The organism is Nitrosococcus wardiae (genome assembly GCF_004421105.1).
Classification (GTDB): Bacteria; Pseudomonadota; Gammaproteobacteria; order Nitrosococcales; family Nitrosococcaceae; genus Nitrosococcus; species Nitrosococcus wardiae.
The window spans coordinates 1832330-1890000 of sequence record NZ_CP038033.1 but is presented as its reverse complement, the minus strand read 5'-3'; the positions used below and the strand labels follow the sequence as shown (position 1 = coordinate 1890000).

Annotated in this window: 52 protein-coding genes and 4 tRNA genes (2 of these 56 running past the window's edge); 9 read left to right on the top strand and 47 right to left on the bottom strand. The window is 51.6% G+C overall.

Annotated elements, in window-relative coordinates; genetic code table 11:
- The 16 genes from fusA to E3U44_RS09075 form a co-directional block, all read right to left on the bottom strand.
- Nucleotides 1-2080: the 5' portion of an elongation factor G gene (gene fusA / locus E3U44_RS09150; protein WP_134357853.1), read on the bottom strand. The gene continues 14 nt to the left of window position 1, outside the view; the window shows 2080 of its 2094 coding nt (coding positions 1-2080); the start codon lies at nucleotides 2078-2080; its stop codon lies beyond the left edge, outside the window.
- Between the two features lie 47 nt (nucleotides 2081-2127).
- On the bottom strand, nucleotides 2128-2598 hold the full coding sequence (gene rpsG / locus E3U44_RS09145) for a 30S ribosomal protein S7 (RefSeq protein WP_134357852.1): 471 nt from the start codon (nucleotides 2596-2598) through the stop codon (nucleotides 2128-2130).
- 54 nt (nucleotides 2599-2652) lie between these two features.
- Nucleotides 2653-3027: a 30S ribosomal protein S12 gene (gene rpsL, locus E3U44_RS09140; protein WP_013033329.1), complete on the bottom strand. Its 375-nt coding sequence runs from the start codon at nucleotides 3025-3027 to the stop codon at nucleotides 2653-2655.
- A 177-nt stretch (nucleotides 3028-3204) separates the two neighbouring features.
- Nucleotides 3205-7416 carry a DNA-directed RNA polymerase subunit beta' gene (gene rpoC / locus E3U44_RS09135; RefSeq protein ID WP_134357851.1) on the bottom strand — a complete coding sequence of 1404 codons (4212 nt, stop codon included), beginning with the start codon at nucleotides 7414-7416 and terminating at the stop codon, nucleotides 3205-3207.
- Between the two features lie 77 nt (nucleotides 7417-7493).
- Entirely contained in the window at nucleotides 7494-11573 is a 4080-nt protein-coding gene (gene rpoB, locus E3U44_RS09130; RefSeq protein WP_134357850.1) for a DNA-directed RNA polymerase subunit beta, read from the bottom strand.
- A gap of 206 nt (nucleotides 11574-11779) precedes the next feature.
- Entirely contained in the window at nucleotides 11780-12163 is a 384-nt protein-coding gene (gene rplL, locus E3U44_RS09125; protein ID WP_134357849.1) for a 50S ribosomal protein L7/L12, read from the bottom strand.
- 71 nt (nucleotides 12164-12234) lie between these two features.
- Nucleotides 12235-12762 (bottom strand): 50S ribosomal protein L10, encoded by a 528-nt coding sequence (gene rplJ, locus E3U44_RS09120; RefSeq protein WP_134357848.1) that lies wholly within the window; start codon nucleotides 12760-12762, stop codon nucleotides 12235-12237.
- Between the two features lie 297 nt (nucleotides 12763-13059).
- Entirely contained in the window at nucleotides 13060-13755 is a 696-nt protein-coding gene (rplA, locus tag E3U44_RS09115; RefSeq protein ID WP_134357847.1) for a 50S ribosomal protein L1, read from the bottom strand.
- Between the two features lie 5 nt (nucleotides 13756-13760).
- On the bottom strand, nucleotides 13761-14192 hold the full coding sequence (gene rplK / locus E3U44_RS09110; protein WP_134357846.1) for a 50S ribosomal protein L11: 432 nt from the start codon (nucleotides 14190-14192) through the stop codon (nucleotides 13761-13763).
- Between the two features lie 83 nt (nucleotides 14193-14275).
- On the bottom strand, nucleotides 14276-14809 hold the full coding sequence (gene nusG, locus E3U44_RS09105; RefSeq protein WP_134357845.1) for a transcription termination/antitermination protein NusG: 534 nt from the start codon (nucleotides 14807-14809) through the stop codon (nucleotides 14276-14278).
- A 9-nt stretch (nucleotides 14810-14818) separates the two neighbouring features.
- Nucleotides 14819-15157: a preprotein translocase subunit SecE gene (gene secE / locus E3U44_RS09100; RefSeq protein WP_134357844.1), complete on the bottom strand. Its 339-nt coding sequence runs from the start codon at nucleotides 15155-15157 to the stop codon at nucleotides 14819-14821.
- Nucleotides 15158-15231: 74 nt separating this feature from the next.
- Nucleotides 15232-15307, bottom strand: a tRNA-Trp gene (locus tag E3U44_RS09095).
- A 110-nt stretch (nucleotides 15308-15417) separates the two neighbouring features.
- On the bottom strand, nucleotides 15418-16608 hold the full coding sequence (gene tuf, locus E3U44_RS09090) for an elongation factor Tu (RefSeq protein ID WP_134357843.1): 1191 nt from the start codon (nucleotides 16606-16608) through the stop codon (nucleotides 15418-15420).
- Between the two features lie 82 nt (nucleotides 16609-16690).
- Nucleotides 16691-16766: transfer RNA gene (locus E3U44_RS09085), tRNA-Thr, on the bottom strand.
- Between the two features lie 55 nt (nucleotides 16767-16821).
- A tRNA-Gly gene (locus E3U44_RS09080) sits at nucleotides 16822-16895 on the bottom strand.
- Nucleotides 16896-16954: 59 nt separating this feature from the next.
- A tRNA-Tyr gene (locus E3U44_RS09075) sits at nucleotides 16955-17039 on the bottom strand.
- Nucleotides 17040-17214: 175 nt separating this feature from the next.
- On the opposite strand from E3U44_RS09075, the gene galE reads away from it, so the two are divergent.
- The 7 genes from galE to ubiB all read left to right on the top strand — a co-directional run bounded on the left by galE (nucleotide 17215) and on the right by ubiB (nucleotide 23783).
- A complete protein-coding gene (galE, locus tag E3U44_RS09070; protein ID WP_134357842.1) occupies nucleotides 17215-18204 on the top strand; it encodes a UDP-glucose 4-epimerase GalE in 990 nt (329 codons plus the stop codon).
- Between the two features lie 140 nt (nucleotides 18205-18344).
- Entirely contained in the window at nucleotides 18345-18884 is a 540-nt protein-coding gene (gene hslV, locus E3U44_RS09065; protein WP_134357841.1) for an ATP-dependent protease subunit HslV, read from the top strand.
- Between the two features lie 20 nt (nucleotides 18885-18904).
- Entirely contained in the window at nucleotides 18905-20230 is a 1326-nt protein-coding gene (gene hslU / locus E3U44_RS09060) for an ATP-dependent protease ATPase subunit HslU (protein WP_134357840.1), read from the top strand.
- A gap of 32 nt (nucleotides 20231-20262) precedes the next feature.
- Nucleotides 20263-20655 (top strand): gamma-butyrobetaine hydroxylase family protein, encoded by a 393-nt coding sequence (locus tag E3U44_RS09055; protein ID WP_206054937.1) that lies wholly within the window; start codon nucleotides 20263-20265, stop codon nucleotides 20653-20655.
- 7 nt (nucleotides 20656-20662) lie between these two features.
- Nucleotides 20663-21409 (top strand): bifunctional demethylmenaquinone methyltransferase/2-methoxy-6-polyprenyl-1,4-benzoquinol methylase UbiE, encoded by a 747-nt coding sequence (ubiE, locus tag E3U44_RS09050; RefSeq protein WP_134357838.1) that lies wholly within the window; start codon nucleotides 20663-20665, stop codon nucleotides 21407-21409.
- A 95-nt stretch (nucleotides 21410-21504) separates the two neighbouring features.
- Nucleotides 21505-22113, top strand: a complete 609-nt coding sequence (locus tag E3U44_RS09045) for a ubiquinone biosynthesis accessory factor UbiJ (RefSeq protein ID WP_134357837.1) — start codon at nucleotides 21505-21507, stop codon at nucleotides 22111-22113.
- Nucleotides 22110-23783, top strand: a complete 1674-nt coding sequence (ubiB, locus tag E3U44_RS09040; RefSeq protein WP_134357836.1) for a ubiquinone biosynthesis regulatory protein kinase UbiB — start codon at nucleotides 22110-22112, stop codon at nucleotides 23781-23783. Before E3U44_RS09045 ends, ubiB begins: the two co-directional genes overlap by 4 nt.
- A 55-nt stretch (nucleotides 23784-23838) precedes the next feature.
- On the opposite strand, the gene E3U44_RS09035 is transcribed toward ubiB, so the two are convergent.
- From E3U44_RS09035 to E3U44_RS09025, 3 genes are read right to left on the bottom strand one after another with little or no spacing between them, the layout of a single operon-like run.
- A complete protein-coding gene (locus tag E3U44_RS09035) occupies nucleotides 23839-24453 on the bottom strand; it encodes a flavin prenyltransferase UbiX (RefSeq protein WP_134357835.1) in 615 nt (204 codons plus the stop codon).
- Nucleotides 24450-25823 (bottom strand): UDP-N-acetylmuramate:L-alanyl-gamma-D-glutamyl-meso-diaminopimelate ligase, encoded by a 1374-nt coding sequence (mpl, locus tag E3U44_RS09030; RefSeq protein WP_134359739.1) that lies wholly within the window; start codon nucleotides 25821-25823, stop codon nucleotides 24450-24452. Before mpl ends, E3U44_RS09035 begins: the two co-directional genes overlap by 4 nt.
- Nucleotides 25824-25837: 14 nt before the next feature.
- Nucleotides 25838-26341, bottom strand: coding sequence for a hypothetical protein (locus E3U44_RS09025; RefSeq protein WP_134357834.1), 504 nt, complete (start codon nucleotides 26339-26341; stop codon nucleotides 25838-25840).
- Between the two features lie 207 nt (nucleotides 26342-26548).
- On the opposite strand from E3U44_RS09025, the gene E3U44_RS09020 reads away from it, so the two are divergent.
- Nucleotides 26549-27805: an SAM-dependent methyltransferase gene (locus E3U44_RS09020; protein WP_134357833.1), complete on the top strand. Its 1257-nt coding sequence runs from the start codon at nucleotides 26549-26551 to the stop codon at nucleotides 27803-27805.
- A gap of 34 nt (nucleotides 27806-27839) precedes the next feature.
- On the opposite strand, the gene secF is transcribed toward E3U44_RS09020, so the two are convergent.
- The 9 genes from secF to E3U44_RS08980 form a co-directional block, all read right to left on the bottom strand.
- Nucleotides 27840-28787, bottom strand: a complete 948-nt coding sequence (secF, locus tag E3U44_RS09015; RefSeq protein ID WP_134357832.1) for a protein translocase subunit SecF — start codon at nucleotides 28785-28787, stop codon at nucleotides 27840-27842.
- A gap of 9 nt (nucleotides 28788-28796) precedes the next feature.
- A complete protein-coding gene (gene secD / locus E3U44_RS09010) occupies nucleotides 28797-30653 on the bottom strand; it encodes a protein translocase subunit SecD (RefSeq protein WP_134357831.1) in 1857 nt (618 codons plus the stop codon).
- A 20-nt stretch (nucleotides 30654-30673) separates the two neighbouring features.
- Complete coding sequence (yajC, locus tag E3U44_RS09005) at nucleotides 30674-31018, bottom strand: preprotein translocase subunit YajC (protein ID WP_206054936.1); 345 nt, start codon at nucleotides 31016-31018, stop codon at nucleotides 30674-30676.
- Between the two features lie 34 nt (nucleotides 31019-31052).
- The gene (gene tgt, locus E3U44_RS09000) at nucleotides 31053-32168 is read right to left on the bottom strand and encodes a tRNA guanosine(34) transglycosylase Tgt (RefSeq protein ID WP_134357830.1); all 1116 of its coding nucleotides are present in this window, start codon (nucleotides 32166-32168) and stop codon (nucleotides 31053-31055) included.
- A gap of 264 nt (nucleotides 32169-32432) precedes the next feature.
- A complete protein-coding gene (locus E3U44_RS08995) occupies nucleotides 32433-32822 on the bottom strand; it encodes a circadian clock KaiB family protein (protein WP_166805050.1) in 390 nt (129 codons plus the stop codon).
- Complete coding sequence (locus tag E3U44_RS19295; RefSeq protein ID WP_166805049.1) at nucleotides 32770-32979, bottom strand: hypothetical protein; 210 nt, start codon at nucleotides 32977-32979, stop codon at nucleotides 32770-32772. Before E3U44_RS19295 ends, E3U44_RS08995 begins: the two co-directional genes overlap by 53 nt.
- Nucleotides 32976-33158: a hypothetical protein gene (locus E3U44_RS08990; protein ID WP_134357828.1), complete on the bottom strand. Its 183-nt coding sequence runs from the start codon at nucleotides 33156-33158 to the stop codon at nucleotides 32976-32978. Before E3U44_RS08990 ends, E3U44_RS19295 begins: the two co-directional genes overlap by 4 nt.
- A gap of 38 nt (nucleotides 33159-33196) precedes the next feature.
- Entirely contained in the window at nucleotides 33197-34600 is a 1404-nt protein-coding gene (locus E3U44_RS08985) for an ATPase domain-containing protein (RefSeq protein WP_134357827.1), read from the bottom strand.
- Nucleotides 34590-35546: a sensor domain-containing diguanylate cyclase gene (locus tag E3U44_RS08980; RefSeq protein ID WP_134357826.1), complete on the bottom strand. Its 957-nt coding sequence runs from the start codon at nucleotides 35544-35546 to the stop codon at nucleotides 34590-34592. Before E3U44_RS08980 ends, E3U44_RS08985 begins: the two co-directional genes overlap by 11 nt.
- Nucleotides 35547-35845: 299 nt before the next feature.
- Between E3U44_RS08980 and pyrF the strand changes: the two genes are divergently transcribed.
- Nucleotides 35846-36544: an orotidine-5'-phosphate decarboxylase gene (pyrF, locus tag E3U44_RS08975; protein WP_134357825.1), complete on the top strand. Its 699-nt coding sequence runs from the start codon at nucleotides 35846-35848 to the stop codon at nucleotides 36542-36544.
- A gap of 4 nt (nucleotides 36545-36548) precedes the next feature.
- Here pyrF and E3U44_RS08970 read toward each other — a convergent pair whose 3' ends face one another.
- The 19 genes from E3U44_RS08970 to E3U44_RS08880 all read right to left on the bottom strand — a co-directional run.
- A complete protein-coding gene (locus E3U44_RS08970; protein ID WP_134357824.1) occupies nucleotides 36549-37862 on the bottom strand; it encodes a flagellar hook-length control protein FliK in 1314 nt (437 codons plus the stop codon).
- Nucleotides 37863-38046: 184 nt separating this feature from the next.
- Complete coding sequence (fliJ, locus tag E3U44_RS08965) at nucleotides 38047-38493, bottom strand: flagellar export protein FliJ (protein WP_134357823.1); 447 nt, start codon at nucleotides 38491-38493, stop codon at nucleotides 38047-38049.
- The gene (gene fliI / locus E3U44_RS08960) at nucleotides 38490-39932 is read right to left on the bottom strand and encodes a flagellar protein export ATPase FliI (RefSeq protein WP_420812617.1); all 1443 of its coding nucleotides are present in this window, start codon (nucleotides 39930-39932) and stop codon (nucleotides 38490-38492) included. The genes fliJ and fliI overlap by 4 nt, the downstream gene beginning before the upstream one ends.
- Nucleotides 39925-40659: a flagellar assembly protein FliH gene (locus E3U44_RS08955; RefSeq protein WP_134357821.1), complete on the bottom strand. Its 735-nt coding sequence runs from the start codon at nucleotides 40657-40659 to the stop codon at nucleotides 39925-39927. The genes fliI and E3U44_RS08955 overlap by 8 nt, the downstream gene beginning before the upstream one ends.
- Nucleotides 40646-41650 (bottom strand): flagellar motor switch protein FliG, encoded by a 1005-nt coding sequence (gene fliG, locus E3U44_RS08950; RefSeq protein ID WP_134357820.1) that lies wholly within the window; start codon nucleotides 41648-41650, stop codon nucleotides 40646-40648. Before fliG ends, E3U44_RS08955 begins: the two co-directional genes overlap by 14 nt.
- Nucleotides 41643-43343: a flagellar basal-body MS-ring/collar protein FliF gene (fliF, locus tag E3U44_RS08945; protein ID WP_134357819.1), complete on the bottom strand. Its 1701-nt coding sequence runs from the start codon at nucleotides 43341-43343 to the stop codon at nucleotides 41643-41645. The genes fliG and fliF overlap by 8 nt, the downstream gene beginning before the upstream one ends.
- Nucleotides 43344-43475: 132 nt before the next feature.
- On the bottom strand, nucleotides 43476-43796 hold the full coding sequence (gene fliE / locus E3U44_RS08940; RefSeq protein WP_134357818.1) for a flagellar hook-basal body complex protein FliE: 321 nt from the start codon (nucleotides 43794-43796) through the stop codon (nucleotides 43476-43478).
- Between the two features lie 54 nt (nucleotides 43797-43850).
- Nucleotides 43851-44882 (bottom strand): sigma-54 interaction domain-containing protein, encoded by a 1032-nt coding sequence (locus tag E3U44_RS08935; RefSeq protein WP_134357817.1) that lies wholly within the window; start codon nucleotides 44880-44882, stop codon nucleotides 43851-43853.
- Nucleotides 44883-45089: 207 nt separating this feature from the next.
- The gene (locus E3U44_RS08930) at nucleotides 45090-46514 is read right to left on the bottom strand and encodes a sigma-54 dependent transcriptional regulator (RefSeq protein ID WP_276321976.1); all 1425 of its coding nucleotides are present in this window, start codon (nucleotides 46512-46514) and stop codon (nucleotides 45090-45092) included.
- Nucleotides 46515-46712: 198 nt separating this feature from the next.
- On the bottom strand, nucleotides 46713-47327 hold the full coding sequence (locus E3U44_RS08925; RefSeq protein ID WP_134357815.1) for a PilZ domain-containing protein: 615 nt from the start codon (nucleotides 47325-47327) through the stop codon (nucleotides 46713-46715).
- A gap of 233 nt (nucleotides 47328-47560) precedes the next feature.
- A complete protein-coding gene (locus E3U44_RS08920) occupies nucleotides 47561-47866 on the bottom strand; it encodes a flagellar protein FliT (RefSeq protein WP_134357814.1) in 306 nt (101 codons plus the stop codon).
- A gap of 51 nt (nucleotides 47867-47917) precedes the next feature.
- The gene (gene fliS / locus E3U44_RS08915; protein WP_134357813.1) at nucleotides 47918-48361 is read right to left on the bottom strand and encodes a flagellar export chaperone FliS; all 444 of its coding nucleotides are present in this window, start codon (nucleotides 48359-48361) and stop codon (nucleotides 47918-47920) included.
- Between the two features lie 79 nt (nucleotides 48362-48440).
- A complete protein-coding gene (fliD, locus tag E3U44_RS08910; protein WP_134357812.1) occupies nucleotides 48441-50480 on the bottom strand; it encodes a flagellar filament capping protein FliD in 2040 nt (679 codons plus the stop codon).
- A 33-nt stretch (nucleotides 50481-50513) separates the two neighbouring features.
- Nucleotides 50514-50912, bottom strand: coding sequence for a flagellar protein FlaG (locus E3U44_RS08905; RefSeq protein ID WP_134357811.1), 399 nt, complete (start codon nucleotides 50910-50912; stop codon nucleotides 50514-50516).
- Between the two features lie 82 nt (nucleotides 50913-50994).
- Complete coding sequence (locus tag E3U44_RS20345) at nucleotides 50995-52452, bottom strand: flagellin (protein WP_134357810.1); 1458 nt, start codon at nucleotides 52450-52452, stop codon at nucleotides 50995-50997.
- 161 nt (nucleotides 52453-52613) lie between these two features.
- Nucleotides 52614-53816: a flagellar hook-associated protein FlgL gene (flgL, locus tag E3U44_RS08895; protein WP_134357809.1), complete on the bottom strand. Its 1203-nt coding sequence runs from the start codon at nucleotides 53814-53816 to the stop codon at nucleotides 52614-52616.
- 3 nt (nucleotides 53817-53819) lie between these two features.
- A complete protein-coding gene (gene flgK / locus E3U44_RS08890) occupies nucleotides 53820-55763 on the bottom strand; it encodes a flagellar hook-associated protein FlgK (protein WP_134357808.1) in 1944 nt (647 codons plus the stop codon).
- Between the two features lie 34 nt (nucleotides 55764-55797).
- Entirely contained in the window at nucleotides 55798-56694 is an 897-nt protein-coding gene (gene flgJ, locus E3U44_RS08885) for a flagellar assembly peptidoglycan hydrolase FlgJ (RefSeq protein WP_134357807.1), read from the bottom strand.
- A gap of 78 nt (nucleotides 56695-56772) precedes the next feature.
- On the bottom strand, nucleotides 56773-57671 hold the 3' portion of the coding sequence (locus E3U44_RS08880) for a flagellar basal body P-ring protein FlgI (protein ID WP_134357806.1). 205 nt of this gene lie beyond the right edge of the window; only the last 899 of its 1104 coding nucleotides appear in the window; the start codon falls outside the window, past its right edge; it ends in the stop codon at nucleotides 56773-56775.

Here is a 57671-nt window from a genome sequence, read left to right as displayed (position 1 = left end):
TAATAATTGCCCCAGCGATGTTAGAGGGCGCCTCATTATACTTTGAAAACTCCATCGTATAGTTAGCCCGTCCCTGAGTAGCCGAACGGAGATCAGTAGCGTAACCGAACATTTCTGCCAATGGCACCTCCGCACGAATGATCTTGCCACTAGGGGCGTCATCCATTCCCTGCACCATGCCACGGCGCCGATTAAGATCACCCATCACGTCACCCATGTATTCCTCCGGGGTGACTACTTCCACCTTCATAATAGGCTCAAGCAGCACAGGATCTGCTTTTTGCATGCCTTCCTTGAAAGCCATAGAGCCCGCAATTTTGAAGGCCATTTCACTAGAATCTACATCATGGTATGAGCCGTCATACAATGTGATCTTGACATCCACTACCGGATATCCGGCAATTACTCCATTTTCGGTCTGCTCTTTTATCCCCTTGTCAACGGCAGGAATAAACTCCTTGGGGATAACACCGCCCACAATTTTGTTAATAAACTCATATCCCTTACCCCGCTCTTGGGGTTCGATCCGAAGCCATACATGGCCATACTGACCACGGCCACCGCTCTGGCGTACAAACTTACCTTCCTGTTCCACACTTTGCCGTATGGTTTCCCGATAAGCCACTTGGGGAGCGCCTACATTAGCCTCCACCTTAAACTCTCGCTTCATGCGATCAACAATAATATCAAGGTGTAACTCCCCCATCCCCGAGATGATAGTCTGGCCCGATTCTTCGTCCGTACGCACCCTAAAAGAGGGATCTTCCTTAGCCAGTTTTCCAAGGGCAAGGGACATCTTTTCTTGATCCGCCTTGGTTTTAGGCTCAATGGCAACGGAGATTACGGGCTCGGGAAACTCCATCCGCTCCAATAAAACAATGTGGTCCATATCACATAAGGTGTCACCCGTAGTCACATTCTTCAGACCGACCGCAGCAGCGATGTCGCCCGCTCCCACATCTTTAATTTCTTCCCGACTATTAGCATGCATCTGGAGCAAACGGCCAATGCGCTCACGGTTTCCAGAAGCCGCGTTATAAACCGTATCTCCTGAACTTAAGATCCCAGAATAAACTCGGAAAAAAGTAAGATTTCCCACATAGGGATCGGAGGCAATCTTAAAAGCTAGAGCAGCAAACGGCTCTTCATCAGAAGCATGGCGTTCAACTTCGGTTTCATCTTGTTTGATACCTTTGATAGGAGGAACTTCAACGGGAGAAGGCATATAAGAAATCACCGCATCCAATACCGCCTGCACCCCCTTATTTTTAAAGGCTGAGCCACACAAAGCCGGAACGATCTCCCCGCTCAAGGTTCGGGTACGAAGGCCCTTAGTAATATCTTCCGCCGACAGATCATCTTCTTCAAGATACTTTTCCATTAATGATTCGGAGGCCTCGGCAGCAGCCTCCACCATCTTTTCCCGATATTCATCGCAAGTGGCTTGTAGATCTCCCGGTATATCCTTTTCTTCAAAAGTCATACCCATGTTGGCTTCATCCCAATAGATGGCCTTCATCCTAATGAGATCAACCACCCCCTTAAAGTTTTCCTCAGCCCCAATAGGCACCTGAATAGGAATGGGGTTAGCCGCTAACCTAGTACGAACTTGCCCGACTACTCGGAAGAAATCAGCCCCCTGGCGGTCCATCTTATTAACAAATGCCAGGCGGGGGACTTCATATTTATTTGCCTGCCGCCATACAGTTTCTGATTGGGGTTCAACCCCCCCTACGGCACAGAATACAGCAACAGCACCATCCAACACCCGCAGAGAACGTTCTACCTCAATGGTAAAGTCCACATGCCCTGGCGTATCAATGATATTGATCCGGTGCTCAGGAAATTGCCTCTCCATGCCTTTCCAGAAACAGGTGGTCGCTGCAGAGGTAATCGTAATTCCCCTTTCCTGTTCCTGCTCCATCCAGTCCATAGCGGCAGCACCATCATGCACCTCACCAATCTTATGGGAGACACCCGTATAGTACAGGATACGTTCAGTGGTAGTAGTTTTACCGGCATCGATATGGGCCATAATGCCGATATTACGATAGCGTTCGATAGGGGTCTTCCGGGCCACGACAGCAAATCCTTAATTTGAAGAAATAATCCGAACCATTTAGATACTCACCAGCGATAGTGGGCAAAAGCCTTATTTGCCTCTGCCATGCGATGAGTGTCCTCCCTTTTCTTGACCGCAGTTCCTTTACCCTCATAAGCATCCATGAGTTCTCCAGCGAGACGCAACCCCATGGATTTCTCGCCCCGTTTGCGGGCAGCTTCCACCAGCCAACGCATCGCAAGGGTAGAACGTCGCTCAGGACGGACCTCTACAGGCACCTGGTAGGTTGCCCCACCTACCCGACGGGATTTAACCTCAACTAATGGACGAACATTTTCTAACGCCTTTTCCAAAATATCCATGGGTTCTTGGTTCGCTTTTTCTGCCGCGCGATCCAAGGCTCCATAGACTATTTTCTCTGCCAGCGATTTCTTGCCATTGAGCATAAGAATAGTAATAAACTTAGCTAGCTGTGCGCTTCCATATTTGGGATCTGGTAAAACTTCTCGCCCAGTAATAACCCGTTTTCTTGGCATCTCTTCCGTCCAGTTCGTTTATTTCATCCAACCTCATTTTATGAGGGGATATCACTAGCCCTTTGGGCGCTTGGCCCCATATTTAGAGCGACCCTGCCGACGATCCCCTACCCCTGCTGTATCTAAGGAACCCCGTACGATGTGGTAACGCACACCGGGCAAGTCCTTGACACGACCACCCCGAATCAAAACCACAGAGTGTTCCTGTAAATTATGGCCTTCACCCCCGATATAGGAGGTAACTTCCATGCTGTTGGTTAAGCGTACGCGGGCCACCTTACGCAAGGCTGAGTTAGGTTTCTTGGGCGTAGTCGTGTAGACCCGAGTACAGACTCCCCGCTTTTGGGGACAGGCCTGCAATGCAGGTACATTACTTTTCTTTCTCTGCCGTACCCGCGGCTTGCGAACCAACTGGTTAATGGTAGCCATGAATTCTGAATACTCCGGACAAAATAAAGTTAAGCGTCCAAACGCCGATTATGATCGGAGAGTGAACGCTTCAGGATTTGGGTTTCTAGTTTCTAAACTTACGGCGTCCTCCTTGACCTTTTCAAGGAGGACGCCTACGTAGGAAACTGGGAATTTTAGGCTCGATGAGGGTTTTTGTCAAGCAGTCGCAGCACCTGACTCGGAAATTTCGCCCTCACCATAACGAGAGGAGCCCGCCTCCCCTGTTAAAGCTTCTGATTGCTCTAATATATGCCGCTTGCGGCGCCGCTCAGAATGATAGGCTAATCCCGTCCCTGCGGGAATTAAACGGCCGACAATCACATTTTCCTTTAATCCGCGCAACTCGTCGCTCTTACCCGTCACTGCTGCTTCTGTAAGCACACGCGTAGTTTCCTGGAAGGAAGCGGCCGAAATGAAAGATTCGGTCGCTAGTGAGGCCTTGGTGATACCCAAGAGCACCGGTTCAAAACGGGCAGATAATTTGCCCTCTTTCTCCACCTTCTCATTTTCCTCCAACAATCGCGCTTTATCAACCTGCTCACCCTTAAGAAAGCTGGTATCTCCAGGTTCTATTACTTCTATCTTGCGAAGCATTTGGCAAACAATAACTTCGATGTGCTTGTCATTAATTTTCACTCCTTGTAGGCGATACACATCCTGGACCTCGTTAACGATATATTGAGTTAACTCCTCCACCCCCCTTAGACGTAGAATGTCATGAGGCGCCGGGGGTCCATCGACGATTACTTCGCCTTTTTCAACGTGTTCACCCTCGAACACATTGACTTGGCGCCACTTGGGGATCAACTCTTCATGCCGTTCGCCATCACTGCCCGTAATAATAAGCCGCTGTTTACCCTTGGTTTCCCTACCAAAACTTACGGTCCCCGAAATTTCGGCAAGGACAGCAGGATCTTTTGGTTTGCGTGCCTCGAATAGATCGGCTACTCTCGGCAAACCGCCCGTGATATCACGTGTCTTACTAGATTCTTGGGGCAATCGCGCTAACACATCACCCACACCAACCATGGTTGCATCCTCTACCGAAACGATGGCCCCCGCTGGCAAATAATAATGGGCAGGGATATCCGTTCCTGCAAGGCATAAGTCATTGCCTGTTTCATCAACTAACTTGACCAGCGGACGCAATTCCCTAGCAGCGGCACCTCGTTGCTTAGGATCGAGCACAGTGAGGCTTGTCAGACCCGTGACCTCATCAACCTGGCGTTCCACGGTGGTGCCTTCCACAAAATCCTGAAGCCTGACTTTGCCCGCCACTTCTGTAATCACAGGGTGAGTATGAGGATCCCAGGTGGCAACCACTTGCCCCGGTTCCACCACATCGCCATCTCCCACCGAAAGCTCAGCACCATAGGGAATCTTATAGCGTTCCCGATCACGCCCCTGCTCATCCACTACGTGAACTTCCCCGGAGCGAGAGACAGCAACATATTTACCACTTTCGTGCTGAACTATCTTAACATTATGCAACCGAATGCTGCCTTTGTACTTAATCTCAATACTATTGGTGGTTACCGTTCGGGATGCTGCTCCTCCAATATGGAAAGTGCGCATAGTCAGCTGGGTACCTGGTTCACCGATGGATTGAGCCGCGATGACGCCAATGGCTTCACCCACATTGATGCGGTGGCCCCGCCCCAGATCTCGACCATAACAACCAGCACAGACCCCATAACGAGTCTCACAGGTAATAGGTGAACGGACTTTCACCGCATCAATACCGAGGGTTTCAAGATGATCGACCCATGACTCATCTAGCAGCGTGCCGGCAGGTATCGCCACTTCATTGCTCCCGGGCACATAAACCTCAAGCGCCAATACCCGGCCTAGAACGCGCTCTCGTAACGGCTCTACAACATCACCACCCTCTACCAGCGGAGTCATGCTAATTCCGCGGGTGGTGCCACAATCATCCTCTGTAATCACCAAGTCCTGGGCTACGTCTACTAAGCGTCGAGTCAAGTACCCAGAATTAGCCGTTTTTAGCGCTGTGTCAGCCAACCCCTTACGAGCTCCATGGGTAGAAATAAAGTACTGCAATACATCTAGTCCTTCACGGAAATTAGCCGTAATGGGCGTTTCAATGATCGAGCCGTCTGGCTTAGCCATCAAGCCCCGCATACCTGCAAGCTGGCGGATCTGGGCAGCCGATCCCCGGGCCCCCGAATCGGCCATCATATAGATGGAGTTAAAGGTTTGTTGTTTAACGACTTTACCCTCTGCATCCTGCACCTCTTCACTCCCTAACCGTTCCATCATTGCCTTGGCCACTTGGTCATTGGTATGGGACCAAATATCCACGACTTTGTTATACCGCTCGCCATTGGTAACTAAGCCTGAGGCGTATTGTTCCTCAATTTCCTTCACCTCTTCTTCCGCCCTAACGAGAATGGCTTGCTTTTCCTCTGGTACGACCATGTCATCAACACCAATGGAGATACCACTCAGAGTCGCTTGCCGGAATCCGAGGTACATCAGGCGATCAGCAAATACTACTGTGGTTTTAAGACCCAGGCGCCGATAACAGGTATTGACTAATTTAGAAATCTCCTTTTTAGTCATATTCCTATCGACTAATTCGAAAGGCAGCCCTGGCGGCAATAGCTCTGAAAGTAGAGCTCGTCCCACTGTCGTATTCACGATACGGGTCGTTTCACGCTCATCTTCGGGTTTAGAAAGGTCCGTTTCGGTAATACGCACGGAAACTTTCGCATGGAGATCAACCACCGCTGTCTCATAGGCACGTCGTACTTCATTGACATCAGCAAAGAGCATTCCCTCACCCTTGGCATTTACCCGCTCACAGGTCATGTAGTACAGCCCTAAAACTACATCCTGGGTGGGACCAATAATGGGCTCCCCATTAGCCGGTGACAGAATATTGTTTGTAGACATCATAAGGGCCCGGGCTTCCAGCTGGGCCTCCAAAGACAGCGGTACATGAACTGCCATCTGGTCGCCATCAAAGTCAGCATTAAAAGCCACACAAACCAAAGGGTGGAGCTGAATCGCCTTACCTTCAATGAGCACCGGCTCGAAAGCCTGGATGCCCAGGCGGTGCAAGGTAGGGGCCCGATTAAGCATAACCGGGTGCTCCCGGATCACCTCCTCTAACACATCCCATACCTCAGGACCTTCCCGCTCTACCAGTTTCTTTGCTGCCTTAATCGTGGTGGCAAGTCCAGCCCGTTCCAACTTACCAAAGATGAAAGGTTTAAAAAGTTCCAGTGCCATTTTCTTGGGCAAACCACACTGGTGCAGCTTAAGGGTTGGCCCCACCACAATGACAGAACGACCAGAATAATCCACCCGCTTACCCAGTAGATTTTGCCGAAACCGTCCCTGTTTGCCTTTGATCATATCGGCTAACGATTTTAAAGGCAGCTTATTGGTCCCCGTAATCGCTCGGCCGCGACGCCCATTATCCAAGAGAGCATCCACTGACTCCTGGAGCATGCGTTTTTCATTGCGCACGATGATATCAGGGGCATTCAAATCTAATAGCCGTTTAAGACGATTATTGCGATTAATCACCCGCCGGTATAGATCGTTAAGATCAGAGGTGGCAAAACGCCCTCCTTCCAAAGGCACCAGGGGTCGTAAATCGGGCGGTAAAATCGGGAGAACTTCTAAAATCATCCATTCGGAGCGGTTGCCTGAATCGATAAAAGCTTCGATAAGCTTAAGCCGTTTACTAAGCTTCTTAATCTTGGTGTCAGAGTTCGTACTGGTAATTTCCTCCCGCAGTTTTGTGGCTTCTCCTTTGAGATCAAGGGTTTTAAGCATCTCCTGGACCGCTTCTGCTCCCATACGGGCATCAAACTCATCGCCATATTCCTCAATGGCTTGAAGGTAGGCCTCATCCGCTAAGAGTTGCCCCCGCTCCAAAGGAGTCATGCCTGGCTCAATAACCACGGAAGCCTCGAAGTAGAGAACCCGCTCAATATCGCGAAGTGTCATATCTAAAAGTAAACTGATCCGCGAAGGCAACGATTTTAAGAACCAAATATGAGCCACTGGGCTCGCCAGCTCAATATGTCCCATACGCTCCCGGCGAACTTTGGCCAGAGTCACCTCTACCCCACATTTCTCGCAAATCACGCCGCGATGTTTGAGGCGCTTATATTTGCCGCATAAACACTCGTAGTCTTTAACTGGGCCAAAAATTTTAGCGCAAAAAAGCCCGTCACGTTCCGGCTTAAAAGTCCGATAATTGATGGTTTCAGGCTTCTTGACCTCTCCGTATGACCAAGCCCGGATCATATCGGGAGATGCCAGACCAATGCGTATGGAATCGAACTCCTCGATCTGGTTTTGCTGCTTAAGCAAATTCAGTAAATCTCTCATTATGCGGTCCTCCATAGCCAGGGCTGGCGGATATGTCTATTGTGACCATCGGCTCGTTTTCCCATTTCTGTGGCCATTTAGTCCTGTTCCAGTTCGATATCGATACCGAGGGCACGAATTTCCTTTGTCAATACATTAAACGACTCAGGCATACCCGCTTCCATTCGGTAATCACCATCCACGATGTTCTTATACATCTTGGTACGCCCGTTCACATCATCAGATTTCACAGTGAGCATCTCCTGCAAAGTATAGGCAGCGCCATAGGATTCCAGGGCCCATACTTCCATCTCACCAAAACGCTGTCCACCAAACTGGGCTTTTCCACCCAGAGGCTGCTGAGTGACTAAGCTATAAGGGCCAGTCGACCGAGCATGCATTTTGTCATCAATCAAGTGATTGAGCTTAAGCATATGCATATACCCTACCGTTACCGGGCGGGCGAAAGCTTCTCCCGTTCTTCCATCATACAGCGTTGTTTGACCATTAGTAGGCAAATCAGCTAGCTCTAGCATCGCTTTGATTTCCTTCTCAGAAGCCCCATCAAATACCGGTGTTGCCATAGGAACACCATTACGCAGGTTGGTGGCCAGTTCCAATATCTCCTCATCCCTCAGAGAATTTAGGTCTTCTTTTTTGCCACTGGTGTTATACACCCGCTCCAGAAAACCACGCAATTCAGAAACTTGACTTCTTGAATCAAGGAGAGCGCCAATCCTTCGACCTAGGCCTTTTGCCGCCCATCCCAAATGAGTCTCCAGGATCTGGCCAATATTCATCCGAGAAGGCACCCCTAGGGGGTTAAGCACGATATCCACTGAGGTCCCATCTTCCATATAAGGCATGTCTTCAAGAGGCACGATAGTAGAAATCACGCCCTTATTCCCATGCCGACCAGCCATCTTATCGCCTGGCTGGATACGGCGTTTTACTGCCAAATAGACCTTTACCATTTTTTGGACACCGGGGGGCAGATCATGCCCAGAAGTAAGCTTGGCCCGCTGTTGCTGGAACTTTTCGTCCATTGCCGCCCGTTGCTCCTTTAGTTGCCCAGCAGCCCATTCCAGCTGTTTATCAGCTTCCTCACTACGCAGTCGAATCTCAAACCATCGATCCTTAGGCAAATCGGCAAGATAATTCATTGTGATCTTGCTACCCGCGCCTAATCCTGCCGGCCCTCCTTCGGCAATCTTACCCACCAATACTTTCTCTAAGCGCTGGTAGATATCTGCCTCTACGATACGAAACTCATCGCGCAAATCCTTTTTGATTTTAGCTAATTCCATCTCTTCTATCTGCAAGGCCCGGGAGTCTTTTTCCACACCATCACGGGTAAAGACCTGAACATCAATGACAGTGCCATGCATACCCGAAGGCACCCGTAGGGAAGTGTCCTTCACATCAGAAGCCTTTTCCCCAAAAATGGCTCGTAGCAGCTTCTCCTCCGGTGTCAATTGAGTTTCCCCTTTGGGAGTCACCTTGCCTACCAAAATATCACCGGGTTTGACTTCCGCACCGATATAAACAATACCCGCCTCGTCCAGCTTGGACAGAGCTGCTTCGCTTACATTGGGAATATCGCTGCTGATCTCTTCTGGGCCTAGCTTGGTGTCCCGAGCAAAGCAACTCAACTCTTCAATATGGATGGAAGTAAAACGTTCTTCTTCCACCACTCGCTCGGAGATAAGGATTGAGTCCTCGAAGTTATAGCCATTCCAGGGCATAAAGGCCACGAGAAGATTCTGCCCCAAAGCCAACTCACCCATATCTGTTGACGGACCATCTGCCAGGACATCACCCGCTGCCACAACCTCACCTGGTTTCACCAAGGGCCGCTGGTTAATACACGTATTTTGATTTGAGCGGGCGTACTTAGTGAGATTGTAAATATCAACCCCGGGCTCATCAGCAGCCGTTTCCTCATCATTGACTCGCACTACCACCCGGGCTGCATCCACAGAATCCACGACACCCCCACGGCGGGCAACCACCATGACCCCTGAATCGCGGGCCACAACCTTCTCAATACCCGTCCCCACTAAGGGGGTCTCCGCCCGCAAAGTAGGTACTGCCTGGCGTTGCATGTTAGATCCCATTAATGCACGATTAGCATCGTCGTGTTCTAAAAAGGGGATCAAAGATGCGGCTACCGATACAATCTGTTTAGGTGACACATCGATGTACTGCACCTTTTCCGGTGGCAAAAGCGTGAATTCATTCTTGTGGCGACAGGAAACGAGCATATCCACAAGGCGGCCTTCCTCATCAGCAGTCGCATTTGCTTGGGCAATCACATACTGTCCTTCCTCAATGGCCGACAGATATTCCACTTCGCCGGTCACCTTGCTTTCAACTACTTTTCGGTAAGGCGTCTCAATAAAACCATATCGATTAGTTCTAGCATAAACCGCTAAGGAATTGATCAAACCAATATTTGGACCTTCTGGTGTCTCAATGGGACAAACCCGGCCATAATGGGTAGGATGTACGTCACGCACTTCAAACCCCGCCCGCTCACGGGTGAGTCCTCCTGGCCCTAGGGCAGAAACCCGTCGCTTATGGGTTACCTCCGACAAAGGGTTGTTCTGGTCCATAAATTGCGACAGTTGGCTAGAACCAAAAAATTCCTTAATCGCTGCCGATACCGGTTTCGCATTAATTAATTCCTGGGGCATCAACCCTTCCGATTCAGCCAAGCTTAAGCGCTCCCGCACCGCCCGCTCGACCCGAACCAAGCCTACCCGAAATTGGTTCTCCGCCATCTCACCAACACTGCGCACTCGGCGGTTGCCCAGGTGGTCAACATCATCCACACTGCCATAACCGTTGCGGATATCAATTAAAGTCTTTATGACATCAACAATATCCTCTTTTGATAGAACCCCCAGGCCAACAATATCCTCTCTCCCAAGGCGACGATTAAACTTCATTCGCCCCACCGGAGAGAGATCGTAGCGTTCCGGATTGAAAAACAGATTTTGGAATAAATTCTGTGCCGCCTCCTTAGTCGGCGGCTCTCCAGGACGCATCACGCGGTAGATTTCCATTTGGGCCTCCAAAGGCGTGGTGGTAAGATCTAACCGCAAGGTATCAGAGATAAAAGGGCCACGATCTAACTCATTGGTATAGATAAGATCGAAGGATTGGATATCGGCGCCAGCTATGGCCTCCATTAACTCTGCTGTAATTTCATCATTGGCTCTAGCCAAGACTTCTCCGGTGTCAGTATCCACTAGATCTCGAGCCAGAATCTTCCCTATTAAAAATTCCTTGGGTGCAGACAGAGTCTCCATCCCCGCCTTTTCCATCTGCCTGATATGCCGTGCTGTAACCCGTCGCTCGGCTTCAACAATAACCTCACCATCTGGGCTGATAATATCAAAGGGCAGAGACTCACCGCGCAGCCGCTGAGGCAGCAAATCTAACAGGTAAACTGAACCCTGGTGATGAACCGTAATAGTTTCAAAGAACATCATCAGGATTTCCTCAGTGCTATAACCCAGGGCACGTAACAATATGGTTGCTAGCAATTTGCGCCGACGATCAATACGGGCATAGACGCAGTCTTTAGGATCAAATTCAAAATCTAGCCAAGATCCGCGATAGGGGATTATCCTAGCAGAGAAAAGTAATTTCCCTGAGGAATGGGTCTTTCCCTTATCATGCTCAAAAATGACTCCTGGAGAGCGATGTAATTGGGAGACGATAACCCGCTCTGTTCCGTTAATAACAAAATTCCCTTTTGGGGTCATCAAAGGAATTTCCCCCATGTAGACTTCTTGTTCTTTTACATCCTTGACAACTTGCTCGCTAGCAGGAGCCTCCTTGTCATAGATAACCAGGCGCAACTTAACCCGCAGTGGAGCCGCATAAGTCAAACCTCGTACTTGGCACTCCTTAACATCAAACGAGGGAGTACCAAGGTGATAACTGACATACTGGAGCTCCGCGTATTCTGTGTAGCTCTTGATGGGAAACACGCCCTGAAATGCTGCATGTAACCCTTTATCCTCCCGCTTATTGGGAGGCGCATCCATTTGTAAGAAATCACGGAAGGATTCAATTTGTGTTGCTAGCAAGAAGGGAGTTTTCAGTATACTATAAAGCTTGCCAAAATCTTTACGAATACGCTTCTTCTCGGTCAACGAGTAGGGCATCTTATCACCTCGGCGAGTGCCTGCTATCAAAAAAACCAGCAGCGGGTAAGGATAGCCACCGCGTTGCTGGCACTCTCTAGAGACGGGTCATCGCCTCTGCCAAGCACAGAGCTTGGGCAGAAGCTAAAGAAACGGAAAAAGGCTGGTGGCAGTAGCCACCAGCCAATTTTCCGTTCACACGGATAATAAACAATCGCGCTATCGCGTTATTTAACCTCGACGCTGGCGCCTGCCTCCTCTAACTGCTTTTTGATTTCCTCAGCTTCATCTTTAGAGATTCCTTCCTTAATCGCTGAAGGAGCGCCTTCCACCAAATCCTTAGCTTCCTTGAGGCCAAGACCGGTGATACCGCGCACAGCTTTAATGACTTGCACCTTATTAGAACCAAAGCTTGCCATTACCACATCAAACTCCGTTTTTTCTTCAGCTGCAGCCCCCGCCTCAGCACCGGCTGCAGGCGCAGCTACTGCAGCCACTGGCGCAGCGGCGCTAACGCCAAATTTTTCCTCCATGGCTTCAATCAATTCAACCACATCCATGACAGTCATATTCGAAATCGTTTCTAAGATTTCTTCTTTCGTTACAGCCATCGTTAACTCCGTAAACCTTTTGCCTAATACAGAATGTTGCCTAAGCTCCAAACAGCCTTCTAACCGCTAATCTAGGTCGCTTGTTTTTGATCCCGCACAGCAGCAACGGTGCGCACCAACTTCGCCGTTGGCTCAGCCAAGGTGCGGACAAACTTGCTGATTGGCGCTTGCAAAACGCCCATAAGCATAGCAATTGACTGCTCCTTAGTGGGCATTTCCGCTAGGGCCTTGACCTGCTCAGGGGGCAATAATCTACCCCCAACACAACCCATCTTCACTACAAGCTTGGCATGCTCCTTGCCAAAATCCCGAATCAGCCGCGCCGCAGCACTAGGCTCCTCGCGAGAAAACGCCAGCATCAAAGGTCCCCTTAAACCATCGCGCATGCACTCGAATTCGGTTCCTTCCAGGGCACGAGACGCTAACGTATTGCGTACTACACGCAGATAAACTTTTCCCTCGCGAGCAGCCGTCCTGAGCTTCGTCATCTCAGCAACAGTTAATCCACGATACTCAGCAGCAACAGCGGAATGAGCTTGAGAGGCAACTGCCGCCACTTCGGCAACAACAGCCTTTTTTGCTTCCAGATTAAGACTCAACCTTATTGCCTCCTTAATTAATCCCTGCCACATCCTTGTGTATAGATGAATACCCATTGGAGGTTGAACCATCCTTCAACCTTTTCCAATTACGGCAGCCGTTGCCACAACATTCCGTAGTAGTAGCAGGGCCTACCGTCTGCGCAGGCTGACTGGCATCCCGCCAACCCATTAAGCTCAATACGCCTGCGGTCTTAGACAGCCTACGATATATTCAGTAGGCGGCCCTCAAACACTCTCAAATAAGCAGAGCCCATCATAGAAACGATGAACTCAAATGTTAAAAAATCGCCCCGCTTAATCGGAAAGAGTCGCTTGTTCCACAGCTACACCGGGGCCCATAGTGGTAGACAAAGTCAGTTTTTTTAGGTACACGCCTTTCGCCGAGGCAGGCTTCAGCTTCCTGAGATCTTCAACTAAGGCTTGAAGATTTTGCTTAAGAGCAGCTACATCAAATGAGACCTTGCCAATTGAACAATGAATGATACCCGCTTTATCTGTCCGGTAACGAACCTGCCCCGCTTTAGCCTTGGTCACAGCACCGACTACATCAGTGGTCACCGTCCCCACCTTGGGATTGGGCATCAGCCCACGAGGACCTAGGATTGGACCCAACTGCCCCACTACGCGCATAGCATCTGGGGATGCAATGACCACATCAAAGTCGGTTTCGCCAGCCTTTACCTTCTCAGCTAAATCCTCAAGCCCAACGACATCAGCTCCTGCTTCTTTTGCTGCATCAAGATTAGCGCCTTGGGTAAAGACCGCTACACGCACTGTTTTACCGATGCCATTAGGCAATACTGTTGAACCCCGTACCACCTGATCAGACTTACGCGGGTCAACGCCAAGGTTAATAGCAGCGTCGACTGACTCTTCAAATTTAGCCGTTGCAGACTCTTTAAGCAGGCTTAAGGCTTCCTCCACCGAATAGAACTTCCCCGGCTCCAGTTTTTCCCGAATCCCAGCTAGCCGCTTACCCATTTTAGCCATGGCTTTTAGACTCCCTCCGTTTCCAGACCCATACTGCGTGCACTACCGGCAATGGTGCGAACGGCCGCATCCTTATCTGCGGCCGTCAAATCAGGCATTTTCGTTTCTGCAATCTCCTCTAGTTGGGCACGGGTAACCCTACCCACCTTATTGGTGTTAGGTTGGCTACTCCCAGAGGTGACTCCTGCTGCCTTTTTAAGCAACACCGAAGCTGGCGGTGTTTTGGTCACGAAGGTGAAACTACGATCAGAATAAACCGTAATCACCACCGGGATAGGCATCCCCTGCTCCAACCCCTGGGTCTGAGCATTAAACGTCTTACAGAACTCCATAATATTAACGCCACGTTGACCCAAAGCCGGGCCTACCGGAGGGCTTGGATTGGCCTGTCCAGCGGGTACTTGCAGCCTAATATAAGCTTCTATCTTCTTTGCCATGGTTTTGCTCCTATCGGGTGCAAGCGGCGCTCCCACCTCCCCGAAACCTTGTCCTCAGATAGCCAGTTTCCTAGCCACTGCAACTATCTCTTTTCAACTTGCCCAAAATCGAGTTCGACCGGAGTAGAGCGGCCAAAAATCAATACTGCCACTCGAAGTTTATTTTTCTCATAATTAACTTCTTCAACCACACCGTTGAAATCGGTAAAAGGTCCTTCTATCACACGCACCATTTCACCAGGCTCAAATAAAATTTTTGGTCTTGGCTGCTCTGCCCCTTCCCGGACCCGCTCTAGTATCTTTTCAGCTTCAGCATCCGTGATCGGCGCCGGTTTATCGCTAGTTCCCCCAATAAAACCAAGCACCCGAGGAACATCCCTTACCAAATGCCAGGCCTCATCGCTCATTTCCATTTGAACTAAGACATATCCAGGGAAGAACTTACGCTCACTTTTCCGCTTTTGGCCCTCGCGCATTTCAACGACTTCCTCGGTTGGCACCAGGATTTCTCCAAATTTTTCCTGCAGCCCATAACGGCGAATTCGCTCCTCAAGAGAGCGCTTTACTTGCTGCTCAAAGCCAGAGAAAGCCTGGACCACATACCAGCGCTTGGCCACTTCAACCCCCTACCCAGTCAATAGACGGACAATCCACATCAGCAGCGTGTCAAACAGCCATAGTATGCTTGCCATCACCATCACCATCAGCAAAACAATAAGCGTTGTACGAATGGTTTCTTGTCGTGTCGGCCAAACTACTTTACGAAATTCGGTTCGGGTCTCTCCAGCAAAACTCAGCGCAGCTTGACCCCGAGTTGTTTTTGCCAAGATTACCAACGAAATGCCTACTGCTGTAAGCAGTCCCAGCACACGCAAGAGCGTAGATTGCTCATTAAAATAATAAAATAACCCAATAGCGGTACCTAGCAACAATATTGCGACCGCAAGTTTAATGGTGTCTGCCATAATAATTTCGGAAACCAAAGACGGCGTTAATATATTTAATCTGGTAAAAAACCTTGCGTGAATACTTAACTAGATGGCAGGCCAGGAGGGAATCGAACCCCCAACCTGCGGTTTTGGAGACCGCCGCTCTGCCTATTGAGCTACTGGCCTAGTTAAAGTAAACAGAACTATTGACACAATAAGCGCTAGCAATAAGATAGGGGACAAAACAACCGAGTGAACTACTCAGATAATACTTCAAATCCGCCCCTGCTCCTAGTTTACTCGATAACTTTACTGACGACGCCGGCCCCTACCGTACGCCCTCCTTCACGGACGGCAAAACGCAAGCCCTCCTCCATGGCAATAGGCGCAATCAAACTGACCGTCATCTGAATATTATCCCCCGGCATCACCATCTCCACCCCCTCAGGCAAATCAATGGCACCGGTCACATCCGTGGTCCGAAAATAAAACTGCGGACGATACCCCGTAAAAAACGGCGTGTGACGGCCCCCCTCCTCCTTGGAAAGCACATACACCTCCGCATTAAACTTCGTGTGCGGCGTAATCGAGCCCGGCTTCGCAAGTACCTGCCCTCGCTCCACATCCTCGCGCTTGGTCCCCCGCAACAATACCCCCACGTTGTCACCCGCTCGACCCTCATCCAAGAGCTTGCGAAACATCTCCACTCCCGTACAGGTCGTCTTCTGCGTCTCCCGCATCCCTACGATCTCTATCTCCTCACCAACCTTGATAATCCCTCGCTCCACACGTCCCGTCACCACCGTCCCGCGGCCCGAAATCGAAAACACATCCTCTATCGGCATCAAAAACGGTTGGTCCACCGCACGCTGAGGCTCCGGTATGTACGCATCCATCGCCTCCACTAACTTCAATATCGACGGGATCCCTATCTCGCTCGTGTCCCCCTCCAAGGCCTTCAACGCACTGCCCACCACTATCGGTGTGTCATCCCCAGGAAACTGGTAGCTGTCCAACAGCTCCCGAACTTCCATCTCCACCAACTCCAGCAGCTCCGCATCGTCCACCATGTCCGCCTTGTTCAAATACACTAGTATGAACGGCACCCCCACCTGACGCGCCAACAAAATATGCTCCCGCGTCTGCGGCATCGGTCCATCCGCCGCCGATACCACCAATATCGCTCCGTCCATCTGCGCCGCACCCGTAATCATGTTCTTCACATAATCCGCATGCCCAGGACAGTCCACGTGCGCATAGTGCCGCGCCTCCGTCTCATACTCCACATGCGCTGTCGCTATCGTAATCCCTCGCTCCCGCTCCTCCGGCGCATTGTCAATCTGGTCGTAGGCCCTAAACTCCCCCCCATATTGCTCCGATAACACCCTCGTCAACGCCGCCGTTAACGTCGTCTTTCCATGGTCTACGTGACCAATCGTGCCTACGTTGATATGCGGCTTCTTCCGCTCAAATTTCGCCTTGGACATGGATGGATACCCCCTTACCTGAGAGTCACATAAACCTGACAACGCAATGATTGCGACATGACTATATTATTCAAAACTTTATTGGAGCCCATAACCGGATTTGAACCGGTGACCTCTTCCTTACCAAGGAAGTGCTCTACCGACTGAGCTATATGGGCGTAGTAACATCATACATTTACGGCAAACTCCAATCGGGACCAACATACCTAATCATGGAGCGGGCGATGGGAATCGAACCCACGTCATCAGCTTGGAAGGCTGAGGTTCTACCATTGAACTACGCCCGCCAATATATTAAGGATCAGCAGGATTCACTTAAGAGGCTGTTCCTCCCATCAATTGGAGCTGGTGGAGGGGGGAGGATTCGAACCTCCGAAGGCTGAGCCGTCAGATTTACAGTCTGATCCCTTTGACCGCTCGGGAACCCCTCCCAGACGTAAACACAATATTCTTGTGCATCCTCGCCGTAATGTCAATACTAGATACGCTTCCAAGTTTAATCTAAGTAGATCATAACCCCTAACGGTGATTACCTATCCCCCCATTACGATAGCGGCATTTTAATACATAAAATAGGCATTTTACCGAGATTGGAGATTTAAAGCTATGGCTCAAAAAGGAATACTGGTTACCGGCGGTGCAGGCTACATTGGCAGCCATGTGGTCCAGCAGTTAACGGCGATGTCTCATCGTGTCGTCGTCCTAGATAACCTCTCAACGGGTTTTGCCGATGCTGTTATCAAGGCCAATCTCGTGGTTGGGAATACCAAAGATAGTGAACTGGTAAGAAATCTTCTGAAAGAATATCAAGTGGACACCGTGATGCATTTTGCTGCCCACACTGTTGTCCCGGAATCCGTTGCCAATCCACTCAAGTATTATGCCAATAACACTTGCTACACCCGTAATCTCCTAGAGTGCTGCGCGGCAGCGGGCGTAAAATACTTTATCTTTTCTTCCACAGCAGCCACTTACGGTATCCCCTCTACTCCCCTGGTCACCGAGGATACTCCTACTGCCCCTATCAATCCCTATGGCACTTCCAAGCTAATGAGTGAATGGATGCTACGCGATTTATCTCAAGCAAGCAATCTTAACTATGTAATTCTTCGCTATTTTAACGTCGCTGGCTCCGACCCCACTGGCCATATTGGCCAATCAACCCGTGAAGCCACATTACTCATTAAAGTTGCTTGTGAGGCTGCGGTAGGAAAGCGAGATCAAATATATATCTTTGGTACCGATTACCCCACTCCCGATGGCACAGGAATCCGCGATTATATTCATGTAGAGGATTTGGCGAGAGCCCATATTTTAGCCCTCGATTATCTTAAACAGGGCGGCCAATCCACTATTCTAAACTGTGGCTACGGCCATGGCTATAGTGTCCGCGAAGTGCTTGACGCTGTCCAGCGCGTTCATGGCCATCCTTTAAAAATAGTGGAATGTTCCCGCCGCCCCGGCGATCCACCCCGCTTAATCGCTGCTGCTGAACAAGTGCGGGGCGTATTAGGTTGGCAACCGCAATATGATAACCTGGATTTTATCGTCAAAACTTCGCTAGACTGGGAATATAAACTGCTAGCACGCGGCTGACACAGAGGGTAAACATTGTAATTGTAAAGGAGAGGGGGAGCCTTCCATTTGACACTCTTTTAAGCGGCGCATAGTGTGGAGTACGGTTCTTGGTGTAGAATCTAAAATCTAAAGCTAAGAAATAAGAGGAGCATAAGCCTTTGGAACAGTTTCGAGGCACAACTATTCTCTCAGTGCGACGCCAAGAGCAAGTTGTCATCGGGGGTGACGGCCAAGTGAGCATGAACGATATTGTCATGAAAGGCAATGCCCGTAAGGTGCGGCGCCTATTTCATGGACAAGTCATCGCTGGCTTTGCAGGCGGGACAGCGGATGCTTTTACACTCTTTGAACGCTTTGAGGCTAAATTGGAAAAGCACCAAGGCAACCTAACCCGCGCTGCCGTAGAATTAGCCAAGGACTGGCGTTCTGATCGCGCTCTCAGGCGGCTGGAAGCCCTACTGGCCGTGGCTAACCTCAAAGCCTCTTATATTATCTCGGGGAATGGCGATGTCATTGAACCCGAATATGGCTTGATAGCCATTGGCTCAGGCGGTCCTTATGCCCAAGCAGCAGCCCGTGCTCTACTTGAAAATACTGACCTCGGCGCCCGTGCCATTACCGAAAAAGCACTGAATATTGCTGCTGATATCTGTATTTATACCAACAGCTACCTAACCATCGAAGAACTCTCCGGTTGAAATTCCTAAAACAAGACATTATGCCCGAACTCACCCCTCGACAAATCGTTCAGGAACTCGATAAACATATTATCGGCCAAACCGCGGCTAAACGAGCTGTAGCCGTAGCTCTCCGCAATCGCTGGCGTCGACGCCAGGTGAGTGAAGAGCTGCGCCATGAGATCACCCCCAAAAACATTCTCATGATTGGTCCCACCGGCGTGGGGAAAACCGAAATTGCTCGACGTCTTGCAAAGCTAGCCAATGCTCCTTTTATGAAAGTCGAAGCGACTAAATTCACCGAAGTGGGCTATGTTGGCCGAGATGTGGAATCGATTATCCGTGATCTGGTGGACATTGCCATCAAAATGACTCGCGAACAGGAAATGGCTAAGGTCCGCGACCGGGCTGAGGATGCGGCAGAGGAGCGAATCTTGAATGCCCTCTTACCCCCCTCGCGGGCGGTGGCTAGCGAAGCAACAGAGGGAGAATCAAATACTCGGCAAAAATTCCGCAAAATGCTGCGGGAGGGAAAATTAGATGACCGGGAAATTGAAGTAGAATTAGCGGCTGTTTCCATGGGAGTGGAAATTATGGCCCCTCCTGGTATGGAGGAAATGACCAGTCAGCTCCAGAATATGTTCCAACATCTTGGCGGTACCCGTACCCGTACCCGTCGACTGCGGGTCCGTGAGGCGTTCAAACTTCTGACTGAAGAAGAGGCCGGGAAACTCATTAACGATGAGGACTTAAAAGCGCGCGCCCTGGAAAATGTAGAACAGAATGGTATTGTTTTTCTCGACGAGATGGACAAAATCGCCAAGCGCTCAGAAGTCTCTGGTACGGACGTCTCCCGTGAGGGTGTACAGCGTGACTTACTCCCGATGGTAGAGGGAAGTACGGTCTCCACGAAACATGGTATGGTGAGGACCGACCACATCCTATTTATTGCTTCAGGTGCCTTTCATCTAGCCAAACCTTCAGATCTCATCCCAGAGTTGCAAGGGCGTCTACCCATTCGGGTCGAACTTAGCGCCCTTAGTGTGAATGATTTTGTGCGTATCTTGACCGAGCCCAGTGCCTCTCTTACTGAGCAATATACCGCTCTATTGAAGACTGAGGGAGTCTCCTTGTACTTCACCGAAGACGGAATTGCACGCATTGCCCAAATTGCTTGGCACGTCAATGAGCGTACAGAGAATATTGGTGCCCGGCGCCTGCATACCGTCATGGAACGCCTGTTAGAGGGACTCTCCTTTGAAGCGGAAGAGCATGCCAGTCGAGAAGTCACCATTAACACCGCCTATGTAGACACACAACTAGCTGATTTGGCCCAGGACGAAGATCTCTCACGCTATATCCTCTAAAAGCCCCTAGCAACTCCTCTAGCCTCAAAATTATGGCAACACAGCACCCTCAACCCACAGAGATCAAGCTCCGCCGAAACTCCCGCGTCCTTGAACTCTGCTTTGACGATGGTGCTCACTTTACGCTTCCCTGTGAATTTCTGCGGGTGTACTCTCCCTCAGCCGAGGTCCGGGGACATAGCCCAGGACAAGAGATCTTACTCATCGGCAAAGAAAGCGTTAATATCAAAGATATCGAGCCCGTCGGCAATTATGCAATTAAACTCCGCTTTGATGACGGACACGATACTGGCCTTTACTCCTGGGGATACCTCTATAAACTAGGACAAGAGCAAGTCCCCCTTTGGCAGCAATATTTAGATCGCTTGCAGCAAGCGGGTTATCAACGCAGGCAACCTGGAATAAAAGGTTCAAGTACGGACTAAATCAAGAATGGAGCAAGAAAAAATAACCCACTTTGGTTTTCAGGAGGTCCCTGTAGAGGAAAAAGCACATAAGGTCGCCGAAGTTTTTCACTCTGTCGCTAGCCGTTATGATCTGATGAACGACCTTATGTCCCTCGGTATCCACCGCCTGTGGAAGCGTTTTGTTATCGAACTCAGTGGTGTTCGACCTGGCATGCGAGTCCTAGACTTAGCAGGCGGCACGGGAGATCTGGTTAAAGTATTCGCTGACCGTGTCGGCAACAAGGGCCAAGTGGTCCTCGCGGACATCAATTCAAGCATGCTGGAGAAAGGCCGAGAGCGGCTAACGAACCTGGGCAAGGTAGGCAATCTAAGCTACGTACAGGCCAACGCAGAAAACTTGCCTTTCCCTGCCAATTATTTTGATCGAATCACTATCGCTTTTGGCCTACGCAACGTCACCCAAAAAGAAACCGCTTTACATTCCATGTACCAAACCTTGAAGCCAGGTGGCCAACTCCTAGTGCTGGAATTTTCCAAACCCGCACCTTGGTTGGCTCCTGCCTATGACGCCTATTCTTTTTGGGCTTTGCCGCGAATTGGCAAATGGGTGACCGGAGATGCGGAGAGTTATCGCTATTTAGTAGAATCTATTCGCCGGCATCCGGATCAGGAAACCCTCTGCACCCTGATGCAATCTGCAGGATTCGATTACTGTGATTTTCATAACTTAAGCCAGGGCATCGTTGCCCTCCATAGAGGCTATAAATACTGACCCGATGGGGTCAGGACGGTTGCCCTAAGTTTTTATTACCAAGCAATGTTTTTCATTATCCTTATATAGGCCTGGGACCCATAGGACACCACACCGTGTATGTGCCCTCTATTTTACTAGCCCCCTTTGAGGCCTCGATTAACGCCTCTTTACGTCTTGATCCTGATAGCTTGGCCCGGGTGGCCGCCCTGTCAGGTCGCTGCATTGCCGTGGAGCTTCGCGGTCTGGATTTGCAAATTTTCGTTGAGCCGACCGCTGACGGCATCTCTTTGGATACCTCCAGCGATTTGCCCCCAACGGCGACCCTCTCAGGCACGCCTCTGGGTCTTTTACGGATGGCGGCTGCTCCCGCCGATTCTAGCCTCTTGCTTGCCGGTGAGATACAAATCCACGGCGATGTAGAACTTGGTCGGCAACTCAGAACGCTGCTCCAGAACCTTGACCTCGACTGGGAAGAATTATTGTCACGCTATACGGGAGATATTTTGGCCCATCAAATCGGGAATGGGATACGGAGCTTTAGGGCTTGGAGCCAACAGGCCACCAGAGTCCTCGGTCAAGATCTAGCGGAATACTTACGCGAAGAAGCCCGATTGCTGCCTGATCGTAGCGAAGTCGCCCCCTTTCTCGATACCATCGACGCTCTTCGGGCCGATTTAGAGCGATTGGAAGCGCGCGTTCAACGATTACAGCAGCAGCCATGAATTTAATTCGTCAGTTTCTGCGCTTAGCGTATATTAATTGGACCCTGCTGCGCCACGGATTGGATGAGGTTATCCTCGCCACACGTCTGTTTCGTCCCTTACGATTTTTGATGTACATTACCCCCGGGTACTGGCGTAAAACTGCCACTACTGCACCACGGGGAGTACGAATCCGCCATACCCTGGAAGATCTTGGGCCTATCTTCGTCAAATTCGGCCAACTGTTATCCACTCGCCGGGATCTATTAGCCGACGATATCGCTGAAGAACTCACTTTACTGCAAGATCGCGTGGCGCCCTTCCCCAGCGAAGAGGCGAAAGAAATTATCGAAACGGCCTATGGCCAGCGTCTTTCCGAAGTCTTTGCTATTTTTGAGGAGGAACCTCTAGCATCAGCCTCTATTGCTCAAGTTTACGCCGCTCAGCTACATGATGGAAGCAAGGTCGTCGTTAAGGTCGTGCGGCCAGGAATCAAACGGGTTATCCAAGGCGATGTGGATCTTCTTTATATGTTAGCAGGCCTCGCCGAACGATATTGGTCGGAAGGACCGCGATTACGTCCTCGCGAAATCGTGGCAGAATTAGAAAAGAATTTATATGACGAGTTAGACATGCTCCGAGAGGGAGCTTCCGCTTCTCAATTACGACGCAATTTCATCGGTTCCACTAAACTCTATGTGCCCCTGGTGTATTGGCATTACACCCGCCTTAATGTACTCGTCATGGAGCAAGTTCAAGGCATCCCTATTGGTAATATCAATGAGCTGCGGCGTCAGGGAATAAATTTCAAACGGCTTGCCGAAACCGGTGTAGAAATCTTCTTTACTCAGGTTTTTCGCCATAACTTTTTTCACGCCGACATGCACCCGGGGAATATCTTAGTCTCCGCCGATAATCCCCAAAACCCCTATTATATTGCCCTTGACTTTGGCATCATGGGGACTTTAGGACCCGAAGACCAACGCTACCTGGCAGAGAATTTCCTGGCCTTTTTCAACCATAACTACCGGCGTGTGGCTGAACTTCATGTGGATGCCGGTTGGGTTCCCGTCGGCACCCGGGTTGATGAGTTTGAGTCTGCCATTCGCAGCGTTTGCGAACCTATCTTTGACCGCCCCTTGAAGGAAATCTCCTTTGGTCAGCTACTCACCCGGTTATTTCAAACCGCCCGTCGCTTCCATATGGAGGTCCAACCTCAACTGGTATTACTACAAAAAACCTTGTTGAATATTGAGGGCCTAGGCCGTGACCTCTATCCAGAGTTGGACCTATGGCAAACTGCCAAGCCTATCTTGGAGCGCTGGATGAGCGAGCAGGCGGGTCCCCATGCCGCCTATAACAATCTACGGCAAAATGCTCCCCGATGGTCGAATGCCTTACCTGAACTTCCCTTGCTCATCCACGAGATCACAAAACAAGCCAGCAAAGGGCAGTTGCAGGTACGCGTCTCTGCCGATGATCTCAAAGAATTGCATCAAGAGATACGCCGCGCGAGCTTGCGCACCACGACAGCTATAGCAGGGGCAGCTCTTTTGATAGGGGCAGCCACCATCTATGGGCTGAGCGATTATACCCCGATTATATTAGCGGGAGCGCCTCTCCTCAGTTGGCTATTGGCAGGCGTGGGTTTCATATTCATCATTGTAGCCTGGCGTTTAGAGCGAAATTAAGTCAGAAAGGCCAGAATTCCACGCTCTCCGCCCCAACCCCAATGAGGGGAAATGGTCACGAAGCACTCTCCCCCCATCGGGCCAGCAGGTGCTGTTCTACCCCCATATGATCCAGAATCCGTGCGACAATAAAATCGACCAAGTCCTCAACCCGGCGAGGTTGATGGTAAAAGCCCGGATTTGCAGGAAGAATAACCGCACCCAACCGAGCTAGACTCAGCATATTTTCCAAATGGATGACCGAAAAAGGCGCTTCCCGAGGTACTAGGATCAGCTTGCGCTGCTCTTTAATCATGACATCTGCGGCTCGCTCGATAAGATTATCATTGGCACTGCGGGCAATAGCCGAAATAGCCCCTACCGTGCAGGGACAAACCACCATCGATTGAATGCGGTGGGAACCGCTAGCTAGGGGGGCGGTCCACTGGATCTCACTATAGCAATGAAGTAATTCAGGCGCTACCGAAAAATGGGCCGCTAAGTATCTTTGCAAATCCCGGGGTCGGGGGGGAAAACGCAAATCAGTTTCCATGGCCACTACCGTCTGAGCTGCACTAGAGACCAAAAGATGCACAGACACCTCTGTCTTGAGCAAACACTCTAATAACCGCAACCCATAGACAACACCGGAAGCACCCGTCATCGCCACCGCCACCTCCCTAGGGTTCATTGTCCTCCCCCTTGTAAGGCCGTGATCAGTCGTTGATGAATATGGCCAAACCCCCCGTTACTCATAATGACGATATGGTCACCCCCTTGGGCCTGGGTACATAAATTATCCACAATCGCCTGAATATCAACGAATACGGAGGCCTTAGCTCCAAGAGAGTGAATCACGGGCGCTAAGGACCAAGCAAGATCAGGAGGTTGGTACAAAAGCACCTGGTCCGCCAAGGTTAATGCGGGCGCTAAGCTATCCTTATGAATACCTAATTTCATGGTGTTGGATCGAGGTTCCAACACGGCAATGAGCCGAGCTTCGCCAACCCGCGCCCGCAATCCGGCCAAAGTCTTAGCAATGGCTGTGGGGTGGTGGGCAAAATCATCATAGATCATCACTCCATTCACCTTACCACGGACTTCTAGACGCCGTCGCACCCCTTGGAATTGTTCTAGCGCCTGACAAGCCTGTTCAATGGATACCCCGGCATGATGCGCAGCACCGATGGCCGCCAAACCATTAGCCACATTATGGTGACCGAGCAACGACCAAGAGACCTGACTCTGGTAGGAATCCTCACACCACACTTCAAAGCGGCTGCCATCGTCTGCCACGGCATGAGCGGTCAAAGCACCGCCCTTCTCTTGGGCCATACCAATATGAGCAACCGGGGTCCAACAACCCAGGGATAATACGGCTTCCAAAGCATTGTCCCCTGATGGCGCAAGGATAAGCCCATTACTGGGTACCGTGCGCACGAGGTAGTGAAACTGCTGCTGGATGGCTTCTAGGTGGGGAAAGATATCGGCGTGATCATATTCCAGGTTGTTGAGGATCAGTGTCCGGGGACGGTAATGGATAAACTTGGAGCGTTTATCGAAAAACGCCGTATCATATTCATCGGCTTCGACCACGAAATAAGGGCTCCGGCCCAGCTGGGCCGAAACACCAAAATTTCTGGGAACTCCACCGATAAGATACCCCGGCCCATGACCTGCGTATTCTAATATCCAAGCCAAAAGGCTACTAGTGGTGGTCTTGCCGTGGGTACCGGCTACCGCCAACACCCACCGCCCCTGTAAAACTTGCTCAGCTAGCCACTGGGGTCCCGAAGTATAAGGTAACCCCTTCGCAAGGACATATTCGACAGCAGGATTACCGCGAGAAAGGGCGTTGCCCACCACCACCAAATCCGGGGTAGGGTCTAAGGCCGCCGGCTCATAACCCTCATGAACCCCAATTCCCCCGGCCTGCAATTGCTCGCTCATAGGAGGATAAACGTGGGCATCAGAACCGCTGACATGAAACCCACACTCTCGCGCTAACAGCGCCAATCCAGCCATAAAGGTGCCACAAATCCCAAGAATGTGGAGGTGCATCAACGGCGTCTCGCTTAAGCAGGGGGAAAAAGAAAATTCATTACTTGAATAGAGACCAAGGCATAAATTACCGCGATGAGGATTCCCACCGTAAAGGAGACCGACAAGGCCTGACGCATAATATGGGCCGTTACCGCTAGACTCCAAATCATGAGTCCAAACAGCAACAGGGAGACCACCCCAGGCGGAAGCCCAGCTTGCTGCGCCGCATCAAGCCATAGCAGCAAGGGCAGCGCTAGAACGCCAAGAATAATTCCCGCCCCCGTGAGGGCAATTAAAGTCTGCTGTAAACGGGCCCCGTAACCCCGCACGGCCAGTAACCCACCGGTCATACCGATTAACAGGGCGGTATCGACGGCGCTTGACAGCAACCCATCGGCAAACTCCAAATGAAGTATGGAGATCAACCAACCTATACCCAAATAGGCCAACAGGGTTTGGGTCAACAAAACCGATGAAGGGGGCGCATCAGCAGGTCCTGAACGCAATAAACACAAGGATACAAAATATCTCAGCATCTGAAAAAAACCATTTTTCAAAGGAGACAATAATTAAAAACGATCATTGTTAGTAAAGTTAGAGAAATTCTCATGATAGCTGCCCCAGAGATAACTGGCAAAGCATGATGGGAAATAACCAAAATTTATTCTTGACAACAACGGCTTGGCAACTATGTTTTGTAATTAGAGATAACTCTCCCACATTCACCTGTTACAGTAAGCTATATGACAACGGAGCTAGAAAAATTCTCCAGTGGAGAAAAACGTCTTGAGGGTCTCAACCGCTGGCTAGTCGCCCGACTTCAATCAGCGATTGAAGGACTCCCCTTAGATATCACCCTATGGGATGGAACCTGCCTTCGTGGAAGCACCGAGCCGGTAGTCGCCCATATCACCATTCACGACCGTACCACTTTGCTCAAAATCCTGCTCAATCCCGAACTGAATGTAGGTGAAGCCTATACCACCGGTAGAATGGATATCGAGGGCGACTTGGTGGCCCTACATAACCTTTATAATCAACGGGTTGCCAGCGCTTATCCTACCCCGTGGAGCCGCCTCCGCAAGCGTCTCCTTGATCTGCGTCCAAATACGCTCCATCGAGCTCGTGGCAATATCTATCATCACTACGATATTAGCAATGATTTTTATGGGCTTTGGCTAGACCAATACATGGTTTATACCTGCGCTTATTTCCCCACCTCAGCGGCTACCTTGGAAGAAGCTCAGATAGCAAAAATGGAACATATTTGCCGAAAGCTAGCCCTCAAGCCGGGGGAAACAGTGGTCGAAGCAGGCTGCGGCTGGGGTGCCCTTTCTCTCTATATGGCGCAGCATTATGGGGTGACTGTCCGAGCCTTCAATATCTCCCACGAGCAAATTAGCTACGCCCAGGAGCAAGCTCGCATCGCCGGTATTAGCGATAGAGTCCAATTTATCGAAGACGATTACCGTAATATTGCTGGGCAATTTGACGTCTTTGTCTCTGTCGGAATGTTAGAGCATGTGGGGAGAGCCTGCTATCCTGAACTGGGAGCGACCATCCACCGCAGCCTGAAACCAGAAGGCCGAGGCTTGCTCCATTTTATCGGTCGCAACCGACCTCTTCCCATCAATGCCTGGATACGCCGCCGCATCTTTCCGGGCGCTTACCCTCCAACGCTGCAAGAGACAGCAGACATCTTTGAACCCTGGAATTTTTCAATTATTGACATTGAGAATCTTCGCCTCCATTATGCCAAGACTCTGGTTCATTGGCTGGAGCGCTTCGAGGAAGCCACTCCCCAAATAAGAAAGATGTTTGATGAGCAGTTTGTTCGCACCTGGCGCTTCTATCTTGCGGGTTCCCAAGCCAGTTTTTTAAGCGGATTTTTACAACTTTTCCAAGTAACTTTTACCCGGAACACTTACAACCAACTACCTTGGACCCGCGCCCACCTCTACCAAGCCATGTCACCCGGCAAGCTCCAGAAAGAGAATTAATCGTCAATTCCCTAGGGCTTTGCCCCCACCTCAACTAAGGCCGCTCATCTAACTTCGCTCCTTCCTTAGGAGGGGCAGGTGGGGGCATTAAATCTCCTTTACTAATTCCCAAAGCTAAGGCCGTAGGGCTCGCGATATAGATGGAAGAATACGTTCCCACCAGGACTCCCATAATAAGGGCCATGGAAAAGCTATGAATCGCCTCACCACCAAATATAAATAGGGCAAATAGAACCAGCAAGGTGGTCAAAGAGGTCATCACAGTACGAGATAAAGTCTGATTAAGAGAAGTGTTGACCACTTGCACCGCCGTCCCTTTGCGTATTTTGCGGAAATTTTCTCGGATACGGTCCGACACCACGATAGTATCGTTAAGGGAATAACCAATAACTGCAAGGAGAGCTGCCAGTACCGTAAGGTCAAACTCAAATTGCAATAGGGAGAATATACCCAATACGATGAGTACATCATGAACCAAAGCCACCACCGAACCAATAGCAAGCCGATACTCAAAGCGCAGAGAAACATAAATCAGAATTCCAATCAGCGCATACAGCATCGCTAGGCCCCCTTGCTCGGTCAGTTCTTCCCCCACTTTCGGCCCCACAAATTCCACCCGCCGCATGGTCACCGAGTTATCCCCGTTGGCCTGTAAGGTGGCGAGCACCTCGTTACTGAGTTCAGCGCTATTGCGTTCGGCCCCTGGTGCCAAGCGAATGAGGACATCCCGAGTGGTACCAAAATGCTGCACAATGGCGCCATCAAACCCTGCACCTCCCAAGTCCTGGCGCACTTCCGATAGCTCTATCGGCTGCTCATACCCGACTTCCAGTACAGTCCCCCCAGTGAAGTCGATACCAAAATTAAGGCCCTGGAAAATCAATGAACCCAAGGAAGTGAGAAACAGCGCCCCAGAAAATATTAAGGCCAGGCGGCGCTTGCCCATAAAATCAATACGAAAGGATTTTTTAAATAGCTTCATATCCACGTCTCAGATGGCTAGCTTTACTTTACGCCGCCCTCCATAAATGAGGTTAATTACTGCCCGGGTACCGACAATGGCAGTAAACATGGAAGTGAGAATACCCAAAGATAAAGTGACCGCAAAACCCTTGATGGGCCCTGTCCCAAATCCAAATAACACTATCGCGGCAATCAGGGTGGTAATGTTGGCATCCGCAATGGTCGATAAGGCATTGGCATAACCGGCTTCAATACTGGCCTGAGGGCTATTGCCATTACGAAGTTCTTCGCGAATACGCTGAAAAATCAAAACATTGGCATCGACCGCCATACCGACTGTAAGCACAATGCCCGCAATCCCAGGCAAAGTGAGGGTCGCCTGCAGTAAGGAGAGCAGCGAGACTAACAGCACCAGATTGACCGTCAACGCTAAATCGGCAATGAGACCAAAGACCCGATAGTAGATCGCCATAAACACCAGCACCAGGGCAAAGCCAATTACCACGGATTGAAAACCCTTTTCGATATTATCTTGCCCTAGGCTTGGACCCACCGTCCGCTCCTCCACAATATCAATAGGTGCAGCCAGTGCTCCTGCCCGTAGTAACAGGGCCAGATTACGGGCTTCTTCGGTGGAATCGAGTCCGGTGATCTGGAAACGCTTGCTCAGTTGATCCCGGATGGTGGCCACATTGATCACCTCGGGGACCCGCCGGTGGACCTTGACTGGCTCACCCTCCTCCACCCGGGTCTCGGTTTTGGTCTCGATAAAGACCACTGCCATGGGTTTACCAATATTTTCCCCTGTCACCTTGCTGAAGAGACGGGCACCCTGGCCATCTAGGGTGACAAATACCGCGGGACTGCCGCTTTGCTGATCAATCCCCGAGGCAGCATCGATAATATGATCACCGGTCAATATCACTCGCTTCTTAAGCAAGATGGGCGCCCCACCCCGCTCATGATAGAGGCGGGAACCGGCGGGAACTCTGCCCTCCACCGCCCGTTGGACATCATGGGTCACATCCACCAGGCGAAACTCCAAAGTTGCCGTCGCGCCCAGAATTTCCTTAGCTCGAGCCGTGTCTTGGACACCCGGCAATTGCACTACAATGCGATTCCGGCCCTGCTGCTGGATGGTGGGTTCAGCCACCCCAAGCTCATTAATCCGATTACGTAAAGTGGTGATGTTCTGTTGTAAGGCTAAACGCTGGATTTCCCGTTTTTCCTCTTCACTTAAAGTAATCTCTAGGCGAGGGGAACCGCCCTCCTCCACAGGCTGCAACAGCAAGTCGAAATATTCATCATGGATGAGGGTTTCAGCTTGATCCCTTTGCTCCGTATTACGGAACTTGATCTCGACACCTCCTGCGCTGAGCCGCCCAATGCTGAGGTAACGGAGCCTGTTCTCCCGTAACAAAGACCGGAGATCTTCCACATAGCGCTCTTCCGCCTGCTGGACTGCAGCCTCCATGTCCACTTCCATCAAAAAGTGCACTCCGCCGCGGAGATCCAAACCTAGGTTCATGGGTAAACCCCCAATGGTTCGCAACCAACTGGGGGTCGCAGGAGCCAAGTGCAAGGCGATCGAGTAATCCGAACCCAATTCCTCCCGAAGAGCATCCTGAGCTTTGAGCTGGGTCTCCGCTTGACGGAGGCGGACCAAAAGGCGCTGGTCCTCCAAGCGGACTGATTGATAGTCCAAACCCCGCTCTTTGAGCAGTTGCTCCACCCGGGTCAAGATTTCCGGTTCCAGGCTAGCACCCCGAGTCGCTGAGATCTGTAGCGCCGGGGTATCGCCAAACAAATTGGGTGCAGCGTAGACAATACCAACGAGCACCACGACTAACACAAGCAAGTTTTTCCAAAGAGGATAACGGTTCATCGAGGGTAACTTAAGAATTTTTAAAGCTTTTCAAGGGTGCCTTTGGGCAATACCGAGGCAACGGATTGGCGCCGTACTTTGATTTCAACATTTTCGCTGACCTCCACGGCCACGACACTCTCCGCCAATTCAGTGATGCGCCCCATAATGCCCCCTTCGGTCATTACTTCATCCCCTTTTTGCAATCCTTCCACCAGCTTATTGTGTTCTTTGGCCCGCTTTTGCTGAGGTCGAATCAAGAGGAAATAGAATAAAACCAGTAGGACCAATAAAAAGACAATGTTAAACATTCCTGCTTGGGGTGGCGCCGCTGCCGGCTCCTGGGCCCAGGCTGACGAAATGAAAAGATCTAGCACAGTTGACACGTGATTTGCCTCCCTGTTCGAACTAAATTGTTGATTATGGCACAGGCAATGGGTCCTGCGCACGTGCAGCATAAAATTCAGCGACGAACGCTTCCAACCTGTTTTGTTCAATCGCCTGCCGGAGCTGCTCCATGAGAGTTTGATAATAGTGCAAATTATGGAGAGTATTCAGGCGTGAGCCGAGGATTTCCCGGGTCTTGTCCAAATGGTGCAAATAGGCCCGACTATAGTGGCGGCAAGTATAACAAGTACAGCCCTCATCTAAAGGCCGGGTATCGTCCCGGTAGGGGCTATTGCGGATGCGGATGACGCCCCCCCGAACAAAAAGATGGCCATTGCGGGCATTGCGGGTGGGCATAACACAATCAAACATATCGATCCCCTGACGCACTGCCTCCACGATATCCTCTGGCCGCCCTACACCCATCAAATAGCGGGGTTTATCCGCCGGCATTTGGGGGGCAGTATGGGCCAAAATCCTCGCCATGGCTTCCTTCGGCTCCCCCACAGAGAGCCCCCCGATGGCATAGCCCTCAAACCCAATCTCCAATAACCCTTGCAACGACTGATCTCGCAAATCCTCATACATCCCCCCTTGGATAATCCCAAACAAGGCCGCTGGAGAATCTCCATGGGTCTCGCGGGAACGGGCCGCCCACCGCAAGGACAATTCCATGGACTGGCGGGTGACCTCTTTGGTGGCAGGATAAGGAGTACAGTCATCAAAGATCATCACGATGTCCGCCCCCAACTGCCGTTGTACGGCGATGGACTCCTCCGGCCCCAGAAAAACCGGACGACCATCAATGGGGGAGCGAAAACTGACCCCCTGCTCGGTAATTTTTCCCATGGCTCCTAGGCTCCACACTTGAAAGCCTCCGGAGTCGGTCAGAATCGGCCTCTCCCAGTGCATAAAACCATGGAGCCCCCCGTGCTTGGCAATAATTTCAGTTCCAGGGCGCAACATCAGATGAAAGGTGTTGCCTAGGACAATCTCAGCCCCCCCGGTACGCAATTCTTCCGGGGTCATAGCCTTGACCGTGCCATAGGTCCCTACCGGCATAAAAGCTGGTGTCTCCACGGTCCCCCGAGGAAAACGAAGGCGTCCCCGCCGGGCCGCACCGGCACGGGTCAGCAATTCAAATTCCATTTTTTGTGTGATAACTCTTGATGAATGGAGATAAAAGATCAAATGATTCCAGAGGATAACACATTCCATGGAGACAGCGGCGCATCTCCCTATCTACTGCTACGGCTAGGGTTGGCAGACCCGTCTTGGAACGCATCTTTGGCAGTATCGGTCTGAGACTGAGGGAGACCAGGCGCAGATTGGCGTCGACCAGGAAAATCACGGCGATGCTTTAGTCATCCCGCACTGGCCCTGGAGATCTCTAACCTACTGTTCAGCCACTTCCTATAATTCTAAAAAAGCCTCTAAAGCCCTGCCATCGCTGAGATTACCGACGAGTCGCCGTGGAGGTTGCACAGCACAATAGAGTAACGTCGGAGTCACAATGACCCGATCTTCTAAAGCCCGCTGGGGCGCTTTAAAGACATCAATGACTTCCACCGTATAGCAAGACCGCCCTAACTGGTTGAGCACCTGACGCAGATTTTTTTGCGCTCGTACCGAGTTCGGCGTTTCGCCCGCAATGTATAGTCTTAATCGCCTGGGACTGGTCTCTTCTGAAGACGGATAACGACTATCTAGACTCACTTTCTCATCCTCTTTTTCCTGTCCGTAGCCATTTTTATTCTGTACCGACTCCAGACCCGCTAAAGAATGATCTTCTAAACGCCTCATCAAAAATCCCCCCCTCCTTAGGTTGCCGCAACCGCCGCCGCTCCCCTTCAGCCCAGTGCTCATATTCGACCCGATCCGATTCCTCCTCAATGAGCAGTCGACGCTGTCTGCGTGTCCCATCCAATTCCCGCTGTAAAACCTCTAGCCGGGCCGTCAATTCCGCTTCGCTTTTTCTAATTCAAAGAGCTGTTGCTGGTACTGAACCCGATTGGCCGCCTGCTTCCGTTGATCCTGCATCTCTTTTTGCGCCCGGGCCGAACCCAAAAGCACCTCCCCTTCAGCACTATAGACATCGACTAACTGCACGCCTTGATCGGTAAGCACCAGCTCACGCACTTGATTGGAGTGGCCCGTGCCTCGGGATTTGACAATGGTCAGGGTGCGATTACGCTCCCCCCCCGGGCTAGGTAAGCGAGGTGGATCCAGGTATCCGCCATGGTGGAAATACGGCTGGCGGTGCTTTCCTCTTGGTGGGCCGTATCCTCCAACAAAGAGGTGCAAAGCAAAGTGATCCCACGGGATTTGGCAAACACCAATAAATCACCACAGATTTCTTCACCAAACAGATAGCCTTTTCCCAGGAGAGCAGAAATAGGATCCAGGATGAGGAAACGAGGCGCTCTTTCCAAAATTAATTGGTGGATAGCCACATAATGCGCTTCAGGGCTGTAGTTACCAGCACGCAACGAGGCGATCTGTAAATGGCCTGACTGGCCAAGTTCGATCCCAATAGAGCGCATATTGGCGACAATGCGCTCGCTACCCTCATCAAAGCTCACCAAGACCACCGTCTCACCCCGCTGGCAGGCCGATTCCGCAAACGCGGCCCCTAAGGTGGTCTTGGCTGTCCCCGGCGAACCAGAGACCAGGATACTCGACCCCTGGATATATCCGCCACGAAGTAAATCATCCAAGCGTCCAATCCCGGAGGAGACCCGCTCCTCATAGACTGGATAACTCAGTTCCAAAGTACCAGCCACGACCACATTGAATCCGGTTGTATTGATGAGAGCCGGAAATTTATTCGTCAAATACCCCGAGCCCCGGTACTTGGCAATGTGAAGGGTGCGTGAATGCAGGCTTCTATGGACCTCGCTCTCCAGCATAATGAGGCAATCCGATAAGTAATTGAGAAATTCGTAGCGTTGCCTATGGCGCGGATTGGCGAATAAGGTCTTACTGGTCATGAGACAGGTCAGTTCATCACTTTCCATCCATTGCTGCAGCCGGAGTAATTCGCCTTGTTCCTGGGCCGCATTTTCCAGCAGACTCAGCAGGGCATCGATCCCATCGATAATAACCCGGCGAGCACGAATTTCTCGAGCTTTGGCGTGCACCATCGTTAATAGACCCAGCAGATCGAAACTCCCTGACTGAACGGCATCTGGCGGCAGACGGGCATCCACAAAACACAGCTCCCATTCAGATAAGGTCTCACTCTCCCAAGTAAAATGGCGCATATAGGTTCGGATTCGGCTCGAGGCCTCTTCAAAGGAGACAAAAATGGCTGGTTCTCCCCATTGTCGAATACCATTGACAGCGGTTTGGAGCGCAAAAACCGTTTTACCTGCCCCGGGTCCGCCAATAACCACCGTCGTTCTGCCCCGAGGTATTTCCCCTTGAGAGCAGATCATTTCCTCAAAATGAATGGCGAGAGTACTTTCGGTCAGTTCTAATTCAAGACAACCGGGCTCAAGGCCAGTGTCTCCCAAGACTTTTCGGATAGTATCAATAAGAGGACTGCGGCGAATTTGGAAAGCTGAAATATTAACGGCCACGCGGAAAGGCTTGATGCAGGGCCTCTCGCAAGGTCACCCGCCTTTGGGTTGGAAGCTCCATACCTTGGCGGTAGAAGCAAAAGGTATCTCGGCCAGCCTGCTTGGCCTCATACAGGGCAATATCGGCCCACTTCAATAACTCCCCTCCATCGACCTCAAGCACCGCTCTTGAAGGAGCTGCTTCTGCCAATTCTGGATAGAGCGCAATCCCATCGCTGACACTCACATGAAGGGTTTTTCCTTCCAGGTGAAAGGGCTGGGAGAGATCTCCTTGGATCACCGCAAATTCATCCCCTCCTAGCCGGGCCACCGTATCGCTTTGACGCACCTTTCGGCGTAGCCGCTCACCGACGACCTTAAGCAGCGCATCGCCGAGATGGTGTCCTTGAGTATCATTGATGGCTTTGAAATCGTCCAGATCCAAATAATGTAAGGCAAAAGCATGATTCCCTCGTTGAGCTTGAGCCACCGCTTGTTGTAGGCGATCTTCAAACAGCTTTCGATTCGGCAGATTCGTCAGGGAATGATGATAAGCGAGATAATTGAGTTGGCTCTCGGTGTACTTTTGCGTGGTCACATCCAACCCAACCCCATCCCAATAGACTTCATTCTCATTCCGAAGATGAAGATAGGGATGAGCCATGCTGCGCATCCAGCGAATCTGCCCATTGGCTAATTGAATCCGGTACTCTTGATCTAAGGGGCTGAGTTCCTGAGCCGAACGTTCCAGGGCCTCCGTAAAGACCTTTTGATCTTCGGGCGGGAGGAGCCGCCACCAAAGCGAGGGATTGGTTATCAGCGCTTGCGGTTCTAATCCAAATAGCGTATGCACCGAGCCACTGATATATTCATACTTAAAGCAATTCTCTGCCGTGCGCACACGCCGGAAAATATAGCCGGGCAGATGACTGGCGATACTTTGGAAGCGCACTTCACTATCACGCAAGTTCTTTTCGGCTAATGTCAGGTAAAGATAGGCAATGGTGCCCGTTATTCCAATGGCAAAAATGCTGAGCGCTCGGTTTAAAATGACGATGCCCCACTGAAAGAGGAACTTAAACTCAGTGAGGGCCTACGCCCCATTTTCCGGATGCCTATGATCAACCTCACAAATCCGAGTCGTTCAGAAAGGCCTGAGGGGCATATCCCCGTCGCACCCGGATATTATGGCTGACAACGATGACGGTACCGCGCCCATAAAGAAACCCATTAAAATTGCAGGATTATAAGTCACTGGAGAACACCATGGAAGAATCCCGTATTATCATTGCCTTGGATTATCCCCATGCAGAGCAAGCACTAAATCTTTCCCGTCAACTTGATCCTGCCCGGTGCCGGCTGAAAGTGGGTAAGGAGTTATTCACCCGCGCCGGTCCCGGCTTGGTTGAATGCCTCGCCGACCAGGGCTTCTCCATATTTCTCGATTTAAAATTCAATGATATTCCCCATACGGTCGCCCGTGCCTGTCTTGCGGCAGCCGATTTAGGGGTATGGATGCTCAATGTTCATGCCCTGGGAGGACTGTCCATGATGCAGGCAGCCCAGGAAGCGCTGGCCAAGCTCTCCTCCCGCCCGTTGCTAATCGCCGTCACTGTCTTAACCAGCATGGAGCAGACGGCATTAAGACAAATAGGATTGGCCGGAACTCCAGAGGAAAATGTATTGCGACTTGCCCGCCTTACCCAGGAAGCAGGACTGGATGGCGTGGTCTGCTCTGGTCAGGAGGCCTCGGCACTCCGCCAGATTCTGGAACCCCCATTTTTACTAGTCACCCCAGGGATTCGGCCTGCCGGCACCGCTCCAGGAGATCAACAGCGGGTACTGACACCACGGGAAGCCTTAGCCAGAGGGGCTGATTACCTGGTCATTGGCCGGCCCATCACCGGGGCTCCTGATCCAATGGCGGCCCTTGAAAGGATTGAAGCAGAGATTCAGAATTCTTAACAGGTCAGGCGTAGTAGTCCACTCCGCCTAGGGGGACGGGAGGGTAGGAGTCTCCTTCTAAATCTTCCTGGGCGGCGGTTTCAGTGGAGTCTGTCGAAGCTGCCCGCAAGTTTCCCGGATGGGCCGACTGTCGCTGCTGTTCCGAAAAACCCTGCTGAGACACATCCACATTGACTAAATTCAGCCCTTGCTCCGCCAAAGCATCCCGCAGGCGGGGAAGGGCCGCTTCAAGGGCTTCACGGACTGCCGCCTGGGGAGCATGGAAAGTAATACTCGCTTCCTCATGGTGGAGGTTAATGCGGGCTTCAAGAGGACCAAGTTGGGGCGGGTTGAGTCGCAGCTCCGCAATTTGGACCTTATCTTTAACCAGCCAAGTCATCCGCTCGCTGAGTTCATCTCCCCACTGGAAGTGCTGGATGGCAGCTTCGAGGGTCAGATTCATTCGACTACCCTCAACAGGGGAAGGAGAAGCTGCCGTCTCCGTGGGACTAGGACTGAGTGAAGTCTGGGACACCAGTGGAGAGAAAGATTCTCGTAATAGAGTAGGTTCCGCAGGCCTCTGGGCATCCCCTACCCCCCGTGCTGAGTTTGCTGCCTCCTCCCCCTCAGAGGCGATCACCGCCAATGGAGTAGTGCCTTTGCCGGGGACAAGGCCAAGCTGGCTAAACGAGACCGGCAGTTCTGCTTTTTCCGTGGAAACTTCTAAAACGGGCTCCAGCAGACTGCCTGCCTGGATAGAAGCCTCCGGGGTGGGGGTATTTTTTTGGTTAAGATAAAGTTGCAGTTGCTCAGGGGATAAAAGGTTGAGGGGTGGAGGGGTCGGCTTGCTTGAATTGGGAAAAATTCCTGAGAGGCCAGGGACCTTTCTAGAGGTTAAAGCCGAATTTTTTGCTATGGAGCCGAGTTCAGGGATTCTAACTTGGGGTAAAGTTTTACTTTTCGCATCATTCCCCAAAGCCTCCATACTGGCAGGGAAAGAGCTAATCTCAGTCATCATCACTGCCGGTACCGGTAATGACGACTCCAGCCCCGGGGCAACCTCCTCTCTTCCCCTTTGTTCCAGGCTCAGCAAATGCTTGAGAAAGCTGGCCTGGTCCTCTGTCTGCCCCCCCTTGTTTTCCATCCCCCCAGAAGAGGGCTGATTCTCGGGTAAGGGATTAAGCTGGACAATCAAATCCCCCAGCTGGGCAGAAAAATCGGCGCCAACCGATTTCGATTCGGGGAGCGCCGATGCGTCAGGGTTCCCCTCAAATTCTCCTGCCGAAGCAGACGGATAAAGACGCGGCAAAGATAGGGCAAAAAATCCCGACGCTGTCATTACCCCCTACACTCCAGCTACATACCTATCCAAATAGCAACCCAATTACAAGCAAAACCCGTGCCGAAAAATTTCGATTCCCTATAAAGGCTCGATTTCACCGATAGCCTCAATCTCCGGCCCTATCCCCTGTTTGACCTCGGCAGATTTCGCCATCTTGCAGGCAAAACTTGCCTTCCCAGGTCTAAATTTTGCCGCTATCCTCCGCCCAATGTTGATAGCGATCATCCACTTCCGCCTGCTCACGGTGGGCGGCTAAACAACGCTCCTCCTGCCGATAACGCTCTTCAAGCTTGCCTAAAGCTTTTACGTGACTGCGTGCCTCGAGCCATCCATTGCGCCTCTGCTCTAACTGCTGAAGATATTGCTGCAGCCGCTGCTTTTGTTGCCCAATAGCCCGGTCGAGTTGAGTCAAAAAGCTTTGTAGCTGCTGAAGTTGTTGGACACCGACGCCATTTCGGCCCACGGTTTGGAAATACTGCGTATACTCTTCCCGATAGCGGTGCATCTCCTCTAGCTGGTGGTGCTGCTGCTGTAACAGGCGCTGGGCTTCACTTAATCCTCTAGCAGCCTGCTGTTCCTGGGCTTCCGCCACCCGGAGCAGGGAATACAAGCGATGGGAGCGGGTCATGAACGGCCTCCGCGATCCTCATGTCTTAATACGCCCGCAGCATTAGTCACGGGTGCCGCCGTCTTTGGGGGCTGCTGTTCCCTTAAAGCTTGTTGAAGCCCCTCAAGGCTCTCTTCAATGGAAAACGATTGAAACATATCTTGCTGGAGGAATGCTCGAAATTGGGATTGCCTATCAATGGCTTCATCGAGGCGAGGATCGCTACCACGGCGGTAAGCACCCACGCTGATAAGATCCCGATTCTGCTGATAAAGAGAGTAAATTTGCTTAAATTGCTGGGCTGCTTGCTGATGCGCTGACGTGGTGATTTGATTCATCACCCGGCTTACTGAAGCTTCAATATCAATGGCAGGATAGTGACCTGCTTCCGCCAACCGCCGAGACAGCACAATATGACCATCCAAAATGGCTCGGGCCGCATCAGCCACCGGATCATGGGTATCATCCCCTTCCGTGAGCACGGTATAAAAGGCGGTAATACTGCCACTGCCCGAGCGGCCGTTGCCCGCCCTTTCCACCAATTGGGGGACCTTGGCAAATACCGAGGGAGGATACCCTCGAGTCGCCGGCGGCTCGCCGATAGCTAAAGCCAATTCCCGCTGAGCATGGGCAAAACGGGTCAGAGAGTCCATCAACAATAACACCTGTTGGCCCTGATCGCGGAAATATTCGGCGATACTGGTGGCGAGCATGGCGCCATGAAGACGCATCAAGGGAGAATGATCTGCAGGGGTTGTTATCACCACCGAGCGCGCTAGTCCCTCCGGGCCTAGAGTGTTTTCGATAAATTCCTGGACCTCCCGGCCCCGCTCGCCAATCAGCCCCACCACGATGATATCTGCCTTAGCGTAGCGGGTCATCATGCCCAGTAGTATGCTCTTACCCACCCCGCTGCTCGCAAACAACCCCATGCGCTGACCGCGGCCAATGGTGACCAACCCATTAATAGCGGCTACCCCCACATCGAGGGGTTCCCTAATCGGTCGCCGCGCTAAGGGGTTGATGGGTTGGCCGTCCAGGGAAACATGATGGGGGGTACGCAAAGGACCTAGGCCATCCAGAGGGCGCCCTGCACCGTCCAGAACTCGACCCAGCAACCCCACGCCTACTGCTACTCCACCGCCCTGGGGAAGGGGGATCACCGGGGCGTTAGGCACCAACCCTCTCGGGTCGCCAGTGGGCATTAAAAAGAGCTTTTCTCCGGCAAAACCGACCACTTCAGCTTCTACCGGCGGCCTCTCCGGTCTTAAAATATGGCAACGCCCTCCTACCGGCAGTTGACACCCGACGGCTTCCAGGGTCAACCCCACCATTCGAATGAGACGCCCCTCCACCGTCAACAGGGGGGCTCTATCTTGGAGCAAACGCTCCCGACACTCAGCTAAGGTTTGCCGCCACCGGGCACCCAGAAGGGGAATTGTGGGCAGAGGGTCAGTCACGACCTTGATCGTCTTTCCGCTCGCCGCCAAGCACTCTGGCAATGGCGGCATTCAGTCGCGCCTCTACCGTGGCGTCTATCCTGGAATGTTCGGTCTCCAGCTGGCACCCTCCGCGGCTGAGGGAAGGGTCCTCTACCACTTGCCACCGCCGTTCCTCTCCAGAAAGGGACAAGGCAGAGCGCACCACGCCCACATCATCGGGGTGGAGTCGCAACCGTACATGGCGGCTATGGGAAGGGAGGTAATGCAATCCTTCCCGCACTGCCGCCACCACCTCACTGGGTTGGGTTTTGAGTTCTCGGCGTATAAGCTGGCGGGCAATGGCAATCCCAAGCTGCAGCAGTTCCTCCTCCACGGCCTCATCAAGCTCCCGGAGAGGCTCACTCAAAGTTGCCATTAACGCCTCAAGACGTGCTACTTTCTGCTCTAACTCCTTTTGCGCCGCCTTCCGCCCCTCCCTCAATCCCACATTAAAACCTTCCTCATAGGCCTGCTTTTGAAGAGCTTCCAATTGCTCTACCGTCAATGGCGAAGAGGTAGACGTTTCCGTTTGCTCCTGAGTTTCTAAGGTCGGCTGCCCCAGGTTAGCCTCGGCGGCTTTTTCATTACGCTCGGTATCCTGATTAGGGGTATGATCCTCCTCGGATTCTTCCTCCCCTACTAAAGGTAATTCCCAGCGCTCGTAGGCAGTGAGATCCCCTGGGCGCAAAATTTTAGATGTACTCATCGCCTCTGTTTCCTAAGGAAATATCCCCTGCTTCGGCTAACCGCCGAGCAATGGCAAGAATCTCCTTTTGCGCTGCTTCGACTTCACTCAAGCGCACAGGCCCTTTGCTTTCCAAATCCTCGCGCAACATCTCCCCCGCCCGTTTGGACATATTTTTGAAGATTTTCTGTTTAAGCTCTTCGGCAGCTCCCTTAAGAGCAATGATCAGGGTTTCAGAAGAAACCTCCCGCAGCAAGGACTGAATCCCCCGATCATCCACCTCCAGGAGGTTATCAAAGACAAACATGAGATCCTCAATATTCTGGCCCAGTTCTGCATCAGCCTCTTTAATCTGCTCCAGAACTTCGTTTTCTGCAGCACTGTCCAGTAAGTTGAGAATGTTGGCCACTGTCTTAACCCCCCCCACCGAAGAAGCCTTAAGGCTACTATGAGTGTCGGAAAATTGCTCCTCCAATATTCCGTTTAATTCATCCAAGGCCGAGGGCTGCACCCGCTCCAAGGTAGCAATCCGCAGCACGATATCTAGTCTTATCTGAGCAGCAAACAGGGACAGGACCTCAGCGGCTTGTTCGCTTTCTAAAAAGGAAAGCACGATAGCGATAACTTGAGGGTGCTCCCAATGGATAACCTGATAAATAGAACGGGCATCCATCCATTTGAGCTGCTCAATTCCATTAGTATTGCCGCCTAATAGAATGCGGTCAATGAGCGCTCCAGCCTTATCTTTACCCAGAGCGCTTTGCAACATCGTACGGACGTAATCATTAGAGCCTATCCCCAAAGCCGTCTCTTCCCTCACCTTTTCTGCAAAATCCTGAAGCACGGCATCGACCTGTTCCCTGGAAACACTCTGGAGGCTAGCCATGGTCGTCCCAATTTTTTGGATCTCTTTCGGCTCCAAATGCTTAAGCACATTAGCGGCACCCTGTTCACCCAAAGAACGTAACAGAATCGCCGCCCGTTCAATACCCGACAATTGGCCCTCAGCCATCGCGAGAGACCCAATTTTTGACAACTTGCGCGACCCGTTCGGAGTCATCCGCAGCCATCTTACGAACCATCGCCAAGTTAGCTTCTAGAGAATCAGGCCCTGATAATTGCAGCGTAGGGGTGTTACTACTCAAAGTCAGCTGATCTTCTTTTAACTCTTCTTCGTGACTGTCCTTGGGAAGAGAAGATACAGTCACTGGCTCGGGCACGGTAGTCAGCCTCCGGAAGGTAGGACGCAAGACTCCTAACAGCAAGAACAACACTGCCAAGATACCTCCCCCCTGTTTAACGGTTTCCCAGAACCACTCTTGTTGCCAGAAGGGGGGGGGGGGTAAGGGTTCTAACTCCTCGTTGGACACAAAAGGGGCATTAATCACATTGATAGTATCACCTCGATTCTGATTAAAGCCCACCGCCTCTTTGACCAGAGCGGTAATATGCTCCAGCTCTTGGGGGGAGCGTGGCAGGGTGTTGATATTGCCTTCGGCACCTGTCGCTAGTTTCTCATCCACCAAAACAGCCACGGAGAGGCGCCGAATAGAGCCAGGCGCTAGCCGAGTATGGCTGATAGTGCGATCCAGCTCATAATTACGAGTAGCCCGCAGGCTTCGAGTTGCTGGGGGTTCTGAAGGCTGGGGCTCACCCTCGTTGGCCCCATTGAAAGTCTCGGGAACCTGAGTTTCATTCGGCGGCTGGTTACTGAGCGCCCCGGGAATCCCTCCTGGAAAGAGACCACCAATCCGCTCTTCTTCTGCGGTTTGCTCACTGCGTAGGGCTCTTCTCTCCGGTTCATAGCGTTCTTGGGTCTGTTCCGTGATGGTAAAATCCACCTCAGCTACGACCTGGGCGCGCACCTTATCAGCACCTACTAATGGCGCCAGAATGCGTTGAATCCGGTGTCCATATTCCTCCTCAATGCGACGGGTATATTCGAACTGACTGGTTGTCATCTCTAGAGTCTGGGAACGTTCCGGCTGAGTGAGCAAATCCCCCCTCTGATTGACTACCGTCACCCCGGCGCTCTCCAAATCAGGAATGCTGGAAGCCACCAGGTGGGTGATGGCAGCCACCTGGCCTGGATCGAGCATGCGTCCGGCATACAAATCCAAGACAACCGAGGCAGAGGGTGCCTTGCGGTCGCGGATAAAAACCGACCGCTTGGGCAAGGCTAGATGGACACGGGCACTCTTGACGTTGTTCAGGGTGCTAATGGTGCGCGCCAATTCCCCTTCCAGAGCCCGCTGATAGCGAGCTTTTTCCAGGAATTCACTGACACCGAAACCAGGGTTCTGCTGTAGCAGTTCAAAACCGGTGCCAGCACTCCGGGGTAAACCTTCCATCGCTAGCTGCAGCCGCACTTCATGCACCTGGGAGGCGGGCACCATCAAAGCCCCTGTAAGGTTATCTAGTTTGTAGTCGATATCTGCTTTCTGCAAGGCTTCAACGACTTCTCCCTTTTCTTCGCCAGAAATAGCTCCATAAAGAATTTGATAATTCGGTGACTGAGACCATAAAAAAATGCCTACCCCTAACGCCACGCTGAGGGCAATCATGAGCAATAACCCCACCTGTTTTAGGGGGGATAGACGGGCTATATTCGCCTGTAATACTGCCAGGGATGAACTCGCAGCCGGCAACGTTTCCGGGGCAGCGGCAGGTGAATTTCTATTGGTGTTGGTGTTTGCGTCTGCCATCAATCCCAATTCCAAAGAGACCGACAAGGTTGACTTGGAAACCAGAAAGTAAAAAGGAGACCTCTTTATATTGATATTGAGGACTCCAGTCCCTCCAAGCCTGGAGCTGCTTCAATTGAGCTCTGAAGCCCTTCAGATCTGCATATTCATGATTTCTTGATAGGCAGAAACCAGTCGGTTACGAACTTGGAGTACGGCTTGGAAAGAAACGCCAGCTTTTTGAGAAGCGATCATCACTTCCGATAAGTCCACATTATTATCACCGAGGACAAAAGCCATCTCGAGATTACTGGACTGCTGCTGGGCTTCATTGACCGAGTTAAGGGCCTGCTCAAGCAAGAGCGCAAACTCATTCCCCGTAGCTTCACCCGAAGTCCTGGCTGAACCATTTTCAGCTAGAGCAGCCGCAGCCCGCATTTGCTCAAGAAGTTGGGTGCTATTGATCGGTTCCACAGCAGAATCCTCCCTCAGGTATTCGCTAAGGTAATCACTAAAGGCATTCGAAATTCAGGGTGTCAATCTTGTATTCGAGGGGGCAGGAATAGCCACACCAGCCTTTCTTAGCCGAGCAAGTTTATAACGCAGGGTTCGCTCGCTAATGCCTAACTGGGCGGCGGCCTGTTTCCGCCGCCCACCACAGCGCACCAGCGTATCTAGAATGAGTTGTTTTTCATGGCTTTTGAGATCCTTGCTAAGCTCTCCTACCCCCGTTGGAAGCGGCGCTTCTATCCCCGTTTCAAAGGCCAGCGCCTGGGTGCTTATCGCTTCTCCCTCTTCCAGAATCAAGGCCCGCTGAACAACATTATCCAGTTCACGAATATTTCCTGGCCAGGGATGGGCCAGCAGCTTGGCTTCGGCAGCGAGCGTCAAACGGGGTGGGAGACGACCCGCTGCTGCGGCCCGGCTGGCGATCAGTTGTCGCGCTAGGGGTAAAATATCTTTGGTGCGCTCCCGCAGGGGCGGCAGCTGCAAAGGAAAAACATTTAAGCGGTAATAAAGGTCTTCGCGAAACTGGCCACTCGCTATCTGCTCCCGGAGAGCACGATTGGTGGTTGCCAATACCCGCACATCCAAGGGGATCACTTTGCATCCGCCTAAGCGCTCTACTTCCCGCTCTTGTAATACGCGGAGCAACTTAGCCTGTAAATCCAAATCCATTTCCGAGATTTCATCCAGCAACAAAGTTCCTCCCTGGGCCTGCTCGAATTTGCCGGGATGAGTCTGGTGGGCACCAGTAAAAGCCCCTTTTTCATAGCCAAACAGGGTGGCCTCCAGCATATTCTCAGGAATGGCAGCGCAGTTGATGGCCACAAAAGGGCCTTCGCAGCACTTTGAGTGGCGGTGGATATAGTGTGCTAAAACCTCCTTCCCCGTGCCACTCTCACCACTAATAAGCACCGTAGCCTCGCTGCGAGCTACCCGCCGCGCTAGTTCCACTACCGCCCGGAAACGGGGATCAATGGCTACCAGAGATTCATCTTTTTCCAACACCCGCAGAGCTGGTTCATTTTTAACGACCAGAACCGAGGGTTGCACCATAACTTACTCCTTTGCTTTGAGAACTGCTTTAAAAAGGTCGAAGCATCCAGCAGGTGCTGGGAAATCCGCGGCTTTGCACATTGTTGCCTGATAGTACCGACATAGCGGGACATTCGCCCTCCGCACTTAAAACAATTATGCAAAAAGAACGCCAAACAAAAAAAGATTTAAAGAATCAGGTAAATAAGGAGTAAGCTCAGGTGGAAGTCAAAATCTTGACGTCATATCTTCGCGCTGGATACCGTATTTGCGCAGTTTTTCGACTAAAGTGGTACGCCGCATTCGCAGTCGATTGGCGGCTTGAGCCACGACCCCATCTGCCTCGTCCAGCGCTTGTTTGATGAGTGAACATTCGATGCGATTGAGGTGCTTTTTGAGGTCCAAACCTTCTCGCGGCAACCGGGGAGTCTCCGAAGTATCGACGACCTGCTCTAATGATGACACCTCTGGGACAAAAGGGTGGTTTTTGCCCTCATCTATTTGGTACTTCTGGGGCAAATCATGATAATCCACAACACCATAGGGATGGAGTATCATTAAACGCTCAATCAGGTTGGCCAGTTCTCGTACATTTCCCGGCCAGGGATACTGGCAGAGGGCCATCACCGCCGCCGGCGTCAAGCGGACAGCGCCTCCCTTTTCGTGCCCAATCCGGGTAATCAGTTCATTAATGAGCAGGGGGATATCTTCAACCCGGGCCCGCAAAGGCGGCATCTCAATCGGAAAAACATTAAGGCGGTAATAAAGGTCCTGGCGAAAATTTCCTTCTGTGAGTTGTTCTTCCAGGTCACGGTGGGTGGCCGCGATAACACGCACATCCACACTGATAAGCTTACTGCTTCCCACCCGCTCAAAAGTCCGTTCCTGCAATACCCGCAATAATTTCACCTGCATGGCCATAGGCATATCGCCGATTTCGTCCAGAAACAGGGTCCCTCCTTGGGCTAGCTCAAACCGCCCTTGGCGAGAGGTAATAGCTCCCGTAAAAGCCCCCTTCTCATGGCCAAAGAGTTCACTTTCCAGCAGTTCACCAGGAATAGCGCCACAATTGACGGGCACAAACGGCTTTCCCCGACGTGCGGAATAGTAGTGGAGATTCCGGGCAACCACTTCCTTGCCAGTCCCCGATTCCCCCAGGATCAGTACCGTTGCATTAGAATCAGCAACCTGTTCTATCAAATGGCGGACCATTCGAATAGCGCGGCTGTTGCCCACTAAGCTCCGAAACAGCTCTACAGGGCGTCCCCCTTCTTTTTTTTGTCGCCGGCCTTGGCGAAAAAGTTCTGCATTTTGCAAAGCACCTGTCAACTCTGCTTGGGTAAAAGGGTAACGGAGAATCCCTAGAGAGCCTGGCAAACGCCAACTTTCTTTCTCTTGACTGCGCTCCTTAGGCACCAATATCCATACCGGCAATTGCCTTTGCTCACTCGCCAATTCCTTCACTAGGGCAGCCGGCTGCACCTGATCTTCGTCGCAACGACCCAGCAACACGGCAACCACGGCTTGGAGATCGAGGTCATCCACCTGTTTTCGCCATTCCCGGCTTGGCTCAATAAGCACGGAACGGTAGCCAATAAACTCGATAATCGTTTGGAGGGCCTGGCCGCGTTCTTTATCACCCTCCAAGATCAATAAGCACGGAACGGTAGCCAATAAACTCGATAATCGTTTGGAGGGCCTGGCCGCGTTCTTTATCACCCTCCAAGATCAATACGACCTCAGCAGACATCGTAGGCTTTTCCTGCCTCTTAAGACACTGTCTCGGAGTACGAAGAAGAAAATTACATTTTCTAAGTAATGAGGAAAGTTAAACACCCCGAGAGGCGAATGTCAAAATTCTGTCGTACTGTCAGTATCAGACTCCTTCCTCGTAGGCGGGGAACCCCTTCGAGTTTGGGCAATGTGGCGCCGATGCCAGCGAAAGATGAATCGCTCTAGCCCTTCCCGAACCCCCTCTCCTAGCTCAGTGAAAAGCACCAAAATGCGGTACCCGTTAGCTTCCGCTTTTCGCGCCTTCACTTGGCCTAAAAAAACTAAAGGACGGCGGAGTTCTTCTTTTAGATAAACTTCAACCTGGACAGTCTCCCCCTTCATCGGTGTCTCCCGGGCCCACCATTGTAGCGTCTGAGCAGTAAGCCGCAGGGGAATGGCTTCTGGAAGTGGCATCTGCTGGGAGAGCAGCAATCCTATCTGCTCAAGCAACAAATCCATCTTCAACTCTAAACGCTGGAGTTCCGAATAAAGCAGCGGCTGCTCCTCCAGTAGCTCCAAAGGGGAGGGGATGGAGCTATTCAACAGCTTTAACAGTCGCTCGTTATCACGGCAAACAAACGCGCTGACCTTGGTTCCGGCTTCCACATAACGCCAAGTGAGGGGGTGCTGGCTTTGATAAAAAACCCCCTGCCCTAATGGTTGCGGCACGAGTTGACTTTCTGTTTCAGCCACAAGCTTCTACCTCAGACAAGGTGCGGGAATTGCTTCCCTTTTTTTGCCGGCTCAAGCTCCGTTGTCCAACGCGCAGCTTATAGAGGTTATCTTGATATTGCCTTCTATCTCCCGATGCAAGTTGATGCGCACACCCCGATGTGCTGGAGCCGCAGCCTGTTACTGATGATACGGGCACCATCTCCAATGCTCGGAGAGAGAGTGAAGGGGAAAAAAATCGAGCAAAAATACCCCTAGAGAGTATAGCTCCGATAGGTATCGCAAGCTTGAGAACCCTGCTGTAATTTCCTTAATCCTTGGGCAAAACAATCACGCTCCTGCTGACAAAGGGCGACGATTTGCTCATTGAGTGAAAAGAGTTGCTCCAGACGCTGCCGGGCGAAGGGAAAAGAAACAAGCGGATTCCCTGGAGGGAACAGTTGCTGCAATACTTTATCTCGCTCCACCTGCAGATCTGCCAGCTCTTGCCACGCACCCTCTTGAGCCTTTAAGAGCATCTTCTGGCTTAAGGCAAGGAGAATATCTAGGGTCTCCCCCACAACCACTGATCTCGGAATCGAATACTTTATGAAAACCCCAAATTACTCCCATTAACGAGACGAAGTTGGAGGAATCGATGCAGTCCCAGAAGACTCATAGGCCATTGGGGAATGTGCAGTGGAAATAGCGTCCCATCCCTTCTTAACCTCATTAAGGAGGTAGGTGACTTCCTCCAGCATGGCGCCATCATTATAAAGATTGGCCTCCAAGAGACGTCTCACAACATAATCATAAAGCCGATCCAAGTTAGCAGCAATTTCACCGCCTTGGTCATGGTTCAAGCTTGATTGTAAACCATCGACGATGTTAATCGCCCCACTGATATGGGTGCATTTTTGCGTTACATCGTTGCGTGCCATTGCCCCCTTAGCCACTGCAATTTTCTCTAGAACACCTTCCAATAACATCTGAATGAGACGGTGGGGATTAGCTCCAGTGACGGCACTTTGGGCACCAATCTGGCGATATTGTTGTAGCGCTCCCTTACGTGTCATAAGAGGTTCCTCTGCAATATTACCCAAGCCTTCTTTGAAAGTAATCACAAACTGTCCTACTCTAACTCAACATGCCCCACTAGGAGGAAGTTCTTCTCGGTAAAATAGTGATTTGCTGGCTTAAAAAATCACTGGTTGCTTGGAGCTGCCCAAGGAGACTGTCTAGCATAGTGAATTGCGTCCGGTAACGCTGCTCAAGGGCCTCTAGCCGCCGATCCAAAACCTCCCGCTGCTCGCCGAGATCAGCAATACGATCATTCAAGCCATCAATGCGATTGTCTAGAAACCCATCCGAGGCGGATACTTGTTCAAGAAAAGCATTAAGCCGAGCAGCGACTCCACGGGAAAAGGCAACGCTCCCCCGATCCCCAACACCGCCACCAAGCACTTCAAGCTTAACCCCTTCTGCCCCGCCGCTTCCGGTCAAGAAGCGGCCAGAACCGACTGCTGCTTGGCCGCCAATAGTTCCCGCCACATCCACCCCTGCATCGCCACTTTTCACAGTCAAACCCAGGGTTTGGGTAGTGGTCACAGCTGGCGAAGGATCTAACGATAGGAGTTCAACGCTTGAAGCACTTCCATAACGACTCGAGGTGATTTCAAGGTGGTCGCTCACAAACTCGACCGCCACACTCCCCCCTGCCTCACTCAGTTTGGGATTGCCGTTAATCTGGCTCTGGAGCGCTGCGGCAAGTTCCAAGCCACTGTTGTAGATCTCGTGGGTCAACGATATTGTCCCAAGCTCGCTGCCATCTACTTTGAGTGTGAATTCATCGTTGTCTGCATCGATAGTAATGGGAAAACTACCTGTCGCCTCCCCCGTATACTTCCCTTGGGTAGCCAACTGACTAATATGGACCTCATATTCACCGGCCCGGGTTGTCTCCGTGCCCTCCACAAAACGCACCAAGGGGTCCGAGGCCTTCCCACCGACCGCAAACAAACGAGCAATTGCCTCTGGATCGGTCTTAATAGCGCTCTGTAACTTACTCTCCTCTAAAGCTAAGGTCCCCTCTCGCTGGGTGGTGATCCCGATATCGGCCAGGGCCCGGTAGGGGCCAGACAGTCCGGTCACGGCATAGCCCATGAGACGGCGAATGCGGTTTTCTATTCCACGCAAACTCGCATCCCCTAGCAAGGCACCCCTTTCTCGGGTCTCCGGGTTATAGGAAGATAGCGAGTTTAAGCTCTCCACCAAGCCATTATAAGAGTCCACGAAACTCTTCACTGATTTGCTGATGACTTGTCCATCGGAAGCAACAGTGAGTGTCGTGGGGGAACTTGGTTCAGCACTTTTGAGATTTAAAGTTACTCCCTCAACCACTTCCGTGACAGTATTAGTGGAGCGGGTAATCCTCAGACCATCGACAAGGAGCCGAGCATCCTGGGCGGCCACCGTCTCCGTCAAATTCTTACCACTACCAACGCCTGGAGCGGCGGGGTCATAGGCCAGTTGCGATAAGCCATCGTCATCCACATTATCAGCTGGATCGGCACCTTCACCATCATCAACTGTAATTTGCAGGCTATGGATCACCCCCATGTCTTTAGAGGTAAACACCAGATGATCCCCGGTCCCACCATTGACGATGCTCGCACTGACTCCCATATTGGCTTCATTGACGGCATCGCGGATGCCGCTCAGGCTACTGTGGGCAGCATCAACGGTCACCACTTGGGCTGGTTTATCGGAATTCGCCGTGAAGGTGTTGGTGTCTTCATCATAGGTGCCAAAATGAAAGCTCAGGGTTCCCGTGCCGATAGTCGTGTGGGAGTCAGAGAATGTCTTCGAGGCGAGCTTCTGGGCTTGGGCAAGCTGCTGCACTTCTACCCGATAAGTACCGGTAGCCGCTTCCGCCGTCGTTACAGCGGTCAATAAACTCGTGTTGTCAACCCTGGCTTTAGTCCCTAGGAAAGCTGAAAGGGAGTTAAGCCCGGAAACGGCATTTTGGAAGTCCGCCAATTCACTTTTCAGGGTACCCACAGCGGACAGAGTCGTTTGCAGCTGAGCCTCCCGGCGATTGAAGCGGAGCCGCTGGGGCTGCCCTTCTGCCGCGACCAGTTGGTTAACCAAACTTTCAACGTCAAGCCCAGAACCAATACCCGACGAAGTAATCATGTTTCTTTCGTCCGTTCAGAAATAAGCCCACCGTTAAACCAATGTTTGAATGAGCGTGCCATCTGTCACTCCTTCCCCGCCTTCTTCCGCTACTCGCCGCGCCAGCGTCAGCACTTCTTCTCGAGGGATCTGCCGAATCACTTCTTCGCTTTCCCTGTCAACAACCTTAATCACAGTGCGGCCCGTCACCTCATCGATACTAAACTGTAATTCCCGGCGCACGCTTTGCAAAAAATGGTTGATGCTTTGCACTGCCTCAACCAACTGTTGAGGGTCGACTTCCCCCTTCTCCCCTTCCTTTCCCTTAGACTGAGACGAGCCGGCAGTCAATGGCTGCTGCTCGCTAGGCGGATGAACTTTGATCTCGGATGCTTGGGAAAGTCCATCTGGGATTTCCCTAGGCATGAGCTCTGGAGAAATAGCATTAGACATTCGCTGATTCCTGGCGAGAGATTCGATTAAAAAGTATCACGTTCGGGGCTTGGCCCCGAACGTGATATGGATTAGCTTGAAGTTACCCTAATAAACTCAATACGTTTTGGGGCAATGAATTGGCCTGGGCCAACATGGCGGTACCTGCCTGTTGGAGAATCTGGTTGCGGGTCAATTCAGCCGTCTCGGCCGCAAAATCAGCATCCCGGATGCGGGAACGGGCGGCGGAAACGTTTTCGGAGACGCTTTCCAAGTTTGAAATGGTGGACTCAAAACGATTTTGCAGCGCTCCTAAATCCGCCCGCTGAGTCGAGATGGAACCGAGGGCCTTATCAAGAACAGAAAGGGCACTATTGGAGCCGCTTTGGGTGGAGATATCCACCTGGGCCACCGAGGACAAGGACGAGGCGATGCTAGTCCCAGCCAAAACCGTAGCATCCCCGGTCACCGTGAAGCTTTTATCTGATTGGAAATCTACTTGGCCCCCTACTACGAGACTGTCTGTTTCCCCATTCCCATCATCCTGTATTAAGTTTTGTGCCCCCACAGCAAATGCTACCGCGCCAGCCCCAGCGCCGGTATTAGCTGCATCCGAGATGAGAATATCCTCGCCATCCGTATTTTCCAGGGTAATGGCATCCCTATTTTCACTAAGGGTAGCGGTCACCCCCGTCTCGGCGCTTTGGGCATTGATAGCATCCGCCAAGTTGGTCAAATCAGTCGTGGTGACCCCCGCGGAAATGGAGGCGGCCGTTCCTCCACTCGACTGGAGGGTGAAAGCGATTGTTCCATCGGCCGCGTTGTCCAAGGTGACTGAGGTCTGGGCCGTGGCCGTCACGCCGGTGGTGCCGGATTGCCCATTGACTAAATCGGCGATTGCTTGGGCGGTCTCACCGCCGGCAAGAGTTACCGTTTCAGAGCCTATGGCGCCATTGAGAATCACACTCTGAGCGGCGACACCATTATCCCCCGTGGTATCTGCTGCTAACGTTAAAGCCCCCACATTGGTGTTACTGCTTCCCTGATGCTCGCCAATGTCGGTAGCACGAGTGCTATTGATAGAAAAATTGATGGTTTGGTTGACTTTATCCCCAACCTGGAATTTCTGCCCGGTAAAAGAACCATCCAACAAAGTTTTACCATTGAAAGAGGTGGTATCCGCAATCCGGTTGAGTTCTGTCTGAAGTTGGGAAACCTCTTTTTGCAGATTTACTCGGTCCGCACTGCTGTTGGTGTCATTGGCCGATTGGACCGCCAACTCACGCATCCGTTGCAGGATGTTGGTGGCTTCTGTCATTGCCCCTTCGGCCGTTTGGGTAACGGAGATAGCATCATTGGCATTACGGACCGCCTGGTTTAGACCCCGAATCTGTGAGTTCATCCGGTCGGTAATGGCTAAGCCAGCGGCATCATCCTTGGCGCTATTGATCCGCAAACCTGAGGACAAACGCTGTAACGAAGTCTGCAGCGCACTCTGGGAACGATCAAGATTCCGCTGTGCGTTCAGCGACATAATATTAGTATTCATAATTTGAGGCATTGTTACCCTCCCTTAGATATTTTCCGGGTTTGTCCCCAACTAAATTATCTCCAGCGGAGATGCGCAAAAGGCGCATTCGTCGCTTCCACGGAAAGGATCGGCAAAATAGGAGGAAACTTTAGGCTAGAGTCGGCAAGAGTTTGCCGCCCCAATTAGAGCGCTTAGAGGAAATTAAATAGGGATAAGCCCTGCAACCGGGTATAGGTTCGCTGAGCGGCTTCAAGGGCCGTTAGTTGCTGATTGAGATGGCCAATGGCCTCGGCAAAATCGAGATCGTTAAGAGAGGATTGCAGCTCAGCCATTTGCAGACTAAGGTCTTCGTTCATTTGGCGCTCGCTATCGATGGCATTAAGACGAGCTCCGACCCCTGCCCGGATCTCTGAAACCTTCCCCAGCGCTTGATCCAAATCAGTGAGGGTTCTATTCATATCATTATTGAAACGGGCCTGGCTGGCCGTGTCGCTCACTGGCTGCTCCAAAGCATCAATAAAACGTTGGATAGTAGTGAACATATCCTGATGGGCGCTGGAACGGATAGTAAAACGATCTCCATCTCCAGGTGTGCCGGTTACGCTCACTTGGGCACCCCCAAACGCAATTGCTTCCCCACTGACAAAATTGCCATTGGTCACAACGTTATTTTGTGAGTCTAGGACTTCAAAAGTAAGGGGGTCACTAGGCTGTGGCTGAGAAAAGCGCAAAGTGTAATCGTCAGGAACAAAAATCCCACTGACCGAACCAGGACCTATCACCCCCGAGCCACTATTCGAAGGGTCCGTCTCAGTAACAAAAGTGCCATTCCCCTCGCGGATGGCCAGAAATACCTCAGAGCCCGGATCACTGTCCGCCATCTGCACTGAAGGACTGATTTGTATTAGGCGCTGACCCTGATCGCCCTGGTAGGCAAAATCTCCTCCTTCCCGGGTAAAGGGTTGGGTGCGACCTTTAAAACCGGCAAAAAGATACTCACCGCTGGCATCTTGAGAATTGGCAAGCCCCTGAAGTTCCTCAAGACGCTGCCGAACTTCCTTGGCCATCATGATTCGATTCTCATTATTTTGAGAACCATTATTCGCCTGTACCGCCAGCTCCCGCACCCGCTGCAGTAAATCCCCCACCCCTGCCAAGGCTGTTTCCTCTTGGGACAGACGAGCCGTCGCCCCATCGGCGTTTCTTTGGAATTGGGAGAGCTGCTCTAAAGTTTCACGAACATCTAGCAGGCGAGCGGCAGCGGCAGGATCATCGGCCGGAGTAAGAATACGCCGGCCAGTGACTAATTGCTGTTGAATTTTGCTGACCTGGGCCTGCTGATCCAATATCCCATCAATGCTTTGTTGTTGGAATAAAGAAGTGGAGATACGCATGGATTATCTACCTACTGCACCTAACAAAGACTGAAACATAGTATCGGCAACCGAGATCACCCGGGCGGCGGCTTGAAAAGCCTGCTGAAAACGGAGTAAGTTAGCCGCCTCCTCCTCCAAGTTCACTCCCGACACGCCTTCCCGGACTTCAACTGCCTGATCTAACAAAGCTCCACTGGTATCCCGGTTCACTTCCGCTTGACGAGTGCGGACACCAACATCCACGACCAAACGACTATACTGTTCCTGGTAAGTTGCTGTCTCATTTTGGAGAAGACTTTGAGTTTGCAGCCCGGAGAGTACGAGGGCATTACGGTTATCGCTCACGCCCCCAGTATTATTATGAACAACAAAATTGTCTCCATCGGCAGGGGTGCCCGAAATAGTGAAGGTGATCCCCCCTAAGATAGAAAAGGTGAATTCCTTGCCGTCACCCTCAGTCGCGGGATCATAACCCAACACGCCACCCGGCCCCCCATTCACATTGAATTGTTTTGCTGCCGCATCATAGTTTAGGGTAATCTGCCCATTAGTAGGCAAAGGAAGGCCGTTGGTGTTGGTTACCGAAGCCGCTGAGATTTGCCCTGTCCCCTTATTGCCAAGATTTGCTTCGGTACGGATCGGTGCGGCGGCGGCAATACGGCTAGTATCGGTGAGCATCACCCCGAAATTTTGGGCGGCTTCCCGGGTAGGTTGGATAAGATAGCTATCTCCCGAATCCATGGAACCAGCGGTTAAATCTAAAGTTAGCCCATCGATGGTTGCCGTACCGCCAGGAAAATTAGTCAAAGAGTAAACCTGGTTATCTGACAAGCGGGTGAGCGTGTAGCTTGCACCATTGCGCTCCAACCGATAATCACTGTCAGTGAGCTCGCTAACATTGCTAACAGTGATCTCCACCATGCCATCGCCGGTATTATCCGTCCGAGGCAAAGAAACCGGAGCACTGGAATCGATAGGGGAAAAAAAATCGTGCCCCAGCTCTCCTTTGAGATCCATTCCTAAGTGGTGCTGAGCATTAAAGGTTTGAGTAATTCCAAGCGCCAATTGGCCCAAGTTATTGCGGGACGGTTCCAGTACTTGAGCCCGGAAAGAAAGTAAAGCGCCTAATTCACCCCCCGCCATTTGGTCGGAGACTGCCAAAGTATCACTGCCCACGCTATAACCAATGTCTAAGCGGGAGCTATCGTAGGGATCGCGAAGAGTCGCTAGCTTACTGTTGTGGTCACCCACGACTAGGGACTGGCCATTGCCAACAAAAACATTGAGCATTCCATCTTCTTGGGGAAATACCGTCACGGCCACTTTCTGAGCAAGCTCCCCAATGAGCTGGTCCCGCTGATCCAGTAAATCATTGGCTGGCTGGCTGCTATTTTGCCCCTGGAATTCAGAGAGACGCTGATTGAGCTTGGCAATAGAGGAAGCAAGAGTATTGACTTCCGCCACTGTATCCCGAAGTTGAGTATTCACTGAATCATGGAGATCACGCAGGCGACCATCGAGAAAATGGAAGCGGGCAGCCAATACTTCCCCTTCGGTAAGCAATGCCTGCCGAGCTGCCGGTGCAGAGGGAGCATCGGCCACCTCTTGCACCGAATTAAAAAATTGCTGCAAGGTGGGGGATAAGCCGGCCTCAGAGTCCGCAAAAAGATGGTCAAGCTGAGCTGTCAGATCATGAAAGGTTTCGAATTGGGCGTGCTCAGAAGTATACCCTTGTACCTGCTCGGTCAAGAAGGCGTCATAGGCACGATGCACGGTGGTGACACTAACTCCGGTACCAATAAACCCATTCCCTGAAAATTCAAGCAGTTGAGTGGCTAGTTCCGTGCGCTGCCGAGAAAAACCGGGGGTATTAACATTCGCAACATTATGACTGGTGGTCGCCAAGGACCGCTGCATGGCTAAGAGCCCAGAAAGGCCGATACTCAGTGGGTCGCCTGTTGCCATGGTGAATTTTGCCTTGTCTGCAACCTAGCCGGAATTAAATTTCCTTAAGCGTCATTCTTGCCTCCCTTAAAGCCTGTCCTAACGTCTCGCTCCTTAAAACCCCTAATACTTTATCTGCATAGGCAGGATCCGTCGCGTAGCCAGCCTCAGCTAAGGCTCGGATAAAGCTCTCAGGACTGCGAGTATGGCTTAAGGCATGATGATAGCGGGGCTGCTGCTGCAAAAATGTGACGTAATCCTCAAAACTCTCCCGAAAGGATGTATAGACCCGGAAACGGGCTTGCTCACGCACGGCAATCCCCTCCCGGTATTCGATAGTACCTATCTGAGTCACTGGGCCCTGCCACTGACCGTCCGCCTTGATATTAAACAGATTGTAGCTACTCTCCTGGGCCTCAGTACGGAGGATCTGCCGCCCCCATCCTGTTTCTAGAGCGGCTTGAGCAAGCAGCACCCGAGGATCGACCTGAAGAGCGTGCGCCGCCTCCTGGGCATAGGGCCAAAGGGTTTGGGCAAATTCGGCCGGCGTTGCCAAGACGGGTGCTGTCTTTTCAGTGACCGTGACTCTCTCTATTGGAGTGCGGGCAATGGCGGTCTTCTGGACTGAAGACAGGGATTCTTTCCCTGGGATTTTGTTTCCCAGCTGGGAAACAATCATATCCGCTAAACCCAATCCCCCCTTACGGGCCAGTTCAAGGGAAATCTGCTGATCAAAAAGTCCTTGATAAAATTGAACCTGTTGGCTACTCAAGAGTCCTTCCCCCTGGCTGGCTTCCCGCATATTTTTTAGCACTAGCTGGACAAAGAGAGATTCAAATTGGGCTCCGATTTGGCGCAATGTCTCGGGATCTTTCGGTGCTTGCCGTGCGGTCTGGCGAAGCTCATCAAAGCTGTCAGCAATGGTGTAAAGTGGAGTGGTTGATGGAGCCATGGGCTTAGCCTGGATAATTCATAAGATCACCATAAAGACACTAAGAGCACAAAGAAATCAACCGGTCATAAGGCGCGTTCAAAGAATGACTAATTCTGCTCGCAGGGCGTCGGCCTGCTTGAGGGCTTCGAGAATCGCCATTAAATCTCCTGGCGCTGCTCCCACCTGGTTCACCGCCCGCACAATATCACCCAGTGACACTCCAGGGGCAAATAAAAACATCCGGCTACCTTCTTCCTTTACCTCTATGTCCGTGCGCGGCACCACCGCCGTCTGTCCACCAGACAAGGGAGGCGGTTGGCTAATTGCCGGATTAGCCGTGATGGTCACCGTCAGGCTGCCGTGAGAGACGGCCACAGGTTGCACCCGCACATGCTGGCCGATCACCACAGTCCCGGTGCGAGAATTGATAACCACCTTCGCCGCGGCCTCACCGGGTTCGACCTCTAAGTTCTCCAACAAGGAGACAAAGCTGACCCGCTGCGCCGGATCAGGAGGTGCGTTAACCTGGATCGACGTCCCGTCTAAGGGACGAGCGGTGCCGGCACCGATCGCCTGGTTGATAGTCACGGCAACCCGGTTAGCCGTCGTGAAATCCGAGGTATGGAGATTAAGGACAATGTGGTCACCCTCCTTAAAGGGATTAGCCACATGCCGTTCCACCGTAGCTCCGTTGGGGATACGTCCGGTGCTGGGTACATTGACAGTCACCCGGGAACCATCATTTCCTTCGATACCAAATCCCCCCACCACCAGATTGCCCTGGGCCATAGCATAGACGCTGCCATCGGCGCCCTTGAGGGGAGTCAATAACAGGCTCCCGCCACGCAGGCTCCTGGCGTTACCCAGTGAAGCGACGGTAATATCAATCTGCTGACCAGGTTTGGCAAAGGGAGGCAATTGGGCATGGACGGAGACTGCCGCTACATTTTTTGGCTGGGGATTAACACCGGGGGGCAAATTGATCCCAAACTCCC

Coding starts and splice junctions, on each gene's coding strand:
- rpsG (WP_134357852.1), bottom strand. CDS start 2,598: ATGCCAAGAAAACGGGTTATTACTGGGCGAGAAGTTTTACCAGATCCC.
- rpsL (WP_013033329.1), bottom strand. CDS start 3,027: ATGGCTACCATTAACCAGTTGGTTCGCAAGCCGCGGGTACGGCAGAGA.
- rpoC (WP_134357851.1), bottom strand. CDS start 7,416: ATGAGAGATTTACTGAATTTGCTTAAGCAGCAAAACCAGATCGAGGAG.
- rpoB (WP_134357850.1), bottom strand. CDS start 11,573: ATGCCCTACTCGTTGACCGAGAAGAAGCGTATTCGTAAAGATTTTGGC.
- rplL (WP_134357849.1), bottom strand. CDS start 12,163: ATGGCTGTAACGAAAGAAGAAATCTTAGAAACGATTTCGAATATGACT.
- rplA (WP_134357847.1), bottom strand. CDS start 13,755: ATGGCTAAAATGGGTAAGCGGCTAGCTGGGATTCGGGAAAAACTGGAG.
- rplK (WP_134357846.1), bottom strand. CDS start 14,192: ATGGCAAAGAAGATAGAAGCTTATATTAGGCTGCAAGTACCCGCTGGA.
- secE (WP_134357844.1), bottom strand. CDS start 15,157: ATGGCAGACACCATTAAACTTGCGGTCGCAATATTGTTGCTAGGTACC.
- tuf (WP_134357843.1), bottom strand. CDS start 16,608: ATGTCCAAGGCGAAATTTGAGCGGAAGAAGCCGCATATCAACGTAGGC.
- galE (WP_134357842.1), top strand. CDS start 17,215: ATGGCTCAAAAAGGAATACTGGTTACCGGCGGTGCAGGCTACATTGGC.
- hslU (WP_134357840.1), top strand. CDS start 18,905: ATGCCCGAACTCACCCCTCGACAAATCGTTCAGGAACTCGATAAACAT.
- E3U44_RS09055 (WP_206054937.1), top strand. CDS start 20,263: ATGGCAACACAGCACCCTCAACCCACAGAGATCAAGCTCCGCCGAAAC.
- ubiE (WP_134357838.1), top strand. CDS start 20,663: ATGGAGCAAGAAAAAATAACCCACTTTGGTTTTCAGGAGGTCCCTGTA.
- ubiB (WP_134357836.1), top strand. CDS start 22,110: ATGAATTTAATTCGTCAGTTTCTGCGCTTAGCGTATATTAATTGGACC.
- E3U44_RS09035 (WP_134357835.1), bottom strand. CDS start 24,453: ATGAACCCTAGGGAGGTGGCGGTGGCGATGACGGGTGCTTCCGGTGTT.
- mpl (WP_134359739.1), bottom strand. CDS start 25,823: ATGCACCTCCACATTCTTGGGATTTGTGGCACCTTTATGGCTGGATTG.
- E3U44_RS09025 (WP_134357834.1), bottom strand. CDS start 26,341: ATGCTGAGATATTTTGTATCCTTGTGTTTATTGCGTTCAGGACCTGCT.
- E3U44_RS09020 (WP_134357833.1), top strand. CDS start 26,549: ATGACAACGGAGCTAGAAAAATTCTCCAGTGGAGAAAAACGTCTTGAG.
- secF (WP_134357832.1), bottom strand. CDS start 28,787: ATGAAGCTATTTAAAAAATCCTTTCGTATTGATTTTATGGGCAAGCGC.
- secD (WP_134357831.1), bottom strand. CDS start 30,653: ATGAACCGTTATCCTCTTTGGAAAAACTTGCTTGTGTTAGTCGTGGTG.
- tgt (WP_134357830.1), bottom strand. CDS start 32,168: ATGGAATTTGAATTGCTGACCCGTGCCGGTGCGGCCCGGCGGGGACGC.
- E3U44_RS08995 (WP_166805050.1), bottom strand. CDS start 32,822: ATGAGGCGTTTAGAAGATCATTCTTTAGCGGGTCTGGAGTCGGTACAG.
- pyrF (WP_134357825.1), top strand. CDS start 35,846: ATGGAAGAATCCCGTATTATCATTGCCTTGGATTATCCCCATGCAGAG.
- E3U44_RS08970 (WP_134357824.1), bottom strand. CDS start 37,862: ATGACAGCGTCGGGATTTTTTGCCCTATCTTTGCCGCGTCTTTATCCG.
- fliJ (WP_134357823.1), bottom strand. CDS start 38,493: ATGACCCGCTCCCATCGCTTGTATTCCCTGCTCCGGGTGGCGGAAGCC.
- E3U44_RS08955 (WP_134357821.1), bottom strand. CDS start 40,659: ATGAGTACATCTAAAATTTTGCGCCCAGGGGATCTCACTGCCTACGAG.
- fliG (WP_134357820.1), bottom strand. CDS start 41,650: ATGGCTGAGGGCCAATTGTCGGGTATTGAACGGGCGGCGATTCTGTTA.
- fliF (WP_134357819.1), bottom strand. CDS start 43,343: ATGGCAGACGCAAACACCAACACCAATAGAAATTCACCTGCCGCTGCC.
- E3U44_RS08935 (WP_134357817.1), bottom strand. CDS start 44,882: ATGGTGCAACCCTCGGTTCTGGTCGTTAAAAATGAACCAGCTCTGCGG.
- fliS (WP_134357813.1), bottom strand. CDS start 48,361: ATGACACGTAAGGGAGCGCTACAACAATATCGCCAGATTGGTGCCCAA.
- fliD (WP_134357812.1), bottom strand. CDS start 50,480: ATGATTACTTCGTCGGGTATTGGTTCTGGGCTTGACGTTGAAAGTTTG.
- E3U44_RS08905 (WP_134357811.1), bottom strand. CDS start 50,912: ATGTCTAATGCTATTTCTCCAGAGCTCATGCCTAGGGAAATCCCAGAT.
- E3U44_RS20345 (WP_134357810.1), bottom strand. CDS start 52,452: ATGCCTCAAATTATGAATACTAATATTATGTCGCTGAACGCACAGCGG.
- flgL (WP_134357809.1), bottom strand. CDS start 53,816: ATGCGTATCTCCACTTCTTTATTCCAACAACAAAGCATTGATGGGATA.
- flgK (WP_134357808.1), bottom strand. CDS start 55,763: ATGGCAACAGGCGACCCACTGAGTATCGGCCTTTCTGGGCTCTTAGCC.
- flgJ (WP_134357807.1), bottom strand. CDS start 56,694: ATGGCTCCATCAACCACTCCACTTTACACCATTGCTGACAGCTTTGAT.